Genomic DNA, 57,671 nt, shown 5'->3' on the forward strand with positions numbered 1-57,671 from the left:
AATTCGTTCTTCTTTCTGTTTCCTCACCACTTTCTATAACATAAAAATCAGATATTAGATGAACATCGTAAATCCCTGGGTTAATCTCTAATTCTAAAATATTCCCTTTCCTATCATTATCCTTCTCTAGAATAGATTGGTGATTAATATCAATATTCCCCTTAATGTGTTCGTAAATTACATCTCCCTCATGCTCAACAAGATCAATCCATGCAATACTATCTTTATACGTTACTGTTAATGGACCCTCTCCGTTATAAGTGAGCACAGGAGCCAAGTGAAGTACTCCCTCTATGTATTGAGGAGATAATGAAAGATCTACATCAGGGTGCTGACCTTCTCCACATGAACGAAATGTAATGATAGATAAAAAGATAATTGCGATTGATACTAATTTCAATTCCTCCACCCCCTATAGAAAATTTACGATATGGATACTTTTATAGAACGAATTATCTATATTTTACTTCTTTTCTCCTACGTTGAGTAGCATTTTTCACCATATTATTACAATTTTCTACCCTTAAAATAAATAATTGCTTCAGTGGTGAAGGCGGCGACTCCAGCAACGAGCTGCATCTTCTCGAATTCACTACGAGTTGTCTCGACTAATGAAACAATATATAGAGGTAGAGATAGTAGCTCTCTAGACGACTGCAAAGCTGGAAAAACAGGAAATACGGTAGTCAAGAAGCGTTCTACGAAGTAGTAGCCTCAAGTACTAATACGAACTAAACTCTGCATCTACTTAGATGCAGAGTTTAGTTTAAATAAACTAACATTTTTAGAATAGGTCTAATTCAACTGCTAATGCAATTAACAATTGTAATAGAATTTGAATGTTTGCAGCTATTTGTGTGTCTGTTGTCGATACTTCTACTTTTCTTGAATTTTCAATAATTGTTTTTTGACGAGATACCTGTTTCATTTTAGTTGTTTGTAAAAGCTCTTGAGTAATTTCTTCTGCTTGACTAGAATCTGCAATAGATATGCTGATTAGAATTACTAGTGCACCTTGTAACGCTGCTTGTAAATTAATTGCTGCCTTTGTATCTGTTGAATTAACAACAACATCACATGAATCTTTTATTAAAATATACTCATCATTTAATTGTAATGTTTTATTTTCTTGAGTTGCCTCTTGAGTGTCACCTTCACTATCAAAGCAGAGAGGGTGTTTATGAGTTGGGTCTAATGCACTCCATTTTGATTTAGCCGAATCAGATGAACGATATACCTCTTGATTCATTTTTTAATCCTCCTTTAAGTGTATTCATAACACCCTATGCTTAAAAAGGAGGATTGGATTGGACAAACTAACCAAGATAAATATCCATTTTACTTTCTTTTCTTTCTATTCTTCTTCAAATAAATTTTGGGCTTTGTTGTTGGTTCACTATATTCAACTTTTGTCTGGGATTGATTTGCTTCTGATTGATTTTCAGTTTCTTCTTCGTTCTGTTCTTGGACCATATCATTGTCTTGCCCCATATCTTCTTCTGTTACTTGTTTTACAGTATTATCTAAATAATTTTGTACTTCTGTTTGTATATTCTCAATAATACTCCGCATTCTTTCTTTTTCCGTATCATCTAGTTCCACTTTTTTAGCAGAAACATTGTGCTTTTTTAAAAGACGATTAACGTATAATCTAAATAACTCATCCTGCTGCTCCATTGATAAACCTCCTTACATTTGAACGATACTACAGCATATGCAAGTTATTATAGAATGCATAGGTAGGTTGACTACATCTATTCATTTTTTTAGTACATTTTCAATGGGTTAAACCAATAGAAGGAGGAGAATAGTATTTTTTGTCGAAGGTGATTTAAATAAACATTAATAGATATAGAAAATAGGTGACTAATCTTGAAAGAAGCAAAGCTAATTACTAAAGTTAAATCCATTGTTAACAATCAATATGAAGGGCTTTTATTATTCTTAAAAGAACTCCCTCATTATACTGATCGTAAATTTGAGACAAATATTGCTACATTAGCAGCAGCAAGTGATCAACGGTTATTGCAAAAGTTAGATGAAATTAAAGAGAATGATGACATAGACGACGACTTACATTTTACACTGTTTGTTGTTAAAGCAACTTTTTTTCGCAGGCATAAAGATCATACTATGTTTCTACAATATGTAGATAAGTATAAAGACATCTATTATGACAACCCATTATTTCTCCATATTTTGTCAATGGCTCATAAGACGGTTTCTTGGGATAAAGATACATTACTTGATGCCATTGAATACTCTAGAAAAGCAGTTAACTTTAAAGAAGTTGAAAATCATGTAGGAATTTTACATAACTTTTCAGAAAACGTCGTCATTGCATTAGAAGAAGAATTCCCTTTCGATACAATATTTACAAAAAGTCTTGTAGAGCAAGGATACAAAATAATGAAAAAAATCGTACAACTTGACCCTGATTATCCTAAGTTTCAATGTACAATGGGAAGGTGGATGGCTATATATAAAAAGGAGTATAATCTAGCTAAGCGCTACATTGAATCGGCCATTGATAAGGAATCTTCACAAAGCATCGATTACTCTTTGCGTATTGGAGATTATCAACGTTTTTTATTAAAAACAGAAGTACTACAAAACAAAGATCAATTAAACGAAGAAGTATCTAAAACAAAGAAAGAACTGGAAGCTGCTACAAAAGAATTAAACCGCATGAAAGACGATAATTTAAAAACTTTAGGCTTTTTCACTGCAATTTTAGGAGTGATCATTGGGTCACTACAAATTATTAGTGGACAAGAGTTTTATGATGCAGCTCTCTTAATCGTAATCTTATGTGGTGCTTTGATCCTCTCATTTGCAAGTTTTACTTTTATCATCTTTCAAGACAAAAGAAGGAAGCTTACAATATTACTATTGGTCATAAGTGGGGCAATACTTATTAGTGGATCAGTTCTTACTTACATCTTATTAAATTAAATAAACTAATTTCATCCTATTTTTCTCATTTGGTAGAAGTATTCCTTTTTCATGTCTTACAAATTGGCGAGACATGTAGTAATAAAATTACCAATATGAGCTCAAAACGTTTCTAAGAAAGGACCACTATTTATGATTTATTCTAAAGAAATTTTCTATAAACAAGGTATTGGTCAAACAAATGAAGATAGATATGTCTATAATGATGAATCACTTTTTTTTTCTGTGATCGATGGTGCTACACCATTAGAAAAAGGAAGCATATCAGGTTCTTTTGCAGCTGATATCGTACAGAAAACCTTATCTAACTCAAAGGAACAAAACGTTTTTGAGAGATTAAAGGAAGCAAACTTAGTTCTTGGTAAAAAAATATCCTCTACGTTAAATAAAAATATTGAAACAATTGATAATCTGTCTAAGGAATTACGGAGTAGCTGTGGCTGTATTGCTGTTCAAATAATCGTTGAAAAAGGAAGTATTATACGCTTGGATTATGCTCATGTAGGAGATTGTATGTTATTTGTACAATACGATAATGGGCGTATTCGTCAGCTTACGTTTGACCATATTGAAAAACTGGATCAGGAAAGTATTAATATTGCGACTGAATTCAGAAAAAAATGGATTAAACAAAACAATTTTGAAGAATATATTTCAGCAGAAGACCTTGAAATTTTAAATAGGAAGGTAAAGGAACACATTAAAACTGTACTTATAAAAAATAGACGTAAACTTAATAGTAAAGAAGGATATGGAATTATTGATGGAAGTGAAAAAGCAAATTATTTTATAGAATACGGTTCCATTCCATTTCATAATATAAAAAAACTATTATTGCTTTCTGACGGTTTACAAATACCGTTACCAATAGAAAAAAATGAACAAGCATGGAACATAACAGCGGAATATGCTTTTCAAAACAGCTTATACTCACTAGGGGATTATGTTGAAATGATAGAGGAAAAGGATCCTAACCTAACAAAATATCCTAGGCTTAAGAAAGCTGACGACAAAACAGGTATTTTGATTTCATTTTAAATCATACTCTTTAAGAACAAGTTTCTCTCTATTATTAAATAAACGTTTAATTAAATTTTTATGTTTACGTATTGTCTAATAACTTAATTTTTTTCCATGTAGCCAAGCAGATGCTTGGCTTTTTTGTCTAAAACAGCTCCCTTTAAATGGATCCACTCAAAAGATAAAACCATATTCTTCAATTTATACAACAATCCCAGTTAATTAAAGAATAACAGAGTATTTAAGAGAATACATATGATGATTCACGCTTACATTCCATTTTGCAATTGTTGTTTTTTTTGTTAAAATCCTCTTGTTATTGCCGGACGAGCTTCTTACGGAGAAGCTCAACATACTATAGATTTTTCAAAGAAAGAGGTGCAACCGTGAGTTTTGCAGAAAAAATTAAAAAAGAATGGTTTGGAAATGTAAGAGGTGACGTTTTGGCAGGAATCGTTGTTGCTTTAGCACTAATACCAGAAGCAATTGCCTTTTCAATTATTGCCGGATTAGACCCGATGGTTGGATTATACGCATCCTTTTGTATTGCTATTGTTATTGCTTTTGTAGGTGGAAGGCCAGGAATGATTTCGGCAGCAACAGGGGCAATGGCCTTACTTATGATCACTCTTGTTGCTGAGCATGGTTTAGAATATTTACTTGCTGCAACTATTTTAACTGGGGTACTTCAAATACTATTTGGAGTATTCAAACTTGCTAGTTTTATGAAATTTATTCCCAGGTCTGTAATGATTGGGTTTGTAAATGCATTAGCAATTCTTATTTTCACTTCACAACTTCAACATTTTGTTGATGAAACATGGATCATGTATGCTCTTGTAGCTTTAACTTTAGTCATTATTTATGGGTTACCTAAGTTTACAAAAGCGGTCCCTTCTACATTAGTTGCTATTATTGTTGTAACTGCTATAGCAATAACGATGAATTTTGGAGTTAGAACGGTGGGAGATATGGGGGCATTACCTGCAACACTACCTATTTTTGCACTACCAAATATACCGTTAACTTTTGAAACGTTAATGATTATTTTTCCATATGCATTAGCACTTGCTATCGTTGGTTTACTAGAATCTTTATTAACGGCATCCATAGTAGATGATATGACTGATACAGAAAGTAATAAAAATAAAGAAAGCCGTGGGCAAGGTATTGCCAATGTTGTTAGTGGTTGTTTTGGTGGTATGGCTGGTTGTGCGATGATCGGGCAATCTGTTATTAATGTAAAATCAGGTGGTAGAGGAAGACTATCGTGTTTAGTTGCTGGATTATTTCTCATCATCTTAATTCTAGCCTTAGGAAACGTTGTGGTACAAATTCCAATGGCAGCACTTGCTGGTGTTATGATCATGGTGTCCATTGGTACGTTTGACTGGAACTCATTAATGAATATTCACAAAATACCACGAACAGATGCTATTGTCATGGTAGTGACTGTTGGAACTGTTGTTTATACACACGACCTTGCACAAGGTGTTTTAGCTGGTGTCGTTTTGAGTGCCATTTTCTTCGCATGGAAAATGTCTAAAGTTAAGGTGGAATCTGTATTATCTACTGACAAGACTGAAAAGACATATTATGTTACAGGCCAATTGTTTTTCGCATCTGTCACAGAATTTTTAGAGAAAATTAATTACAATGACAATGTAACTAAGGTTATAATTGATGTATCTCAAGCTCATCTATGGGATGATTCAGCAGTAGGTGCCATAGACAAAATTGAATCCAAATTCGAACAGAGGCATGTGACTGTTGAAATTCGTGGGTTAAATAAGGAAAGCTCTAAGTTACTAGACAAAATCGGTGGATTAAGTAAGGCATCAGGACATTAAATTTATAGTAAAAATAGCTTCTCTAATAGAGTTGGTTAACGCTAACCCTCGAGAAGCTATTTTTTATAAACTGAGGGGGAAATGACATGTTTTCAAATTTATTACTTGCAATTGATGGCTCTGATCACTCTTATCGTGCTGCAAAAAAAGCAATAGAATTAGGTAAATTATCTGGCGAAGCTACTGTTGAAATTTTATATGTTTTAGATGGTAGTAAATCCAAATCCGACGTTCTCCAATACGGTGATTCGGACTCAGCTACAAGAAGAAGAAAAGAAATGCTTCAACCATTCGAACAATTAATTAGGGAAGCCAATCTTACATATAAAACAACAATCATTCTTGCAGGTACTCCTGCAGAATCCATTATTAAGCATGCTAATAACGGTGAGTATGATTGCCTGATTATTGGTAGTAGAGGACTAAGCACGGTACAGACAATGATTTTAGGCAGTGTTAGTCACAAAGTTATGAAGTATGTTAAAGCACCTGTACTAATGGTCAAATAATCAATTTTGTTAAGAAAAACATTATTGTATTAAAAAAGTGATTTTCCAATTAGGAAATCACTTTTTTGCTGCGTAAAAGAATAATATTGTTTTATTAGACATTTGATTTTTGCAGATGGCGCGAGAAACTCCTAGAAAATGCTTTCACACCTATACTACAGAAGTCGTTCTTTGCTTCCTTGAAAGCTGAAGCATTATTGGAGTAAGGACGCCATTACGCTGTTGCCTACAGGACATAGGCTGTACTTAGCTTAATTGGAGTGCCTTGCGATTTTCTTATTTGAAATGAAAGTTGTGGTTTAAACATGCACGTACAAGTAAAACCAACATAAGAATATTAGTGTCTCAAAATAATTCTGCATAGATCGAATATTGGGAGTGAAATTATGCAAGAAGAAAATTACAAAATGGCAATTAGCGGACTCCTACTAATCGGTTCCATTTTCTTTCTAATAGGTACGTTTCTTAATTTTACAAAGGATTTTAACAATGCAAATGGAAACGGTATTGGTTAGCATAAGTTGTTTTTTAATTATTAATAATGATTCATGTTTAGGTAAAATCACCATACTCTCTTTACATGGAACGAAGGTGTCCAAAAGCTTAACTTTTGGTGACACCTTCTTGTTTTTATTACTGGAAGTAATCACAATAGCGCACCTATATTATTAAAAAGCAATTACTAGCTCATCTTCTTATGATGATACAACCTGTTGTTCAGGTGTTTGAATATCTCCATCCTCTGATGTGGACTTTATAAGAAAAAGTTTTCGATCCTTATATAAGAAGATGGCTGAGAGAGCAAATGATAAAACATCTGCTACAGGGAAAGCAATCCATACTCCTGCTACACCAAAGAAATGAGGAAGAATTAGAACTAATGGTATCAAGAAAAGTACCTGTCGTGACATAGATAATATCAAAGCTGGTTTCGCTTTCCCTAATGCTTGATATAATCCTCCACTTAACACTTGTATCCCAATTAAAATAGCAGCTAAAAACATAATGCGCATACCATCTGTCCCAGCTTGAATAACAGCTTCATCAGTAGTAAATAACTTCATAAACATGTCTGGGAAAACCATAATGATCACAAAAATGATGGCTGAATATAGTGTTACTAGCTTTATCCCTAACCAAACAGTGTCTCTCAAACGTTCAAATTGCTTTGCACCATAATTATATCCAATAATCGGCTGCATTCCTTGAAGAATTCCCATCATAGGCATTAACGTAAACATTAGTACACGTTGAACTATTCCAAACACACCTACATAAAATTCTCCACCGTATTGTATAAGCATTGCATTAATGGCAATCATCATCACACTACCTGCTACCTGTCGGAAAAACGCAGGTAATCCTATGACAATTACCTCTTTCATAAGATCAAAACGTAGTTTAAACTTGGAAAAGGAAAACGTGAGTGTGCTTTTTCCAGATAAAAAATACTTAATGATAACAAAAGTAACAGATGCCTGAGAAATAACCGTTGCAATTGCTGCACCTTGTACCCCTAAATTAAATCCATAAATAAAAATAGGACTTAAAATAATATTTAATACAGAAGGTATAATCATTGTCATCATTGCAAAACGAGAATTACCCTCAGAACGAATAATTGCATTGGTCGTAAAGGAAAAAGTGAAAAAGAAAGTCCCTATTAATATTGGGAACAAATAATCACTTGCATAAACAATAATATCCGGAGTAGCACCAAAAAGTCGAAGGAGTTGCTCTATAAAGATAAAAGCACCAATCATCCCTAAAACACTAAAGCCTAAAACCATAAATAATATATTTCCAAATACATTATTGGCATCTTCACTCTTTTGTGCACCTAATCTACGAGAAATGACTGATGATCCACCAATTCCTAACGCTGCAGCAATAGCCATCATGATCATCATGATAGGGAAAGCAATTGTTACACCAGCAACTCCAGAAATTCCTACTGCGTGAGATATAAAAATGGTATCAACTACATTATATAGTGCCATAACAAACATCCCAATTATAGCTGGGATAGATAAGTCTTTTAATAATTTTGGAATTGATTCTGTTCCTAATCTTAAACTTTGCTGTTTTTGTTCCATCGTTGCGCCTTCTTTCTATCTCATAATGCCCTTAATTTCTGTTGTAATTTTCCAAATTTCCTTTTAACCGTTTTAACCACATTATTAATAATTGTTGTTCTTCTATTGAAAACCCTGATAATAACTCTTCATCCATATGCCCTATTTCCTCCATTAATTTCGTTTCCAGATTGTAGCCTTTTTCTGTTAATGAAATTAGTTTTGACCTACGATCTTCTAAACTATTTTTTTTCGTTATAAGTTCTTTTTTTTGCATTGAATCTATGATTCCATTCATTGTGGATGCTTGAATGTATAGTAGTCTTTGTAACTCAGATTGAAGCGAGTCACTACGGTGTTTCAATAAATACAAAACCCGTGCCTGCGAAATAGTAAGGTCTAGCTTTGTAAGTTCCTTGTTATATCTATTTTCGATAAGATGAGCAACAACTGTAATATGATATCCCGCCATTTCATCTAACTGATTCTTCAAAATTACTTAGCCTCCTAAATAAATACTAACTATATATTAACAAAATATATTATATAAGCACAGTATAAAATTATGTAAAACTTAATTTAAATTAGGTCACTAAACTTTCGTATAACTAAATAATAACCTTATAAAAGTGTACAGAGTATTATTGTTGGAAAAAGAAAAGAAGGAGTACTCAAAGCTTCATAGCTTTTGAGTTACCTCCCTCTTTGTTCATTCCATATTAATGACAATATGCTAAACCATATACGTCAAATTGTCCTGTAACATCTAGGATAAATGAAATTTCATCATCTTCATTTAATCGAAGAGCAACTTCATATGTTTTATCTTCCTTCTTATCAATTAGACTCAGAGCAAATCGATCCTCTTCATCCCAATAATCAACAGAGTCTATTGTTAAGTCATCTTTAGAGATGGTATACTCATCTACGATAAAATCTATTCCGTGCTCTGCTGCAGCTTCATATTCTTTAGGCATACTTCCACCAATCCAAACCCAGCTAAAAACTCCTACAATCAGTACAGCTATAAAAGGAAGAGTTAAATACCGTTTCATTACCCATCCCCTCCAATCGTTAATATTCCTTTGTTATCTTCTATTATAATAGGGTTTATTGAAAATGTGTACCATTTCCAACTATTTTTATAGGAAAAAGATACATTAATACTAAATGAATGAATTTACTGACTGATCAATAAGACCTATCCGTTTTATTTTTATGCAAAACACCGTTGATTAGAATTGTTGATTTACGTTATTGTTTTGTTATATTTTCACTCAAAATAAGTAGACACTCATCCGCACGTACTGGTGGGCTAAAGAAATAGCCTTGTATATTAATACTATACTTTGACAAATAATGATATTGCTTTAAATTTTCCACACCTTCTGCTACAACTTCAATATTTAGTTTTTTACATAATTCAATCATTCCTGATAATAAGGCAAGGTCAAAAGAATGATTAGGAATATCTTTAATAAAAATTCTATCAATCTTTAACTGATCAACACATAGCTCCTTTAAATACATTAGTGATGATAGGCCCGTCCCAAAATCATCTAATGATACTTTTACACCTAAGTCATTTAATTTTGAAGTGAACGCTATTAATTTGTCAAAATATGTACTTACATCACTTTCTGTGATCTCCAAATGCAAAAGAGATGGTGGAAAATCATATTTTTGTAGCTGTTCATTAACTTCCATGATAAACTTTTGATTTATTAATTGTGTTTTAGATACATTAATTGAAACAAAAATATTGTGATGCCCAGCATCATGCCATTCTTTAACCTGTTTAAGAGCATCTCTCAATACCCAGTCTCCAATTTTCGGCATTATTCCTAGTTCTTCAGCTAATGAAATAAATTCTGATGGAGGTATGAGGCCTTTTGTTGGATGTTCCCATCTTATTAAAGCTTCAACACCAATAATTTTTTTATTTTCCCCATTAATTATTGGTTGATAAAACAACACTAATTCATTATTACTTATAGCTTGCCTCAGGTCGTTTTCTAGAATAAAATTATTTTTGAAATAAGCTAACTCTGAAATATCTTTATAATAAACATAATGGTTCTTGCCTGCTCGCTTTGCTTCATACATAGCAATATCAGCATTTTGAATTAATTTCTGTGCATTATTTGTGTCATAAGGATATTCACTTATTCCAATGCTTGTTGTTATTTCAAAATCCATTGAAGCAATTTGTATCGGATTTGATATTTTTTCTAATAATTTATGACACTTACCTACAACCTCAATAGTATCATGGTTATTTAAAATTATAACGAACTCGTCTCCTCCCCATCTGGCTAGTATGTTCTCTTTTGATAAACTAGCCTTCATTCTACCTACAATTTCTTTAAGTAACGCATCTCCAATATGATGTCCTAATGTATCATTAATACGTTTAAACAAATCAATATCTAAAAATAAAACAGCTAGTCTTACTTCTTGGTTCTCCTCAATAAGGTTCCTGAGCTTATCCATAAAATATTTTCTATTGGGAATTCCCGTTAAATCATCTGTTAGTGCCATAAGCTTTATTTCATTCTGTGATTCATCTAGCGAATGTAACATTCGATTTATTCCAGTTTCTAATTCAGCGATCTCGTCCTTTCCATTCACCTTTATCCTTTTCTTTAAATCTTTCGTCTCCTGGATATAGCGAAGGTCACGAGAGATATTAGATAACTTAGATAATACTTGCTTATCTAAAAAAAATAATATTGTAGCTATGAATAAAAGAGAAACTAATCCATACGTTGTGTAAAAAAAACGTAGACTTTCTTTTCCCTTGCTGTATATATGACGGTCAATGGTGAAATAAAATTCCCCATGAGAAGATGAATTTATATAAGGTATGTAAATTGATCCTTTCACATAATTTTCCTCTTGGAAAGTTATTTCATTGTTATGCATTGGCTTATCTTCACTATTTGTTAACTCAATAGGTAACTGTACAACATTTTCCATTCTTTGGACAAAGTCATCACTTAATAACAACCCCATTATAAGGGTCCCATTTGATAAGCCTTCTTCTGAGCTAAGATGCGTAGGATAAGTTGCAAGTAAAATTGACTCATTTCCGCCTTTTAAAAACACTGTTTCTCGTCGATTATGAAACCTTTGCAAATCTGCAGGATTTATTATGTTATATAAATTGAAATACTTACCTTCTACGTGGTTAAACCCTTTATCGTAAACTCTATTTCCCTTCTTATCATAATAAATAACAAAATCAATCTTATTCGTAATAAAAGTATCATCTACCCAATTACTAACAATGTACCGTTGATTATTCGTTTGAATAAATTCATACGTATCATCCCATACAGCATAATCTCTTACGATACTTTCTAACCTTTCTTCCTCACTTTGGATAGCATTTTCAACTCTTTGGATGTTCTCTTCCATTAACTCCATTTCAATTTCAACATATTGTTCTATTAACGTAGGATTGATCAATAAAAAGAAAAGAGTAAGTAAAGTAATAATACTAATCAGAACAACAGATATTACTTTTATCTTAAGCTTCATTCTAATACCACCTTAAATAAATAGATTTACTTTTAAACAATTAACATCTGAAATTTACCTGAAATGTAAAATTACTAAATTACCCAATTCTATTTACCTATATCTAAAAGATTAACTATTAACTACCATTTTATAGGGGTTTTTCTATTTTTTTATGGGTCTAACCTATCTGTTTTCTAATTTTCATACGAAAAATTTAATTAACGTTAAGATATTCAAAGCAAAAAAGCTGTTAGGAATAATTCTTCATCCCTAACAGCTTTTTTCATTTCTTCATTTTCTAATGTGCTTTTACTAATGATTTATCTAAATATGCCTGAAGCATCCAACTTTGTTTTTCAAGAGAGCCTTTTAAACCGATAAACAAATCTGCAGTTGGATGATCATTTTCATTCTCTGCCGCTTCAATTACTTCACTTAACTCATTACTTAATTGTTCGAAATCTTTAGCTAATAATTCAACCATATCTACTGCTGTTTCTTCCCCTTTTGCTTCCTCTAAGGTTGTATTATCTAAATATTCCCGTAGAGTTGAAATTGGTTTTCCACCAATCGTTAAAATTCTTTCTGCTAACTCATCAATAGTTCCTGCTACTTCGTTATAAATCTCTTCAAATTTTTCATGAAGAACAAAAAAGTCAGGTCCTTTTACAAACCAGTGATAATGATGGAGCTTTGTATTCAATACATTCCAATTAGCTAATTGTACATTCATTTTGTTGATTAAATTTTGTTTTGTCATTTCTCTTACACTCCCCTTATTTTCTTCGCTTTTATTATAATTATATTTTATATTATATAATAATTATTGTCAATTTATAATTATTATAAATAACGAAATATCTAAGTGTATTATAACCATTTGTTTAATAAGTCTTGCATCGTTCTTTAATATTTATGTAAATGTCGATGGGTCCCACAGCTACTATTCATTATCACTTTTGATCATACGGATCTTGAGAAATAACATTTACAAATATGAGTTCCATTCCAGTTAAAAAAATTATTACTATATTTCCAACAAAAGAGTGTTTTTTTATTAGAAAAGTATATAATTGCTTTTAATCTACAAACTATATTATAGTTCTTTATTTTTAATAATTACAAATAAAAACACATATTTTTTGTAACTTTTTTCTTTTTAAACCCTATGTACACAGTGTTTATATACTTAATTTCCGTTTTTCATTTGTCCCTTCATTATCATTTGTATCTAAAATTATCAATAATACTTTTCACATAAGAAACTTTCTGTTACGAACATTTTCTAGAACATCATTTATAATAGCCAAACAAAAATAACCATAATAAGGAATCTATGGTTATTTTTTAAAAGATAAGAAAGTATAAAATTTCCATTCTACGTAAGTTATCTAGGAGACAGGATGTCGATATTACGCCGTTACATACAGGACGTAGGCTGTACTTAGGCGGAATTGAGTCGCTTTGCGCTTTTCTTATTACGTCACTATTTAACTTAAATTTTATTTGCCAAATTCTAAAATAATTTCTTTATCTCTCCCTAATTCAGCCTCTAATCGTTCACGGACAGTTTGCATGATTTCGTCTGGAGAATGGCCCCACTCTAATGAACTATATAGAACCTCTCGCCATATATTTTGTCCATCTCTATCTAATGGTGTTAACGTAGGCTCCTCTGTTTCTCCCATAATATTCTCTAACATTTCCTGCTTCTTTTGCCCTCCGAGGAATTCATTCCTGTAGTCCATAATATTCTCATTATTTCTAGCCGGAAGATACCCATTCACAACACTTAAATAACCCTCCATCGGATGCTCAAATGATGCAAATTTAATAAACTCCCATGCCTCCTCCTTGTAACTACTAGCAGCAGGTATAGATATGATTGAACTGTTTAACCATCCGTTTACATCAAATGGCAGTCGCGTCATCCTCCAATCTCCTTCTTGCTCAGGAACCCAACTTTTTAATAGCTCTGTACCCCATGATCCTAAATAGAGCATAGCAAATTGATTATTTCGAATGGCTGCTTGTCCTTTTTCTCCCCACATATCTATGGCAGAAAAAAGATCTTCACGGTGTACTGTTTGCGCTAATTCTATACTTTCCAAAAAGGTATCATTATCTCGTAAAAAGTTTAATTCATTATCAAACATTCCTGTTCCAGATTCAAAGATTGTCAATATCTCCATTGGCCATTGTACTAAATACTTATCATCTTCCGCTAATACTCTCGCCATTTCTAACCAGTTATTACTATCTTCCATGAATAAACCTAACTCTTCTGGATCTGATGGAAACCCATACTCCTCCATAATATCTGCTCTATAATATGCTAAAAAAGGAGATGTAACATAAGGTATACCAATTACATTTTGTTGATCAAAGGATAATCCCATATTCCATAATGCTTCTGAAAAACCTTCCTTGTATTGCTCAGCTAAATATGGCTCTTGCAATAAATCTTCAAAGCCATCAATCACTTTAAAATCTCCAATATGTGGACTATCAATAATCACCAAATCTGGGCTATCCCCACTTATAAAAGCATCCATGTATGCAGAAGGATATTCATCATACGGAATAATTTTAAGCTCAACTTCAACTCCGGGATTGTCGTTTTCAAATTGCTCAATGACATTATCCCAACCATCATCATAGTACGACCACATGGTTAACTGAATACTATCTCTTTCCTCGTCCTCTTGTTGTGGCGAAGAAGATGCATCAGAACCAGTTTTATTTATCTCTTCCTCTGTATTACATCCTAACAAAACAAAAGTCAAAAAAATCAGGAACATTGTCATCAACAAATACTTCATCATACTTCACTCCCATTATTATGAATTTATTCCGGACCCTTATTTCCTAAAAAGCTTTACGAACTCGTTTCCGTCCACCGGTTTACTAATTAAGTATCCTTGTATTTCATCACACTTCATTTCCTGTAGTAACTCCAACTCTTCTTCCCGTTCCACTCCTTCGCCTACAACTTTTAGCCCTAACGTATGTGCCAAATCAATAATCACCTTTACCATCGATGCTTTTTTCGGGTTCAAATCTATCTCTTTAATAAACTCCCTATCTAATTTCATTTCATTTATTGGCAAATTTATTAAATGACTTAATGAAGAATAACCACTTCCAAAGTCATCTATAGAAATTTTAACTCCTAAACTTCTAATTTCATTCATCGTTTGTTGAACACTACCTATATTTTTCTTAAAGACACTCTCTGTAATCTCGATTTGCAAATACTGTGGTTCTAGACCAGATTCCAACAGTACCTCCTTAATGACCTCTAAAAGTTGATCTTGATAAAAATGAGCTGCTGACAAGTTCACAGCAATTGGAACTTTTCTATACCCTGCCTCTTGCCACCTTTTATTTTGTTTACATGCTTCTAATAGTCCCCACTTATCAACTTTTAAAATTAATCCAGATTCTTCTGCTATAGAAATAAATGTAGCGGGTGACACACTTCCTAGTTTTGGATGCTTCCAGCGTAACAATGCTTCCATACTAGTAATCTCCATTGACACAGCATCTATTTTAGGTTGAAAAAATAGACTAAATTGGCTATGCTCAAGGGCTTCTCCTAGTCCATTATTTATTTCCATCCGCTGTGTAAAATCTTCTTTCATTGCCTCATTAAAAAACTGAAGTGAATTTCTACCTTTCTCTTTTGCATCGTACATTGCCATATCAGCATACTTCACCAATGTATCTAACTCCACCCCATCATCAGGGTAAACACTTACACCCACACTTGATGTTACGTATAATGACACACCATTTAATTTAATTGTATTAGTAAAAATCGAGAGGATTCGTTCCCCAACCTGCTCAATTTCCTCTTGATTCCTTGCTTTAGATAGCACTACAAATTCATCCCCACCTAACCTAAAAACCTTCGTTCTTTTATCTTCCACGTTACGCAACTTTTCACTAACGATAACTAACAGTTCATCACCCATGGCATGACCTAACGTATCATTGATTTGTTTAAATTGATTTAAATCCAAAAACATAATAGCTATTTTCTCGTTTAAATACTGCTCTTTTGTTAATAAGTTTTGTAGGTCGTTCTGAAAAAATTTACGATTAGGTAATCCTGTTAAGGTATCGTAGTAGGCATATTTATGAAGCTCTTCCTCAGATTTAATTAAATCATCTGTTTGTTTTTTCAGCTTGTCATTAAGCTTCATACTGCTCTGAAAAATTCCATTTAAATTACTCCACATCTGCTGAAAATTATGAATTAACGTATCAATTTCATAAACACTACTCTGTGGCCATTCTACTGGTTCGTTTTTCTGCATTTTCATTGGCAAATCTGTCGTTGTGGTCGTTAATTGTCTCAGTACATTTACTAAGTAACGTTTAATGATAAATGATAAAAGAAACACACTTACAACAAATAATACCAACAGCCTAAACTGCTCCATAAAATAGTGAAAAACCATCTCCTGATAATGACTAATTGGAAATGTTACATAAGTAACAATTGGTAATGGCGATGCATGTTCCATTACAATAAATTGACCTCTATTCCACATAATTACGTCAGAGTAGGTGGAATTCATATTTGGTAGTGTAATATAAAAGTTATTTGATACTTCAATTATGTCATTTGTTCCTTCCCAATCAAAAGGCTCTCTTATACGTAATGAATCATCGCTTGAAGCAAGGATTCTATTATTTTCATCTGTCATAATTACTCCATAGGACTCATCTGTGGAATGTCTATGAATAATATCCTCTAAATGACCTTGCTGAATAGGGTTATACAACAGGAGCCGTTGTATATCACCCTCACTCCAATCCTTTACAGCATTATTTATCGTCTGAATTTGACTTAATCCTATTTGTGAAACATCTTTTTTTGTGGTTTCGTACATATTCCAACTATTAAATGCTAGATTCATCATGAATGGAAAGATAATTACTGCAATTAACGTATGAAAGATGAATTGAGAAAATTTAAATTTGTTTTTCTTCCTCGACTGCTTTTGTAACCAATAGTTAAAGGGTAGATAAGCCAAGAGCATATCCGCTATGACGGCATTAAAGAGTCCATTTGTAATATCCATACTTATTAAAACAGTAAGCTTCAATCTAGATATGTCTTGAACAAAATGTTCGTAAAACAGGAATGATATAGGAGTCCCTATGACAACCCAGAACAAAAGAACCCAAAGGACCAAATTATTTATTCGTCTAATGTAAGCGACTAAACCGATAAAAAGCATCTCAAGTATAGGAACCATATCCCAAACAAATGTATCAAAACCAATAACACATAGTGCATGTATCCCTAAAGCTGTAACAACAGATACCGGAACCCCAAATAAACGAACAAATAAAAGTAGAAAAACACTATAAAAAGATAAATTAATGCCATAAATAAAATCAATGCTATAAAGCTTTGATACTATCGCCAATATTAAAAACGTTAAATACATGACACTATAGTTAATTTTTTTTGAATGAAAAAAATTTTTCATAAGCATAAATTTAACCCCCAATGGAAAAAGGAAAAGGATATTATTATAAAAAGAAAAACTGCCAATAGCAGTTTTTCTAAATGACCCGTAACGATCAAATGGCAACCCGGCTATCATGCTATGCTTTAGACCCGTGGCTTTGCGTCCTATGCTTTCACATAGTTTGCTAAGTATTTATTTCTATCACAAATAAATCAACTTTATTTATAATTTTTTACAAAATTAGTGTTGTTTCTATTATAATTATAATGCTTTTGTCCTATATTATCACTATAATATTCCAAATTAAACTATAATAATAATTTCCAAATAAACATTACCAAATATCACTATTTTAAGCATTCATCTCGATTCAATTATGTAACAACGTAGCACCCCAAATAATATCATATTATTTAGGGTACTAGTTTTGTTGTTTCATCATACTAAATAATGTGGTTAATCATTTTGTAGGATCTAATCGGAAATAGATCCGCAATTCGATTTAGACAGCCTTTTCTTTAATGACCGTTGATTTTTCTATTGATGAAAAATCATTAATCCTCTTCACTATCAGCATCCGGTCTAATATTTGGCATCGTATTGTGCGTGTATTTAGGCGCTGGCTTTAAAGACGGCTTCTCTCCATACGCAGGTGGCCTTGAATAATATTTAAATTGATCTAAGCCGTCCATACTTTTTCCTTTCGCCCATCTCCCTTTACTACTTTGTTCACCTTGAGATAAATTATAAAAATCATATGCCACTTCATTTTTCTCAAGTTGTTTTGGAAACGTACTAGGTACAACAATATTTTCTTGTGCTTCAAGCTCCGCAATTGCAGCCTTCCACATATTCTGATGCATCGTATCTCTTGCTATTAAAAAAGATAACATATCCTTCACTCCAGGGTCATTCGTAGCTTCATACAAACGCACCACTTGGAGTCGTCCTTGCGTTTCTGCATTCAAATTTGCTCGGAAGTCTGCTAGTAAGTTTCCACTAGCTATAATGTAGTCAGCAGTCCAGCTATTACCATTAATATCTTTAGGCTGGGCACCTAATCCAGAAACAATGGCATGTTGAGGATTCATTCCACCCATAATCGCACCTACTACAGGGTTGCTTGCAGCTGTCTCTTGGTCACCTACTGGTGCACCATCTAATAATCTCGCAATCATAGTAGATAGCATTTCCACATGGGCTAATTCTTCTGTCCCTACATCCATAAGTAAATCCCTATACTTCTCTGAACCTCTAGTGTTCCACCCTTGGAACAAATATTGCATTGCAACAGAAATTTCCCCAAATTGACCACCTAACACCTCTTGTAACTGTCTTGCAAAAATAGGGTCTGGGCGCATAGGCTTAGCATCGTATTGAAGCTCTTTAATGTGATAAAACATACTGATGACATCTCCCTCATATCTATATTCATATTTAATTAATTCAAGGAGGGCCGTCAGGGTTCCAATTATTTTCAAAGACAACCAAAAGACAACAACCTGGTTTGTGAACAAAAGTTCAGGGACCAGGTTGTTGTCAATTTCGTGAACACTTTTTTATTTTTGTTGTAGTTTTGTTATTCGATCGATCACTTCCATACAGGCTCGACTATTATGGTATGGTCCTTTCCACGGCTCAACTATGGGCATAGACTTATCTACCTCATTATCTTTAGAAAGCTTCCAATACCACTCTCCGTGAGTTGGATCAATAAAATAGTCTTTAATATAATTCCATGTCTTATGGAAATATGTTAAATAGTCATCATTTTTCGTTAATTGATACGCATTTAAAAAAGCGACGATACTTTCCGCTTGAACCCACCATACTCGATCATAGTCAATGATTCTATCGTTTAAGCCTTCATAGGCTAAACTTCCATCCTCTTGAAGTGCCTCGGAAATACAGACGTTTACCGTTTTTTCCACTATGGAATCGACCTTTTCCTTATATTCCTTTTTATCAAGACCTTCTGCTATCTGAGATAACATCCAGCTCCCTTCCATGTCATGACCGTATGAGATCACTTCCGATTGCGGCTCCCATTGTTCATTAAAAAATAAAATAAAATGACTAGATTTCTCATTAAACATTTTTTCCACTACAACCTGGAATAATCGATCAATCTTTTCTTTTAACTCAGTATCTTCCCAAACTTGGTACAAGTTCCAATATGCTTCAAGAAGATGTAAATGAGTTGTCATCGTTTTAGGAACACTCATATCTTTATTGCTTAGTCGAAGGTCTTCTGCTTTGTTCCACGATTGATCAAATGCTTCAAAATATCCTCCATTAACTTGATCATAACTATGCTTTTCAATAAGTTTTGTAAGTTTCTTGGAGATTTCTAACGCATCTTTATCCTCTGTGGCTTTATAATACTCCGTCATGGCATTTATTCCAAAAGCTTGATTATATATGTGCTTTCTCGTTTCCAGTACCATACCATCTTCATCTAATGACCAAAGCAAACCTCCAAACTCATTATCCCAGAAATAGTTTTTTATATAATTGTAAGCTCGTTTTGCAACAACTAAATCCTCATCAAGTAAGTAACGTGAATAAGCAGCAGAGAAACTCCATAATATTCTCGAATGTAAAATACATGCTTTTTCACTTTCTTTATTTATAGATAAATCATAGAAATAGTAATCGTGAAAACCATCACTATATTCATCAACAGCATGCTTTTTCCAAAAAGGAAGAATATGTTCAGACAATTCAAATTCAACTTCTTCCTTTACTTTATCTAAATCTTTTAATTCCAAAACCAATCCCTCCTACACTTCCTCCTATGTATTAACATAACCAAAATATGAAGTTTTGATGAATCACTTCACTCCATAAAAAATTGCACATAGTAGTAGGGTGGCCAAGAATAAGAAAAATTCACCATCTAGACCAGGTACAAATATATCCGGTTCAACGACAGAGCAACACTATACATAGGTAGATAATAAAGTGTGCACTACAACTGGCAATTCTAAAAAATTCATGATATGTGATAGTGAAGAAGACGGCTGAACGATCGAGATCCTGCGCATTGTTGATTTGCAGGTTCATTGGCGCCTTCTATGTGCCTGCAAACCTGCTTTTTTCCTTTTGCAGGTTCATTGGCCGACTTTCTTTCGTCTACCCTGAAAATAGAAACGGTTCAGCAGTGGAAGGCGGCGACTCCAGCGACAAGATTATGCTTCACGAATCCACTACGAGTTGTCACTACTGGTGAAGCTTTAGAGAAACACTTGCACAGGTAGAGAAAGAAGCTTTTTAGACGACTGGAAAGCATGTAATAAAGAATAAAGAAAACGCGGTAGAATAGGGGGCCGCTATCTTCCCGGTAAACATTGTTTTTACCATTTGCGGTAGAATAGAGAGCTTCTAGATGACTCCAAAGCTACCCTGAAAATACGCAGGTTCAGTAGTGAGGACGACGACTCTAGCGGGAAAAGCAACAGGCGAAGACCCGACCCTTCGCCACGTATGTGGGAAGGGTGGAGGCTGAGGCGTTGCCCGCAGAAAGCGTTCGTCAGTAACGACGGATGAACCTCCAGATGAGTATTTTCATCCTCCATGGTGCAAATTTATACTTGCTTGGGCGGTCTACCGTGAAAATAAACAGACCAAATCAACTTAGGATTTGGCCTGTTCATTATTTTAACAGCAGTCGTCTAGCCCCTTCATCAGTAAGCCACCTTTGCCATTTCTCTCTTCATAATCTATTGTCATCATTTCCGTTTGTGATTTAATAACAGGATCAATTGCGACACGAACCCCATTAACCTCAACAATTGTATCTGCGCTTTCTGGCTCCTCCAGAGCCAATCCCATCCTAGGACTTCCTCAGCCCATTCCAGCGAAATACACACGAAGAGTATTTCTATTTTCTTTTTCCATTATTCCCTGTAAAAAGTCTCTCGCTTTATCACTAACATTCACGAATGATCCACCTCTTTTGTCGCTATATTTTTTAACGCTTCTATACCTACAATATCATCAGTTAACCAAGGAATTAAAGCAACCTGCTTAGCTTCTTTATCAAGTACTTGCTGTATCCAAGGGCCTTCCGAAGAGGAACGACCCTTTAAAACTGGATCCACCGTATCCGTTGCTCCAAAGCTTTGGTTAATCACCCACCAGCTCGGTTTTATTTCAGCACGAATTAAATCAGCTTGTAATCGAGATGCTTCTAAAACAGGGGTCGCTTCAGGAAGCGTCACAACGATCACATCTGTCTCTTCTTTATTTCTTAAACGAGGTAAAAGCTTTTTCACTGACTCAGGAGCATCTCCAGAAGAACGTTCAATTTCCTGAAAATAAGATTGTGATGCATCTAATAAAAGAAGCGTATGACCTGTAGGGGCCGTATCAATAATAACAAACTCCTTATCAGCCCTTTCTACAACGTCTGAAAAGGCACGAAATACAGCAATCTCCTCTGTACAAGGAGAATTTAGATCCTCCTCTAAATAAGCAATGGCCTCATCGTCTAAATGTTTACTCGCTTTTAAAACCTCATTACGATAGTTTTCCACTTCTTGTTCTGGATTAATTCGACTAATTGTTAGAAATTCTGCAACGGTTTCATCCCGAAGGACATGGGTTAAATGGGCTGCAGGATCTGTTGTAGTTAAATGAACTTTTTTCCCCTTTAGTGCTAAACCAACTGCAATAGCGGATGCCACCGTTGTTTTCCCCACGCCTCCTTTTCCCATAGCCATGACTACCCCTTGAGGTTTTTCCGTTAACTGCCCTATTATTCCTTCTAACCCTAATAAGTCGTTATGAGATTTCACTTCTTTATGAGCTTCCAATGGCATTCCTTGAAGTTTTATGAACGCCCTCAATGACTCCGATCCTGTTAGAGGATAAGGGATATACGGTAGTTGGTATATCGGGATGTTTTTCAACTTGTCTGTTAGTGTTAGTAAAGCTTCCTGCTGTTTATTGAATAAAGCATTCGCAACAACATCTGTCTTCGATTCAGGTTGAAAAACGCCATTAATAACTAGCATTTGATTCGTTATGCCCACGTTAAAAAGTTCCTCCGCGGCTCTTTCCCCTTCGGAAATTGCAGATCGATCTGGTCGCGATACGAGGACTAGGGACGTTTTCGTTTCATCAGATAAAGCTTTTACCGTTGCCTCATATAATGTTTTCTTTTCTGCTAAGCCAGAAAGAGGTCCTAAACATGAAGCACCATGTGTACTATCCTCTAAAAATCCTGTCCAAGCAGTTGGAAGCTGGAGTAAACGCAACGTGTGACCGGTAGGGGCTGTATCAAAAATAATGTATTCATAAGCATCGTGAATGGACTCATTCGTTAGCAGATTAGCAAATTCATCAAAAGCAGCAATCTCCACGGTACATGCTCCTGACAATTGCTCCTCCATTTGCGCTACAACTGATGCTGGTAATTTATCTCGAAAAGGACCAACTACTTTATCTCTGTAATTAGCAGCAGCTTCCTCCGGGTTTAAATTTACTGCAGATAAACCTGGAACAGATGGGATCTTTTCTATCTCTGATCCAATTTCTAACATAAACACATCTTGTAAATTGGACGCTGGATCGGTACTTACAATTAAAACAGAATGCCCTTCATCAGCTAACAAAACAGCTGTAGCACATGCCGTTGACGTTTTCCCAACTCCTCCTTTTCCAGTGAAAAACAAGTATGGAGTATCCTTCACAACTTTTGGTGAAAAGGTTGGATACATCTTCATCATCCCTTTTATAATAAATTCAATTTATTTGCTTTTTCATCCTTTTTCATAAATTCCTGTTCTGAAATACCAGTCCAATCAGAGAGCTCCAAATTTGTTGGATATTCTCCTACCTTTTTTACTTCTCCATCAACTAAAATCGCTGGTAATGCATCTGTTCCCTTTTCTTCCAGTAACGATTGAACCAACTTTTCATCCACAAAGGCCTGTGGTTCACTCCCTAAATTAAATCGCTTTATATCAACACCTTTCTTTTCAAGTAAAAATATAGCTGTTGCTATTCTTGTCAATTCTGGGTCTACACTTGGTCCACAAACTCCTGTTGGACAGCATAATGCTGGGTCAAATACTCTAATGTTAACCATTCCACTTCCTCCTTTAAATATGGGAAAAAGCCGAAAAAATTCGGCTCCACCTTCTTTTATTTACCTGTTTCTGCATATGTTTTTATTCTGTCACCGATTTCATCACGAACTCGTTGGAATACAGCCCATTTCTCTTCATCCGTTCCTTCTGCTTTAGCTGGGTCATCAAATCCCCAATGGACTCTTTCTTTATTTGGAGGTGTAGCTGGACATACATCATTAGCATGACCACAAAGGGTAACAACAAGGTCTGCTTTTTCCAATAAATCTTGATCAATTGTATCAGAGGTTTGATCTGAAATATCAATTTGAACTTCATTCATGGCTTTTACAGCCTTAGGATTAACACCATGGGCTTCAATACCAGCGGAGTATACGTCGTATTTATTCCCTAAATATTTTTTACCCCACGCTTCCGCCATTTGGCTTCGGCAAGAGTTACCTGTACATAAAAAATAAATGATTTGTTTAGTCATTAGAAAAAACTCCTTTTGTTTATATTATTTTTAATAAAGGATCTGTTAAATTTTATTGTTGATTAATGCTTCTGGGTTCTAAATAGCTATTTTACTAAGCTACTTTCTGGAAACCAGTGCTTTGTTTTATTCGCAATTTTCACTAAGTAAAGCATTAACGGAACCTCTACAAGTACACCAACCACGGTTACTAGTGCTGCTGCAGAGTCAATACCAAAGATGGCAATTGCTACTGCTACTGCTAATTCAAAGAAATTACTTGTACCAATCATTGCTGCAGGAGCTGCAATACTATGTTTAATCTTCCACCATTTCGCCCATAAATAGGCTACTGCAAAAATAAATAATGTTTGAATAATAAGTGGTATTGATATTAATCCAATATGCAATGGGTTGTTTAAAATAACATCACCTTGGAAAGAGAAAAGAATAATTAATGTAAGTAAAAGTCCAATGATCGTAAAATTACCTGCTTTTTTCAAATAAACATTTTCAAACCAATCTACGCCTTTACGTTTAACAATAAGAACACGTGAAATCCATCCTGCAACAAGAGGGATAACGATAAATAGAAATACCGATAAGAAGACCGTATCTAATGGGACAATTACGTTGTTCACTCGTAGTAAAAGTGCAACAATCGGTCCGTATGCAAAAATAAGAATAATATCGTTAACAGAAACTTGAATTAATGTATAACCAGCATCGCCTCTTGTTAAGTAGCTCCAAACGAATACCATCGCTGTACAAGGGGCTGCTCCTAAAAGTACGGCACCCGCAATATAATCTGTTGCTAAACTTTCTGGTATAAACGGACTAAAGATAAATCGAAAAAATAACCATGCAAAGAAAAACATAGTAAACGGCTTAATTAACCAGTTCACTACTAGTGTAATGACAAGGCCTTTCGGTTTTTTCCCTGCATTCACAATACTTGAAAAATCTATTTTTGCCATCATTGGATAAATCATTAACCAAATAAGGATGGCAACCGGTATAGATATTTCAGCTATTTTAAACGTATCTAACGTATTAGGAACGATAGGTAAAAGTTGGCCTAACGCAATACCAACCACAATACAAATGGCTACCCAAATCGTTAAATACCGTTCAAAAAAATTAAGTCCTTGACCTTTTTGAACTTCATTATTCATTTTAGTCTTTCCTCCAATTTATTCTCTTTAATTATCACAGCAAACTCTCAACCCTTGTTTTTCCAGATTGCGAATAACTTCTTGCTGATCAGGAAAATGATTCACGATGCTTTTAACAAGGGGATAGACAGAGACACTTTCATTAATACGGTAAAAAATCCATTGTCCTTGTCTTCTTTCTTTCACGATTTCAGCTGATTTTAATTTTGCAACATGCTGACTAATGGAAGGCTGACTCATTTGTAAAACTTCAACAAGCTCACAAACGCAACATTCATCATGCATAAGGATGGATACAATATTAAGACGAGTTTTATCACCTAAAAGCTTTAATATTTTCGCTCCTTGCTCTAAGGTCACGTCATTTAATATGGTCATCTAGCTCTACCCCTTTCAATTCATACCCATTATATAAGCATACACTTATATAATCAACCACTTATATATTAATTTATTGTAAATGTTTTGTTACATCAATTGTTAGAATGCACGAAAAAAAGACCTGTATTTTCATACAGATCTTTAAGAGGAACGATATTTAAAAGGATAATGCCCACCAATTTGTCATAAGTAGGAAAGTAGCAGCAAGAACTACAATATACCCAAAACCTATATATGCAAGCTTCTTTAAATATTGACTTTGTATATGTATATCATTTTCCCCTTTGTATTGCTTCAATTTCTTTGACATAATTCCTAGTAATGCACCTAATGCCAAAGTTAAGATGATAGCAACCCACGTTCTTCCCATATCAAAATGGGGATAAATCACGATACCAGTTATTAATGTGACAACAAGGATTAAATTAGCTGCCATTATCACTCCCCGCCAAAAACCTAATCCATTTAATGGGGCTTGGCTTTTACTTTTAGATAAAGCAATAAAAGGCAATGGAATTAAGATTAGAAATAAAAGTGGTATTAATTTGTGCATCCATAAAGCTACAGTCATTTAATTGTCTCCTTTCAGTTATATACTACATTTTTTGATATTTTTCTTCCTTTCTAAATTTTATCTTATTTTCATTTCCAAAACAATTTTATGCATTTCATGAGTATAGAAAAACAAACCACCTACAAAAAGAGGTGGTTTGATAGTTACCATATTTTTTATTTCATTGTTCATTATTAAAGGTCTTCTCTTTCATAGGAAGCATATCCTGAGGCTGCATCATTTTCACCATTTTCATCTAAATATCTTTCATATTTACGATGATCGACGCTAACACCTGAATAATTACCTTCAATATCGGCTGTAACAACTCCCTCAACTTCTTCTACATAACCGACTGGCTCTTCAGATTCAATGAACATACTATTATAATCCTTTTCTGTGTTGGTAAAATCTGAAGGTGTTTCCGATGTACCATATGCACTCACAGCTTGCCAGGAATCCTCCGCATCGAAAAAAGTTTCATTTTGTAAGCTTTCATCGTATTCAAATTGTCCGAATGCTGGAGCTAGTATATCTTCTTCAACAGGTCGATTGTTAGAAACTTTGTTTTCCTCCGTATGGTTAATACAGCGTTTCGTTGTTGGCACTGCTTCTAACCTTTCAAATGGTATATCTTCGCCACAGATTTCACACTTCCCGTATTTCCCTTCTTCCATCGCTTTTAATGCTTGATCTATTTCTTCGATATGGTGCTCAGAATGTTCATTTAAGGCAAGATCTTTTTCCCTTTCAAACAATTCCGTCCCATGATCGGCAGGGTGATTGTCATAGTTGGATAATTCTCCAACGGACTCCTTTACATGTGCAAATTCCAGACCGTAGTGCTGACCTTGCAATCGCGCTACTAACTCCTCTTTCCATGCAATTAATCCTTCTTTCAGTTTATTTAGTTGATCTTGGGTAAGCATTTTAGCACCTCCATACCCATATTTTTGCGTTCGTAATTAGTTTGCCTTAAATATAAATAAATTCACTGCAAACATTTTGGAATTACTTATACAAAAATAGGAATGTATGAAGGTAAGTACATCATTAAAGTGAATTATTTTCGTTTTGTTGACGAATTTCTTCCCTTGCAATGTCACGATTATTTTCCTCTAATTCCTTATGTTGATCTACGGAGTCTCCTGGATAATATTGATTTGTTTTTAAAGGATTAATGAAGCTTGTATTTGTTCGAATTGTATATTCTTCATCTTCAGGAGCATTTGTTAATGTAACATTGTCTGCTGCATAAGTCTCTTTCTTATTTTTCTTACTCATGTTCCCTTCACCTCCAATTTGTTTTAACGCACATACTCCGCATTATAGCTATTTTCCCCAGCATGGACTGTAAGAAGCGTATCGCTATAACCAATTAATCGATTAACGAGTTCATCACATACTTCATAAACTAATGAATGATTTTTAGAATCCCATAATTTTGGATCATCTATAATGATAGTCGTATTAATGAATACGTCACGATTACCTTGAAGATCATAGTGAATAATAACTTTTATTGGAGCCCCCCCTGTTTTTGGTTCTTTGAAATTAGGTAAAAAAACATACCATTCTTCTGCCGTAGCTGACCGAAAATTTTTTGTAAAGGTCATAGCTTGTATTACATCATTTATAACACCCATCATCTTTGAATCAATCGACTTATCAACAACTTTATCCACAGGACTCTCCCTTCCTAAAAAAACATCCACAAAGTTATTAACAAAATACAAAATAATCCTCATTTATCCACAGGTTTATCCACAATCAAATGCGTTTTGATTAGTTTTCCACAACTAATCCACATTTTTTATTCTCATTTATTTTTTACAATCTACAGTTACCCATTCATGCCAAATAATTGCTTTTTTCTAGACACTCCAATAGTTGGTAAAAAATTTCTTGCTTTTGAAAATGGCCACCTCTTAATCAGAGGTGGCTTCATGATCTTATGTTCTATAGTTATTTTAGAGCTTTTCTCGCTAGCTGAATATCGTTGTTTAGAAGCTTTTCTAAATTATATGCAGGATAATTGCTGTTTTTATACATATAGTTAAAAATCTTCCCATGTAAATCAATTGCATTATTTAAATGCTTTTGAAGTACCTTTCTAACCTCAGGTGTTGCTGCTTCTGTAATTGCAATTCCATAATTACGTACAGTCATTTTAGCTAAGGCTAATAAATCCCCTGCGAAAAAGGAATCACTAAATGCTGGCTCCGCACGTTCTGCTTCTTCTCTAGGCATGTCTGGATAAAATACTAAAAGCTCCATTAGATTAGTTGTGATCCCTTCAATTGCATTCTTGTAGATACCTCTTAATTCAGCATCACGAACATTGTCTATTCCTTTTTTTAGTTTGATTAATCCTACTGATTGAAACGCCACCAATTCATGTATCTCAAGTGTTTCATGCCATGCTAAATGTTCTTCCTTCACTATCTTCCATCTCCTTATCGCATTAAGATTTTACAACGATAAGGTATTCACCTCTGTTTGTTCCTGTTACACTTGTTGATACAGAAAAGTAAACATCATATACAATTTATATTATAATGAATACAGGTATTAACCATTTTAATATGGAGAAAAATTAAAGTGAGGGTTTAATTTGAGAAAAAAACTAACTACAATTGCGATTGCTGTGACCGCTATTGTTTTTTCTGTTTACATCGTATACGATCATTTCTTTGCTGAACAAGAAAACACTAATGATCAATTAATGCAACAATTTTTAAGTGGGGATGATAGTGATCGAAGTCCAGAGGAAGATTTCACTTATTCGGAATCTGAAGAAATTGGTGGTTACCCTGGCATGATGGCACCGGCACTTCCATTGGAGGCTTGGGGTGATCGAGAAGATCTTCACATCTCTGATTATAAGGGTGATTTTGTTATTTTAAATGCATGGGCCTCATGGTGTGCACCTTGTCGTGACGAGATCCCTTATTTAATTGATTTTCATGAAAACTATTTAGATGAAAATGTTCAAGTACTAGGTATAAATATGACTAATACCGAGACGAGTGAAACAAGAATAAATACGTTTATTGAAGAGCTTAGTATCCCATATGATTTGGCTATGGATCGTGAGGGATTAGTTGAAGAGCAATTTAGAATTCAATTTTTACCTTCCACTTTTATTATAGACCCAGATGGTAGAATTGCTGTACGAAAAATGGGCTATGCAACATACGACATGATTGTAGATATGTATGAAGAGGCTATAGAAATATTTGAAAGTAACAATAATGAATAATAAGAGGGGATAAACTGACATCCTGAACATAAGGAAGCAGGGGCGGTTCCCATGCTTCCTTATATAGGTCAGATCATAAATTTCCCAATTTCTATATTAGACTAGAAGTTGGGAGGATAATTAGTTTCCCAGTTATTATTCTTTAGAGGATACTTTTTTTGATAGGGACGTGAATTTCCATTGAAAATTTATCAAATTCCCAAGGGTGGCAGCGTTCATCATAAAACTCAAAGTCTAGCTTCGTGTCATCAATTTCATATCCGGAACTAGGAAACCACTCTTCCAAAATATATTTCCAAGTACCTTGTATGGAAGCAACGAAATCGTCGTCTCCAACAGGTGGGGTAATAATTTTTTCATCAATATAGTCTAATGTTTCTTGAATTAGTTGAACATAGTTCATGTAAAGCCCCCGTTCCAGAAAGAGTTACTTAGGATACTCCCATAATAACAATTCCACTAACGATTATCTTTTCCTATATTGCTATTTTTAAAAGAATCGGTAAATACTAATAGAAATGGAGAAAAAGATGACAAAGGATTTCAACTTATCCTAATGCTGCAAATTCTGCTACATAACCAGAAACAACATTTTCCTCCAACTTCATCCCAACAAGTAATGGCTCGGAGAACTTGACTGTTCCCGAGCCATTATACAATCATAGGTAAATTAAAATATTTTGGATATAGGTTAAAATTGAACTTATTGGACTTTACTTTGTTCCTTTCTGTATCCACTCAGCAACTTCTATTGTACGTTTTGCTTGATGTTTTACAGCAGCTTGCACGTCTTCCTGCATATTCCCCTCTTGATCTACAGTAACGCTTGTTCCATAAGGGTTACCCCCTGAACTAAAAATAATAGGGTCAGTATACCCAGGAGCTGCCACAATTGCTCCCCAATGATACATGGTATTATAGAGAGCCAAGATCGTTGCTTCCTGTCCACCGTGGGGATTAGAAGCTGATGACATTGCACTTACTGCTTTATTAGCTAATTTCCCATTAAACCATAAACCACCCGTCGTATCTAAAAACTGCTTCATTTGCCCTGGTATGTTACCAAAACGTGTTGGCGTACTAAAGATAATAGCATCAGCCCACTCTAAATCATCTAAAGTTACTTCTGGTACATCCTTTGTCTCTTCCATATGCTTTTTCCAAGCTGGGTTTTGATCTATCGCTTCCTGTGGTGCAAGCTCTGGAACCTTTAATACTTTTACAGCGGCTCCAAGCTCCTGTGCCCCTTCCTTCGCCCACTGCGCTAATTGATAGTTCGTCCCTGTTGAACTGTAATAAATGACCGCTACATTAATGTTAGACATTGACGTTTCGTCTCCTTTATTCAAAAATAATATGTAATGCTTTGGATATTATTTCTTATTTTGATTCATTTATACATAAAAAAAAAGGGTGAACGATCTTCTTCGTTCACCCTCCCACTTTTATTAAAATCAACATAGCTTTTTAACAGAAAGTACATAATTTAAAACAAGCTTGAAAACCAATCCCTTATAGATTGAAAGATTCGTTGGAAGACATTTTGTTCCTTTTCCTCATCTGATTTTAACAGAGTCGCCCCAGTCTCATCAGATGTTGTTGTAACTTCCTCTACCATTAACAAAGTATCCTCCTGGATAGAATCTGCTGTATCATCCTCGATCATTAATCTTGCTTGATGCCCTTCAATAACGTGTAGCATTTCACTTCCATATCGTTCATATATTAATTGGATATTTTCTTCATTGAATGGAGAAATACCTACCTCCACCTTATTTTCGAATACATTTACTGATGTAAAGTAGATATTCAGCCCTTGATCTGAAAACTCATTTAAGTCTATTTCCATTTGCTTTTCCATTAACTCTTTCTCAGAAAAATCCACAAGGCGAATAGTCAGTTCAGCTGGATCTACTACTAATTCCTTCAACGCTTCCTCATGAGTTGCTTCGATTGGTTCCGTAAAGGATAGAACAATGGTACCTAATTCATTTTCTTCCCGATCGATATGCAGGCTTGAATATATCTCTTTCGGAATGTTTTTAGAAATGTAATTTCTTACATTTTCAATCACCTCTGTATGATTAGGGTCTATACCTTCCTTCTCCCATTCAAGAATTTGTCTAGTAAAGTCATCCATATCATCAGGAGCTTCTTCACCTGTGTCCATCAAAGTTCTTTCTGCCTCTCCTTCACTTGGAGCAACTTCAACAACCTTTACTTTCTCTTGATCAAGCACTTGTCTAGTTGACTGGTCAACCATGTTATCCTTTTCACCATGGACGGTTTGACCTTGTAATCCTCCAACAAAGAATACTCCTACTACTAGAGATGATACTAATAATTTTTTTCCATTCACTTCAATCATCCTTTTCTCATTTTTAGTCATAACTACCGTTTTTTTATTTCTCATGAAAAATATCACCTTATGAGAATTGAAAACAATGTTAATTTCAAAAATGAGACGCCTTCATTTATGAATAAGTTTCAAAAATATATTTTAAATTACACCGTTTTCTGCCAATCAGTAAATTCATCCTTTTTCATTCGTTCCATTAGGACAGGTATAGCACGATGGAGTGTGGATTTCACTTTTCCTTCCGACCAATGGAGCTTATCACATGTTTCCTTAATGGTGCATTCATTTAGTTTTCGTTCCACAATAACATCACGATAAGATGGCTTTAAATTATTAATACATGTATATAACTGACTAGACTCTTCTTTCCGTTCTACAATTTCTTGTGGCAAGAGGTTTTTATCATCTCGTTCATCCTCAACATTATCGTCCATCATTGTTAAAGGCTTCTTCTTTCTTATGTAGTCAACCGTAACATTATGAGCAATTCGAAATAACCACGTTTTTGCATTTGCTGCATTATTATATGAGTCAAAGAAGCGATAGGCTCTAATGAATGTTTCTTGTGTTAGATCCTCTGCTTCATGATAATCACATATCATCCTATTAATATAGTTATTTATAACTAACCCATGCTCCACGTACCAGTCTGATACTTGTGTGCTTTTATCTACATTCATTTAACTAACCACCTATGTTATTTTTAACTCCGTTTTCAATTATTATAGGTAAATACACCTATGTGTACTACACCAATTAATACACATCAATCATATAAAAATAAACAAATATTGTCAATAATGATTTCGTCATTATTTAATAATAAAAAACCAAAGCCACAATGTTATGGCTTCGGTTTATCTTCATCATTATTATGGGTGTTTTTATCTACTCTATTTTTATTCAACAATAAATTCAAAGTTTGCTATAAGCTTCACTTCTTTTCCTACTAATACTCCTCCAGTTTCAAGAGGAGCATTCCATGTTAAACCATAGTCTTCACGATTTATCTTTCCTTCTACATCAAATCCAGTAACTGTACTTCCATCCATTGGGTTTTTCGACATACCATTATACTCTACGGTGAACTTCTCTGTCTTTGTTACGTCTTTAATCGTCACATTTGCAGTTAATTCGTATTCACCTTCTGAAACTTTCTTAATGGACTCACTAACAATTTTGATAGTTTGATAGTTTTCTACGTCAAAAAAATCAGCTGAACGTAAATGCCCATCACGATCTTCATTGTTTGTATCGATAGATGTCGCATCAACAGTTACATCTACTTTTAATCCTTCGAGGTTATTCATATCTCCTACAATTTGAACATCAAAATCTTTAAATTCACCCTTTGCCTTAGCAATCATCATATGTTTCACTTGAAACCCAACACCACTGTGTACTTTGTCTAAATGAAAAGTTGTCATTTATCATTACCTCCACATGTTTATTTCCCTATAAGGGTTTTACTTATAAATTAACCGTTACTTACTTTATGTAATAAACTATATATTAATTATTTATTTAAGTCAATATATTTACTTTATTTTTTATAAACGTTCTTTTTTATACACTTTAAAATATACTTGACAGGTTGGTTTTATCGGAATAATATTAAAAGGTAAATTAACAATGCATTTATTATTATTCTTTCGTTAAACTAGTACATTTTTTATTATTTAATTCCGAGTTAACTTATTTGTTTTATAAACATAAAAAAGGAGAGAGAAAGATGGCATTACAAGAAAAAGAACTTCCACATACAAATGAATTAACGAAATCACCGAAGAAAAAAAGCCTGTTAAATACAGAGGATTGGTGGGCAGTTTGGCTTGGCTTTGGAATAATTGCATTCGTTTTATTATCACTATTCCCTGCTGCAACATTACCAGTGAGATGGGGAACAGAGGGTAGTGAAAGCATCCTTCAATCTATTCCTCCAGACAGAATGCTTGGAATAGTAGTCACTGGAGTAATTGCCATGCTTATTTTCGGAATTGCAACATCTTTTTTAAAAGGTAAAAGTGATAAAAAATTTTTGTTAGCTTTCCCTGCTCTTTTTGGCTTAATGCTTGCTGCTTACGTCCTTGGTCAGTATGGACCTTTACGACACTATGGATTTAATGACGTCATATGGGCATTAGTCATTGGATTAGTAATAAGTAATGTTTTCAAAACACCTGCATTTTTAAAAGGAGCTTTACACACAGAGCTTTACATAAAAACGGGGCTTGTACTATTAGGGGCATCGATTCTATTTGATAGAATGTTAGCATTAGGGATGTTAGGTGTTGGGGTAGCATGGATCGTAACTCCGATTGTCATTATCTTGATGTACTTATTTTCTCAACGTGTGCTGAAGATGCATAATCAACGTGAATTAGCTGTAACGATTTCTTCAGCTACAGCAGTTTGTGGTGTTTCTGCTGCTATTGCTTCAGGTACCGCAGCTAAAGCGAAAAAAGAAGAGATTACTTTAGCTATTTCCATTACACTTATTTTCACCATTCTTATGATGCTTGGTATGCCAGCACTTGTTTCTTTATTTGGAATCGATCCAATTGTTGGGGGAGCTTGGCTTGGGGGCACAATTGATGCAACAGGAGCAGTTGTAGCTGCAGGTTCTTTGTTAGGGGAGAATGCCATGGAGGTTGCCTCTGTCATTAAAATGGTCCAAAACATTCTTATTGGCTTCGTTGCAGTGGGGATTGCTATATTTTTTGTTAGTCGCAGTAATCAATCTTCAACACCTGGAGGAGCTAAGAAAAAAGTAACTGGAAAAGAAATATGGAATCGTATGCCTAAGTTTATATTAGGTTTCATCGGTGCCTCTCTTATCTTTTCATTCTTACTCCCTACAGCAACTGTTGAAGCTACCTTACCTACGATTGATGGGTATAGAAACTTATTCTTCACGCTTGCCTTTGTAAGTATTGGACTAGAATCTAACTTTAAAGAATTAGCTAAAGGCGTTCAAGGTGGAAAACCTATTATTCTCTATATTACTGGGCAGTTACTGAACATTATTTTAACGTTAATAGCAGCATGGATTTTCTTTAGTGGAACATTTTTCACTCTGCCATTTTAAGGAGCTATAAAAATGAAAAAGAAACTTATATTTTTTCTATGTCTAGCTGTGTTCCTTGTTCTCGTAACCTTTCTTCCTAATCAAACAGATTCAAACGGCCCTGGGGCTGGTGACATTTGGTGGATGAACGTCCCCGAAATAACGGAGCATTATCATACTATTACTAATAAAAACTAAATCTACTAAGTTATGTATGTGTATGGTGACTCCAAATCCAGCTTTCGTTGCTGGGAGGGCGGTAGGAAACGGTAGGTGGAATGTCATCGTCCATACTACTAGACACCTGATAAAAAATTTTATGAATTTCCGTAATAGAAGGAATGGCAGTGGAAACCCATTCCTTCTTTATTTGTTTTGATATATTGACGAACTTCAATATGCCTGTAAATCTTCTTTTTCTCTTTCGCAAAAACAATTGGACCAAGCATTTGCTGTTCCTACGGCTTTCTTCAGCTCTGAATTCCTGCTTAAACCTAGCAAATAAAATTCTTTAGCCTTTAAAGGAATATAGAATCTATATTACCGCATACCTACTTTTTCCTTTTGTAGGCTCATGGCGTGACTCCTATACGACTGCAAACCTGCTTTTCCCTTTTGCAGGCTCATGGCGTGACTCCTATATGCCTGCAAACCTACTTTTTCCCTTTTGCAGGCTCATTGCGTGACTCCTATATGCCTGCAAACCTACTTTTTTCCTTTTGCAGGCTCATTGCGTGACTCCTATACGACTGCAAACTTGCTTTTCCCTTTTGCAGGCTCACGGCGTGACTCCTATACGACTGCAAACCTGCTTTTCCCTTTTGCAGGCTCATGGCACGACTCCTATACGACTGCAAACCTACTTTTCCCTTTTGCAGGTTCATTGACGTACCTCTATAAGCCTGCAATTCTGCTCTTTCCCTTTTGCAGGTTCATTGACGTACCTCTATAAGCCTGCAATTCTGCTCTTTCCCTTTTGCAGGAGCATTAGTGCTTCCTGAAATTTATAATTTTTTTCCCTCCCCATCACTTCACAATATTGTCACATCCCGTTCATTAAATGCTCACAATTTCACACAAATATGAGGGATATCACCCATAAACCTTTACCCGATTAATTATTACTATATAAATAGTGTTAAATAATGAGCAAAGTAAGTTAGAAACCCGCTTTCATGGAGCTTGTTTACTAAACTATTAATTTATAGAGACAGGAGTGTACTATTGTATGTTTGAATACGATCCGGTGTTGTATAGTCGTATCTTAACCACTTTAACATTAGCCTTTCATGTTATTTTTGCAACTCTCGGTGTTGGTATTCCACTAATGATAGCCATTGCTGAATGGATGGGTATTAAGCGGAATGATCCACATTATACACTCATGGCAAGACGTTGGGCCAGAGGGTTCATCGTTACTGTTGCCGTTGGTGTTGTAACAGGTACAGCTATCGTATTACAATTAAGCCTTTTATGGCCAAACTTTATGAGAGCCGCCGGTCATACGATAGGTTTACCAATGTTTATGGAAACATTTGCATTTTTCTTTGAAGCTATTTTCTTAGGAATCTACCTTTATACTTGGGATCGTTTTAAAAGTAAAATGAAGCACTTCCTATTAGTAATTCCCATTGTCATTGGAGCAACTGCTAGTGCATTTTTCATTACAACGGTAAATTCTTTTATGAATGCACCACAAGGCTTTGAAATTGTAGACGGTGTACTAACAAATGTTAGTCCTCTTGCAGCCATGTTTAACCCTGCAACACCAACTAAAATTTCACACGTCATAATCACTTGTTACTTAACAGCTGCCTTCATTTTAGGTGCTATAGCTGCATTAAACATTTTAAAAGGAAAAAATCACGTTTATCATAAAAAAGCACTCCATTTAACAATGGTAACAGGGGCTATCTTTGCTATTGGAACTGCTGTAATCGGGGACTTATCAGGAAAGTATTTACATGAGTATCAACCTGAAAAATTAGCTGCTGCTGAATGGCATTTTGAAACAGAAAGTGAAGCTCCATTAATCTTAGGAGGAATTCTAACTGAGGATAATGAAGTGAGGTTTGCTTTAGAAATTCCATATGCACTTAGTATTTTAGCTGGAGGTTCAACAGATACAGTTGTAACAGGACTGAATGATTTTCCAGCAGATGAACTTCCACCATTATGGATACATTACATGTTCGATTTAATGGTATTTATCGGAATGTACCTAGCTTTAGTCTCCATGATTTTTGTTTTCTTCAATTGGAAGAAGAATTGGAATGCTTTTAGTCGACCATTACTTTGGGCTGTCTTTGCTGGTGGACCTCTATCTATGTTAGCGATTCAATCAGGGTGGTTTTTTGCAGAGGTGGGTCGTCAGCCTTGGATTTTAAATGGCATTATGACTGTTTCTGAAGCAGCCACAACGTCGCAGCATGTTGATATTATGTTACTTGTATTTATTATTCTGTACACCGTATTAGGTATAACCTGTGTCGTTGTACTACGAAGAATGTTCAAAAATAATTCTGTAGAGCATGAGTTAGAGGAACGAGGAATTGTTCACCATTCAAAACAGGAAGCCAATTAAGAAGGGAGGAAAAAATAGATGAGTTATGAGGTTGTAGGTATTACCGTCCTTTGGACATTTTTATATGGTTACTTAATTGTAGCGTCCGTAGATTTTGGGGCTGGGTTCTTTAGCTACTATACGAAGCAAAGGAAAAAGAACCATATTATTCACAACATTATTCAACGTTATCTATCCCCTGTTTGGGAAGTAACAAATGTATTTCTCGTTTTTTTCATAATTGGAATCATTGGTTTCTTTCCAGATACAGCTTATTATTATGGAACTGCCCTTCTCGTTCCAGGTAGTGTAGCTATTATTCTACTGGCTATTCGAGGCTCCTACTATGCCTTCGCTACTTATGGTGCAAAGGAAAGCAAATGGTACTCCTTTCTTTATGGGGCTACTGGATTATTAATTCCAGCTTCACTAACGACGGTTTTAACCATATCTGAAGGTGGATATGTCCGAATTGATAATGGGAATGTTCAGCTGTTATATGGAGAATTATTTGGTAGCCTTTACTCGTGGGGAGTTGTAATCCTAGCCGTTGTTAGTGTGTTGTTTATATCAGCAAGCTTTTTAACTTATTATGCATCACGGGCAAAGGATACGAACGCATTAAACTTGCTAAGAAAGTATGCATTAATATGGTCGTTCCCTGCTATTACAATGGGAATTGTTGTATTCTTTCTATTGAATAAACGAAACCCTGAGCACTTTCAAAATATGGTAGAGCTTTGGTGGATGTTTGGGATTTCCTTTCTTTCATTTGCCATTGCAACATATTTCATTTGGAAAAAACGAAACTATGGAACTGCATTTATTTTAGTGATGATTCAGTACTTCACTGCATTTTTTGGATACGGAATCAGTCATTTCCCATATTTACTCTATCCATATTTGACCATATACGATGGATTTACAAATGAAACAATGGCTACAGCTTTAATTATAGCTTTCATTGCAGGATTATTATTATTAATTCCTTCTTTGTACTTACTCATGAAGCTATTTTTATTTGACGCAGATTATGTTGAAGGTAAAAAATCTAAAGTATTATAAGGGGGATGCAAACAGATTATGAGTCTAACTTGGTTTCTTATCATGATTGCACCACCGTTAACGATGGTTGCATGTATTATTATTGTATTTATTTGGGCAACAAAAGGAAAGCCACCTGCTTTTGTAACGGAGGCTGAACAAGAAGAAACGAATGATGTACTAGATCAAGCTGGGAATAACTTAAACTAATTCACAATTTCAGCATGTGTAAAGTATAGAACTGAGTCAAGTAGCTTGCCATGTGTCTTCACACCCAGAAGTGAAGACATATGCGTAGGCCCCCGAATACTTACAACGCCCTTTCCTATTAAATTGATCATCCTTTTCTCATTACTAAAATGTATATAAAAGGTGATAGATATATTTTTTATCACCGATTTTCTGTTCCTAGTAGATAATAGCTGTTCCCTCCCTTTTAAACGTATGATTTCAGATATATAGTTACTCTCACCTTCCTTCATTTTATTTCTTATTAGTAAGCTCCTACCAGTTAGTTTTGGAGCAATGTCCACTGGCTTAAACAAAGGCAGTGTTATCAAATGATTAATGGACGATGATACTATTTTTAACAACAATAGTGAAATTGGCACGATCATGAATGGCTTCAGTATAAAATCAATAGGGTTAAAGGTAATAGACCAAATATGAATATTCATGAAAGTGTAAAAAACGTATGTGATTAATGTCCCTAATAGAAGGAAATAAACTACCGCATGAGCTCTCCACTTCTCAGCCGTAAAATAACTTATCACTTTTATCATATTCCATGCATATGGAGCAAGTTTTGATAATACTGTTATTAATAAGAAGAAGAGAGGAAATAAAATAAATGGTTTAACAAACGCATCAGTAGGATGAAACCCTCCATTTAAAACGTACATATTTAATAGGTTAAACAAAACATATGCCATCACTAGACTAATAATTATATTTTGTACGATGAAGTTTTCTTTCTGTGTATTTCTTCCTTCAATTGCAAACATCAATTACAACATCTCCTTTTATAAATGGTTTGTCCACCTAATTGGCTACATTGTAGCATAAGGGAAATAGCGAAATTTAGAAAACCGTTAATCAAATTCTTTCATATGTAGATACAAATCGGCATAGACTTTATGAAGGCTTGTTCATTTTGTCTAAGTATTATCATTTCAATCGAATCTATTGATAAATAACAATGGAATCTGTCTTTTATCAACAAATCTCATAATAACTTTTTTCAAAAAAAATGAAGAAAACATAAAAAAACTTCGTTAGCTATGTAACTAACGAAGTTTTCTGACATAACGTATTTTATTATCTGTCGAATGATACTCAAACTTGACTTTATTTACAAAAATACGTCCTTCTCAATTTCTTTCATTTTATAGAAATACCCTTTCTTATTCATCAATTCATCGTAAGAACCTGTTTCAATAATTGTACCGTTCTCCATCACAATAATTTGATCCATCTTTTCCAATCCAGTTAACCGATGACTTACAAAAATCATTGTGTCATTTTCTCCTTGTTTCATTAGTTCCTTATAAATATGACTTTCTGTCAGTATGTCCACAGAGGAGGTTGGTTCATCCAACAACCATAAATGGGAACCTTTTAACATCGCCCTCGCAATTGCAAGCCGCTGTTTTTCACCACCAGATAGGTTTTCTCCCTTCTCTAATACAGGGTCAGACAAGGAAAATTGCTGGAGTTTCACTTTATTTAGTACTGCTTTCATTTCATCATCTGATAGTCCATCCTTAGCAATTCGTAAATTATCTCTAATTGTTCCGTAGAAGAAATGATTACTTTGAAGGGCTATGTTTGTCCCGTTCCAAATATCCTCATCCATAAGCTTTCCTATTGATTTGTTCCACAGCTTTACTTCTCCTTCATTCCGAGAAAATACTTTTAATAAAAGCATTAATAGAGTGGATTTTCCTGATCCACTAGGACCAACAATGGCAGTTTTAGAACCACTTTGTAAATGAAGATTAATATCTTTTAGTGCTAGACGATCTTCATAAGGGAAAGAGAAGTTTACATTTTGTAGCTCAATAGTTGGTGGCCTATTTATGTTCACTTCTTCTATTTCCAGTTTTTCTTCCCATGAATTCTCTTCCTCCTTCTCAACGACAGAAAAAAGACGATTCGCCGCACGTCGACTATCATGATAATATCCTGGAAATGCTGCCATAGGTGTTGAATTTTCAAATACTGTTAAAGAAACCATAACAAGCATAGCTAGAAAAACACCATCTAGTTGGCCTTCCGCAACAAAGTATGCTCCCATCCCTAAAACTATCCAAGAAACAATAAGAGAAATCAGTTGATTCACCGACTGGTTATATAATTCATTTCCTGCCACCTTCCTTTGTTCATTAACATAGGTAGCAGATGCATTGACTAAATTGTTCGCTTGTTCATCGAGGCGATAGTATAACTTTAGATCTCTAAATCCATAGAAAAATTCTATCGCTTCAGTTGAAACTGTTCCACGAGATTCTCTTAATTGATTATCAATTTCCTTTCGTTTCAAAGAAAACCATAACGGAACTAAAAAACCTGTGATAATAAGACCTAAAACAAGGGCTATTGCCACTGCGATAGAGAAAAAGGCAGTAAATGCAATGGTAGCTAAGAATACAATAACCATAACAATAGGAGGATAATACACCCTTAGAAAGAAATTTTGTAGACTTTCAACATCTCCAACTATCCTTGATAGTAGGTCCCCGCTTCGATATTTCTGAAATATTTGTGGAGCTAGCGGCTCTAATTTTTCAAAAAAGTACTGTCTCAAATTACTCAGTTTCGTAAAGGTTGCACGGTGAGAGAAATAACGTTCTCCATATCTACTAACAGCTCTCGTTACACTGAACAGCTTTAGTAAAGCGATACTAATCGTGAGTACATACAACGGTGGCATGATAGCAGCCTTTGATATTAAGTAGCCACTATTAGCAAATAAGCTTACTGCTCCAATACCAGCTAGAAATCCAAACAAAATGGAATAAAAAACATCTTTCTTTTCTCTAAACATCAAATTTACTACGATCTTTAAATCCTTCATCCTGTTTCGCCCCCTTGTTGAACAGTAACCATTTGTTCATATTCTCGTACGGAGGCAAGCAGTTCCTTGTGGGTTCCAGCAGCAAGAAGTTTACCATCTTCTAAAAAGAGTATTTTATCGGCATTTTTAATTGTATGAAGACGATGGGCAACTGTAATGATCGTTGCCGATTTGCCCAATTCCTTTATGGACTGCTGTAATATCCTTTCCGTTTGTAAATCTAATCCTACAGTAGGTTCATCAAATAATATAATGGTTGGCTTTTTTAAAAAGGCTCTCGCTAAAGCTACACGCTGCTTCTCTCCACCTGATAAGCCTCGTCCACCTTCCCCCACCATCGTATCAAAGCCTTCTTCAAGACTTTTTATCATCTCATTGATTCCTGCTTTTTTAGCGGCCTGTTGAATTTCCTCTATCGTTGTTATTCCTCTTCCACCAATAGCAATATTTTCTTCTATCGTTCCAGAAAAAAGATAAGGATTTTGAGAGATATAGCTTATATGATCAAACCAGTCCTTTTCTTTATAATCAAATAGAGATTGATTTTGAACTGAAATTCGTCCCTCTGTTGGGGACACTATTCCAGATATAACATTTAAAAGGGTAGATTTCCCTGATCCACTTCGCCCTACAAGAGCAACTTCACTATGAGGAGGGATTTCTAGATTAATATTATTTAATGCAAATTTCCCCTCACTATAACTAAAAGAAACATTTTCTAATTTTATTGTTGGAGGGCTATTAATTTCTAACCTTCTTTCGCCCCATTGTACAGGCTGTTCCGTCATTTCTAATTCTTCTATTACCTTTTTTGCAGCACCCATACTTCCACGACCTGCATGAAAAGCACTTCCTAACTCCTTTAAGGAATTATAAAATTCCGGTGCTAAGATTAAAACGAAGAAAGCTGTAAAAAAAGACAGCTGTTCATATATGACCAAGCGTAACCCAACCTCTAAGGCAATAAGCCCAATACTAAGCATGGAGATAAATTCAAGCATTAAGGAGGACACAAAAGCAATCTTTAAAACAGTCATGGTTGCATCCCTGTAATCTAGACTACTTTGTTTAATAGCATCACGTTGTTCCTTTGCTCTTCCAAATAACTTTAAGGTAGTCAATCCCTGTAATATATCTAAAAACCTACCAGAAAAAGCCGCTAGCTTTTCCAGCTGCTCTTCCGATTTTTTCTGAGTTGATTTACCGATAATGATCATAAAAATAGGGATAAAGGGTGCAGTAATTAACATAATAAGTCCAGAAACCCAGTTTTGAGAAAATACTGCAATTAAGATCAGTATAGGTACTATCGTGGTTTGTATCATTTGCGGATAGTATTTACTAAAATAACTATCAATTTCGTCCACTGCATCCATCATAATACTTACTTTTTCCCCTGACTGGCCTTTTAAAGAAGCCTGTACAGGATTTCTCTTATATTTACTAAGAAGCTTTTTCCGAAAATCCCCTTTCACTTTCGCAGCCATTTTTACACCTGTTCGACCATTCACATAAGTAACCAGCGATCTTGCAGCTAATACTAGTAACAGCCCTCCTAGATACGGAATGACAGCGGAAAATGAAGTGTCCTGTAAAAAAACTCTATCTACTATTTCTACGATAAAATACGCTTGCGCTACTATGACAATACCAAGCATGAAGGACATAAGTACAAGGGAATACATGTTGTTTTTTTGTGCACGATTGATTTCCTTCAGTTGCTTCATAAGCTTTTCACCGTCTCCTAACTTAAGAATCAATAGTGATTAATATAGTTTAACTTCCAAAGGGCTTTTGAGGAAAACACTGTATAGGTAGTGTTTATGCTATTTATATTTTACTTCATAAAAATGCTTTTTGTATGGTAGCTTCGTGAAGATTTAATGACATATATTTTTCTTAAATGGCTCCAAGTCGTTTTCCCCATTCATACCATTCACTATTTTTTTGAATATCGAGCTTTTTACGTATGTTCCGTCGATGGTTTTCAACAGTCTTAGGAGATATTTTCAAAAGCTCTGCAGTGTCCTTCACAGTGTACCCACGAATCTTCATATAAAATACTTCTTCTTCTCGTTTTGATAGGTGTTCCTTTAAATATTGATTTGAGAAGTGAAAATGTTCTGTTTTGTGAGGCTTACTATACACTCTTTCTCCATTTAATATATTTTGAAAAAATATCATCAGTTCGTCTAACGTCATTCGTTCGTGAAAGATTCCTTCAACTTTTTTATTGGTAAATTGTTCTTCTAATTCTGGAACTGGTTCATTAAACATAAATACTCGTTTAGGAGGATACGGTAATATTTCTTGTACTGAGAATATATTTTTTAAGCCTCCAGCACCTGGTAAGTCCGTATCAACAACAGCTAATTCAAAGCGATACTTACGAAGTGCTTGGATATATTCCTCTGTTGTTGAAGCTAAAACCATATACTCAATTGGCTGTATATCTTTTAATAGTTGAATCAATCCATTCCTTAACAATTCATGATCTACTCCAATGAGAACCTTCACTTTACTATCTCCCTACTTTTACATGGAATGATGATCTTTACACTTCTATATCGTTGTCAAAATGTTGTAAAGAAAACCGGAAATGAGGGCTACTCATTGCCCTAGTCAATTCCGGTTTACAATAGGAAATATTATTTTAACCCATCTTCCTCTGGGGAATTATTTGTAACAAAAGTGGAAGAAATTTTGTCATGTATGGAACGCTTGTCATCTCTTTTTAGGACCATATAGCCGCTTACAAGGGTTAAAATACCAGCAGTTCCTATATATATGATGCCTCCAATCACTTGACGAAGGAACAATTCTTTTATTGTTAATTCTCTGCCATCTAAATGAGCTACTCTAATACCAGCAACTCGCTTCCCTACCGTGTAGCCATCCCATGCTAATGGTAAAACTATAAAATACATACAAGATAGGGTGAAAAATAAAATAATCGCTAACGGAGTTGGTAAAATTGGACTAAAAATAAAAAGTAGTACAAAAAATATTCCATAGTCAATCGTAATAGCCGCTAACCGCGTCATAAAATGGGCAGGGCTATCTTTAAATATATCCATTCATAATCCTCCTTCAAAATAAAACCACATATAAACATCTATTTATACTACAATCATTTTACCATTTGTTATTATAAACAAAAAATGTTTTATTAGAAAACTTTCATAGAGGCAGTTCACGTGAACCGTCCAATTATTTCATGAACCGAAATATCTATGTTAGAATACGTTATACTATTTTTAAAGGGAGAGAAAAACATGGCTGAATATCTTATCGTGTTAAATAAGGACGAAGATACCATATCTATTGTTAATCTAGAAACGAATAAAGTTGAAAAAACTATAGAAACAGATCATAACCCCCATGAGGTTGTTGTCACTCCTGACGGAAAAAAAACATACGTTGCCTGCTCCTTAGGGAATAAGGTGGATATCATTGACAATGATACGTTTGAAATTGTAAAAAGGTTAGAGCACCCAGACTTCAGTTTTCCACATGGTGTTGGAATTACAAAGGACGGAGAAAAGCTATATTTAGCCTCTACATATAGTGAGAAAGTGTTTATTATAAACACAGAGACAGATGAAATTGAAAAAGTAATTCCAACAAACCAAAAATATTCTCACATGATTTCCTTTTCCCCAGATGGGAAGACAGTATACATTCCTAATATCGGAAGTAACAATATTACAGTTATGGATGTAGGAAAAGAGGAAATCGTTACTCATTTCCCAGTTGGACCTGGTCCAGAAGGGGTTGCTGTTCATCCAAACGGTGCACATCTTTATGTAGCAAATCAGGAGGATGATACCCTTTTTGTTATTGATAGAGAAACATACGAAGTACTTCATAAGCGTCGAGTTGGTGGTGTCCCTGTTCGTCTTGTCTTTTCTCCAGATGGAAAATACGCATTAATTGCTAACCGTGAATCTGGTGACGTGTCTATTATCGAAACGGAGCAAAAAATAAATGGACAAGTACGTCCTTGGGAAATTAAACGACTTCCTGTTGGTGTATGGGCAGGTGGAATTGTCTTTAATGTCTCTGGCTCTTTCGCCTACGTAGCAAACAACAAAACGAACGATATTTCTATAATTAATATGACTACATTGAAAGAGGACAGTCGGATTGACGTAGGTATTCATCCTGATGGAATTGCCTATTTAATTCGGTAATAAAGCTAAGAACGCCTAAAGTTGAATCTAATGCTTTAGGCGTTTCATCTTAAAAACGGGAATGGAGTAAATATACCATTTATGCTATGATGAAAACTTAAGTTTTTATGAAAGCGTGGTTTCAAAGATATGACGAATAAACGATTACTTGTTTTAATGTTCATTTGTTTATTGATTTTCTTTTCCATTACCTTTTTATCCCTCTTTAACGATGGATTTACACTAGATGATCTTGTTATGACATGGGTTAGTGCAAGCATTTCTCCCCTATTAATAGAATTCATGAGTTGGATTACGAAAATTGGATCAGGAGAAACAATTGTCTTGTTAACCATTGCCATGACTGGCTTTTTAATCATCAAAAAGGATTGGTTCCATAGTATCTATTTAATCGTCCTTATTGTTGGTGGGATCGTATTTAACCTATTATTAAAAATAGGTTTTCAGCGGGAACGTCCTGGTGAAATGAGTAACATTGAAGTGTTTGGCTATTCCTTTGAATTAGCCTCCTATAGCTTTCCAAGTGGGCATACGATGCGTACAGTCTTACTGTTTTCCTTTTTTATTTACCTTACATACCTTTATGTGAAAAAACCAGGATGGAAAATACTATTCTATTTTATTTGTATCTTCATTATTATAGGCGTTTCAGCTAGTAGGGTCATTCTAGGAGAGCACTTCCCTTCTGATATACTAGCAGCAGTAAGTATTTCATTCGTTTGGTTCATACTTTGTCATTTTGGAATGATTAAACTGAATCTTTCGTTTCGTTAAACGAAAGATTCACAAGAACCGTCCCTAAAGATTTCTAAATTGCGATTTTTCATTAAAGAATGCCTTATAACCTAGCTGTACAAACATAATTACGGTTATTGAAACACAGCCCACAATCCCTAACATTATTGCAATTTGGTATTGAATTGCCGTAACAGGAGACAATCCAGCTAATATTTGCCCCGTCATCATACCTGGTAAAAATACAATACCCATTCCTACCATGGAATTTATCGTTGGCAAAATTGCTGCATCAAAAGCTTGATTAACTATTTTTTTGGATGCCACTTTTGGCGTTGCTCCAAGCATGAGTGCTCCTTCAATATGATTTCTTTGGTCATGCATACCCTCTACTAGTCGTTGAACTCCTAATGCGACGCCAGTCATGGAGTTGCCTATCATCATACCCGCGATGGGAATAAAGTATCTTGCTTCATACCATGGTGTCACTTGAACAACGACGATAATAAAATAAAATATACTGGCTAACGTCCCTGCTATCATCGATAGAATAATAATTTGTTTTAACTTTCTTCCTAAAGGGTGCTTCACTCTTTTAAAGATATTCTGTATAGCAAATAATTGCATCACCACTATGATTAACAGTATCCATAACACGTGATTATTTTCAAAAAGGTACGCTAATAAATACCCTACGAACACGAGCTGCAACGTCATGCGTAGTGTTGAAATTAATAATTCCTTTTCCCTTTCAATTCCTCTTAACTTTAAAATAATATATAAAACAACAATGAATAAATACGCAGCAACCATCTGCCAGAGTCCAAGCTCCATTATCTCATCCATGATTGCTTATCTCCTTCGTTTCAACAATTTGTCCATTCTTTATTTCAACGATAAGGTCTCCGTATGTTTGTGCAACCTTTTTGGAATGAGTAATTATGATCGCCGTTTTCTGATTTCCTTTTATTTCTTTTATGATATTCCCCATTACCCGATCCTCTGTTGCTTCATCTAATGCAGATGTGGGTTCATCAAAAATATACACTTCTGGTTCCATAATTAATACTCGTCCAAGAGACAGGCGCTGTTTTTCTCCTCCTGATAATTGATCTGCAGACTCTTCTAAGCTTTTCTTTAAATGTACCGTTTCAAGGACAGCATGTAGCTTTTCATCCTCTACAAACGGCTTTTCCGAAAATTGCAACCCAATAAGGAGGTTCTCCTTCACTGTACCATCAAAAATAATTGGGGTTTGAGGCACCATTACGACCTCACGTCTCAAGTCAATTGTATCGAACGTATGTATAGGTTTATTTTTATATTCGATACTACCAGCATCACTTGAAATAAGATTATTTAGGAGTTTCACAGCAGTGCTTTTCCCACTCCCACTTTCCCCAACGATACACGTTATTTTTTCACCAGGAATATGTAGTTCTTTAATATGTAATATTTCGTTGTACGTTACTTCTTTTAATGTAAACATCGTTTACTCTCCTTTTTATCACGACACGACACTCACTTGTATAGCCTAATGTTCCCTATCCCTATTGAAAATAACACTTTTGCTTATAAAACTAAACCCTAGCTCTTTCACCAATTATAAATGTCAATATTTTGTAACAATACTTAGAATGATTTGACATTTATTATGCTAAAATTTCCAGTAGATAGTAGTGATAATCATTATCATTCTCAATAAGGAGAGAGGAAGAAATCTATGAGCTTATATAAATATAAAGGAAAAAATCGTTTCATTATTAAAGAAGTCCCAAATAATCAATTATTAACATCTTTAGGTGTAACCGTTGGGTTAGTAACAACAATCGTATCTAAGATGCCACTTGGTGGTCCTATCCTTATCCATGTAGGGAAACGACAAGTTGCCTTAGGTAAAGAGATTGCCGATCATATTATCGTTGATGAGGTGAAGGAAATTGGATTGCCATCATGAAGAAATAAAGCCCTCATTCCAAGATGGCCAACAGAAATTTTTATTAATGGGGAATCCCAATGTTGGGAAAAGTGTTATTTTTTCAAGATTAACTGGAAAACAAGTACTTACCGCTAATTACGCGGGAACAACGGTATCCTTTGCAAGTGGAGAAATGATTGGATCAAAAGGAAAGGGAATGTTAATCGATGTTCCTGGTACCTATTCTCTTCAAGCATCTTCTCAAGCTGAAGAAGTAGCTATTACACTGTTAAAGGAAGATGTAGATGCTATTATCTGTGTCCTTGATGCTACAAACCTAGAACGGAACCTCCTCCTAGCACTGGACTTAGTAAAGTTAAAAACCCCCGTTGTTTTCGCCTTAAATCTCATTGATATCGCTGAACGAAAAGGGATTACTATTGATATACATAAACTTGAGGCGTTGTTAGAGGCTCCTGTCATTCCCACCATTGCCATTCGTAATGTGGGCTTAAATAAGCTAGTGTCCACTTGCAATAAAATAGCAAGGATGACCTCAGAGAAAAAAACACTAGAAGAAGAGAGTATAGACCATGTAAAAAAAGCTCGTGACATTGTGACGGCTGTGGAAACGGTGGAAGATCGATCGCCAACTTTTTTTGATAAATTGGGAGATTGGGCAATGGTTCCCTTTCCAGGTATACCAATTGCATTAGTTATGCTCATCCTTTCACTTGCTGTCGTTGTGGGAGGGGGAAAAGGATTACGTGCAATCATCTTTCTCCCATTTTTGAACGATGTTTATACTCCTTTTATGACGTGGGTAGTTAGTCATTTTGTTACAGAAGGAGTGATATATGGACTCCTAGTAGGAGAATTCGGTGTGCTTATTAAAGCGTTTGAATGGCCAATTGCGTTGATTCTCCCTTACGTCTTTTTGTTTTATATCGTTTTATCTATTTTAGAGGACAGCGGTTACTTACCTAGATTAGGAGTATTGATGGATGGGTTATTAAGGAAAATTGGTGTGCAAGGGAACACCATTATTCCATTTATTATGGGCTACGGATGTGCGGTCCCTGCCATTATTGGAACGAGAGCTGCTACAACAAAGAAAGAACGGTTAGTTGTTGCCACCCTTGTCACCTTAGCTATTCCATGTACTGCACAAACAGGGGCTTTTATTGCGTTATTAGGGGATCATTCTATGATTCTATTAATCCTTGTATTCCTCGTATCCTTTGTCGTTATTTTTATTGGTGGGCTAATCTTAAATAAAATCATTAAAGGGAAAGTAGATCCTATTTTAATTGAAGTACCAAATTTACTAGTACCTAATGGTAGAACATTACTAAAAAAATTCGGCTATCGAACAAAGCATTTTATGATCGAAGCTGAAATTCCCATGATCATAGGTATCCTTATTGCAGCAGTAGCAATTGAAACAGGCTTATTAAGTTCTACAGGAGAATATGTAAAACCAATTGTAGTAGACTGGCTCGGGTTACCAGAAGAAGCCAGCATCGCCTTAGTGTTAGGGATTATTCGACGGGAGTTAGGAGTACTTCCATTACTCCAGCTCGATCTATCCTTACTGCAAATGTTTGTTGGTTCTGTTGTTGCGCTCCTTTATTTGCCTTGTATGTCTGTATTCGCTGTTTTAATGAAGGAGTTTCGACTGAAAGTTGCCCTACTTATTACATTATCAACGATTGTTTTTGCTTTTCTCATTGGAGGAATCATTAACCAAACCGTTACATTCTTATTAAACTTATAATGTTGGAGTGTGTTATTTATTGTGAAAGTAATGCCAGCTTGTACAACTTTTTTTGAAAAAAATTTATGTCATCTCTTCCCTCTTTCGTTACTTTTGAAAAAATATTATGCACCAATTGTAAAAAGAGAGGTGTTACTAGGGAAAATTAATGAAGAGGATCAGGTTCTTTGTATTGGGGGCGGTGCCCTTCCTTGGACAGCCGTAGAAATAGCTACTCAAACAGGTGCTACTGTCCACGTCATCGATTCCGACCCCTATGCTGTAAAGCTAGCAAGTAAATTTATTAGACTCCTAAAGCTAGAAGGAAAAGTAAACGTTCGCTTCGGGGATGGACAATATGTTGACGCTAGTGGCTTTACTGTTGCTCACATTGCCTTACAAGCATACCCACAGGAAAAAATACTTTGTCACTTATTACAAAGTATCTCTAGAAATGGTAGAGTATTAGTCCGCTGTCCCAAGAAACGGATGGCTTGCTTGTATGGAGATTGTATAGCTCCATCATGTTTGAATGGTAAATCAACAAAGCAATCATGCTCAACGATGAAGGAAACACTATTATTTACTAAATATACATAAGGAGAAAAAAATGAAAAGAACAATCCTTTTTCTCATCGGAATAACATTACTCTCCCTCTTACTTTGGAAAGGAGATTTCACACTCCTCCTCTCTAGTTTGGTGGAATTGAAATGGACAACCTTATTCTTTCTCTGCTTCTTGCAAGTCGTAACGATAGGTTTACTGAATTACCAGTGGCTCTCCATTGCAAAACCTTTCTTCCCTTCAGTAACGTATCATTCCATGCTGAAGATACAAATGATTGGAACATTGGTGGAGAGTGTGACACCTGCTGCTAAGACAGGTGGTGAAGCAGTGAAAGCCATGTTATTTAAGAAAACATTCCAATCCACATACGGTAATGCTGTTTCCTTGATTTCGATTCAAAAGCTTTGTAGTATGACTACTTTTATTCCTATGGCATGCTTTTCCATTATTTATATGTTCCTTCACTTTAATAACCTTCCTATCTCTATCATTGTAGGAAGCTTTTTATTTGTATTTTCATCTATAACTTTGCTATTAGCCATTACTTTAAAGGTTAGTACATTTAAAAAGGTTCTGCTGAAAAAAACTCCTACAAGGAAATGGGGAACATCTCTATTAAGCTTTATTAATAGCTTTGAAGAAGGGGTTGAACGTTTAGGAAAAAATAAGGGCATAGTAGGTTTACAACTAATCCTATCTTTTTTAATTTGGACCTTATTTCCAGTTAAAGCTTATCTTATTAGCTCCAGCCTCCAATTAGACGTTCCCTTTTTGACCATTTTTTCCATCACCCTTTTAGCATATATGATTGCCATGCTACCGTTGACCCCAGGAGGCTTAGGAACGTTTGAGGGGAGCACCATTTTTTTATTAGGATTGGCAGAGATTGGATTGACTGAAGCATTGTTATTTGCTATTTTATTACGCTTTGTTACTTTTTGGTTTGTATTTATTGTGAGCTCCTTGTATTGTGGAATAGCACTATTTCCTAAAGACAAACGGAAGCATGTTCTCGTGCCTTCAAAGGAAACTGTATAATTGCTTATCAATTAACTTATAAGTTCGCCGATATAAATAGTATAAGAAAACCTATACCACTACTTATTACACCCACCCGTATCAAAACATCATTTCGATTCTTCCTCCACCTATTTCCCCCTTATTTTTTCTCACTGTCACTTCACTTTACTATAATGAAAAAGTGTAAATTTTAGTGAAACTTTTTACCCCTTCGCCCGTCTTTAGGGAAAGCAATTTTAAATAATTTTATTAAATAATACTATTTTGAAAAGAGGTGAAGCCATGTCTGAGGAGCTTCCGAAACAGAAGGTTCAAGAGTGGTATGAAAAACATAGTGATGAAATTTATCGATTCATTTTGCTCATGATCGGTGACCATGATCAGGCAAAAGATTTAACCCATGACACATTTCTAAAGGCATACCTGTACTTTGACCAGTTTCAAGGAATTACATCAGATAAAAATTGGCTATATAAGATTGCTAGGAATGTAACGGTAGATTACATCCGAAAAAAGAAACCAATACGGTTCATGCTAGAGTCCGTTGCTGCTATACCTTCCAACGAACATTGTCCTGAAAAAGTCACTGAGCTAGGGGAAAGCGAAGAACAACTATACCGTTCACTCAGGAAACTGAAACGTTCCTATCAAGAAGTGATTATTTTACGAAAAATTAAAGAGCTATCCATTCAAGAAACCGCAGAAGTACTCGATTGGAAGGAAAGCAAAGTAAAAACAACGTTGTTTCGTGGCTTAGCCGCCTTAAAGAAGCAAATGGTCAAGGAGGGATATACGCATGAAACCATATAATGACCATAATGAATTCGACGAAACATTTAAAAGCTTTCAATCGATTGATTTTAATCAGTCCGAAAAACAGGAGGTATTTTCAAATCTCATGATGAGTATGAACAAACCTAACAAAAAGCATTCCTTTTCTCGTTTCTTTAACCCTGTATTCTCAACGGTTATAACTGCACTTCTTCTTATATTTGGAGGGTACTTTTTAGTAACTGGCGTTATCTTAGATGATGATAGAGGTGGAGGAGATTCTTCTATCCCTGAAAACATGGAAATAATAAAAAGTGAAAATGAAATGTTTCAAACTGTTGCTCCAAAAAATTGGGAAATTGACACGGATGCAACGAGCATTTATATCTATACTTTTGACACACCTTTGGACGAAGAAGATCGTAGTGGTGTTTCTATCCAAATTGCCGCCGTTCCAAACCATGAACATTATGAGGAAGGAATAAGCTATGAGCAATGGATGGAAAGAATATTAGAAAACTTCGGGGAAATGGATGGATCCACAAGAGAATATGAAGTGATTGAAGACATAAATGATAATCAAATGATTCTTGAACCGATGGGGTCAGATGCAATCATGGTAAGGGCTTTTAAACTTTCAAATGATATACCGATAGTCATAGGTTTTCAAGCATTCGGTAAGTATTCTGATATGGACCTCATGGAACAAGATGGTTATTTAGATGTTTTTTATCAGATTCTCGAACATACAGAAGGAATCCAATAGTTGAATCAAATGAAACTCCCTTTGCTATTCAACTGAGCTTATATATCAACTGGAAGATATTCATTTTGATTCATGAATGAGCAGTTCTACAACTATTTTCTTATATTCGTAAGACTCACGCAGCCTGTGAAGCTTCAGACGGTTCAATTATGCCTAAGACCGCACACGTCCTGTAAAAAGGCGTAATTGAACCATCCTGCCTCTTGCCGGCACGGATTCAAATGATTTTTTACTTTATGACATTTATTCTTCTTTTTTAATTCTAATTATAAAAATACTTATAATTTCTTAACACCTTCTTTTTAAGCTGTGTATTCCTTTAATGTTAACACCCCCATAATTTTATACCACTTTTTGGACACCTTAATAATGACTTTTTTATTAAGGAGTTTTTCTATGTCCATCGATGCATTTATTATGGGTATTGCTTTTATTTTCATTCATTTATTTGCTAATTCACTTATTCCATCAGGACGTATTCAACGGCTAAAATGGTTTTCCTTCTCTGGTGGGTTGGCAGTGTCCTATGTTTTTGTGTACGTCCTACCATCCTTACATAAAGAACAACTATTAGTGAAAAAATACGGTGATTTTTTTACGATGGAGTCAGAACTGTACTTCGTTGGGTTATTAGGAGTATTGCTGTTTTACGGAATACAAAAGGTAGTAAGAAAAGCGCAGTTAAATCATAAAAATAGAAAGGCAAGAATGCTTTTTTGGCTACAAATATTATTCTTCGGAATGTATAACATGTTAATTGCTTATACAGTTATTTCTCACAACGTTTTAGGTATACAGGCAGTTTTTTACGGTCTTGCTGTTGGTCTTCATTTCGTAGCAGTTGCCCACGACCTATGGCGAGAATATGCAGATATTTATAATCAAATTGGACGCTATGTTCTCGCCCTTGGAATCATTGTTGGCTGGATCATGGGCATGCTGGTAGATCTCTCTCCATTAACGGAATCATTCATTTTCGCTTTTATCTCCGGGGCCATGATCCTGAACGTATTAAAGTATGAATTACCACCTGATGATGAAGCGCATTTCCCTACCTTCTCTATCGGTGTCATTTCCTACACTGCCGTGACCATGTCCTTGAAGTTTTTCTTTCAATGGTAAAAAAAGGAGACATAACGATTACATAATTATGTCCCCTTTCTCTATTGTCTTTAAATTCTTACAGCTATTCGTTTTGTCATTACGCGAATAACATAAAAAATTATTATAATTAATACTAATTCTCCTAGTAGAGAGCCTACTAATGGTAAAGATAATGAATCAATAGGAATCCAATTTAAAATTCCTACTCCCACATCCTTTGCCCACAATATGTTTGCAATTAACTGGAAAAGTAATGCTACAGCAATAATACCAAAACCTTTAATCCAGCCATATCGATAGTATCCTGAACCAATAAACCATCCGATTAAATAAAAGGTTAGTATATTGGTTGTAAATATAATGACAGAATATAACCAGTTGCTACTCACATCATGAAAAGTACCGTCTAACATATAAGAAACATTGATTACATCCCATAAACCGTAATCCATAATATTAACGATCCCACTAATGACAGCGATGACTAAAGATAGAAAAATAGTAGCCATAGCCGAACCAATGAAAAAGTTTTTCCTTGTTACGCCATTTTTTACATAGTAAGGGAGTATAGAATACCCTAAAATAATTCCTAATATTAGCATGTAAATGTGAGATGCTCCGTGAGACAGGATAAAAAAGTCCATCCACTCCGTATCATTTCTTGTCGATATGATGACTAAAATTACATGTACAATATAGACAATAGGTAAATACCAACTTGTAATTTTCAATTGCCAAAAAAACATATCAGTAGCAACCTTTAAATGATCAGATTGTTGTTTCATGTTATTCTTCCTCCCCAGTTAAATGGATGAATAAATCTTGAAGGGAAACGGGGCCAATTTCTAACCCTTTTTGCATGGCATCATTCATTTCTCTTTCATCCAATTGTTCATAGACCATTACCGCTTTCGTATTACCCAGCTTTTGTTCATTTAATTTCGTCATACCTGCAGTAAATGCATCTACTAACTCAGCATCTCCAGTAACAGAAGCCCCTTTCGTAACAAGGCTTTCATAGTCTTCATGAACAACAAGCTCACCTTTATTAATGATCATTACCTCTTGAAATAAATAATCCATTTCTGATACAAGATGTGTAGATAATATAATCGTCCTCGGATTCTCTTCTTGATCTTCCATTAATTCTTTATAAAAAATTTCTCTAGTTGGGGCATCCATTCCAAGGTATGTCTCATCAAAGATTGTCACTGGTGTACGACTAGCCAAACCAATGGTGACACTAAGTGCAGATTTCATTCCACGAGACAATTCATTTACTTCTTTATCTAAAGGCAGCTTAAACCGATTCACAAGATGGAGGGCATACTCCATATCAAAATGAGGACGGTACCTTTCTGCCATCTCTAATATTGGTTTTACTTTCTCTGTCTCATCCTCATAATCGGAATCTGTTAGTAAAGCAACACTTTTCATTAATCTTTCATTCTCAAAAGGATCTTCTCCGTCTATTCTAATGGACCCTTCCGACACTTCACGGAAAGCTGCCATCAAAGACAACAAAGTAGTTTTCCCTGCACCGTTTCTCCCAAGAAGCCCGTAAATTTTACCTCCATCTAAAGATAGAGATATATTCTTTAATGCTTCAAATTCTTTATACTTTAGTGAAACATTATTAAATTCCACTTTATAGGGCATCATCATGATCACTTCCTTTCACCTTTTTAATTATTTCCATAATCTCTTGCTCAGAGATTCCTAGCTTTTCCGCTTCCCTTACCATTCCAACAATATATTCATCCTCAAAGGCATTTTTTCTTTTTTGAATGAGCTTATTTTTCGCCCCCCCTGCTACAAACATCCCTACACCCCTCTTTTTAAAAAGAATTTCCTCTTCAACAAGCTGATTTATTCCTTTTGTTACCGTTGCATGATTGATTTTAAAGTAATTAACAAGCTGATTCGTGGATGGTGCTTGGTCTCCTTCCTTCAACTGGTCGTTTACAATTTGATCTTCAATCCGTTCTCGAACCTGTTGAAAGATAGGCTTATTACTATCAAATGTTTGTTTCAACTTCCTTCACCACCTTTTATTTAAGTTCATGTTAGTTATATCGTTTTATGGTTATATAGTTGAGTATATAACCATAATAGCATAACGCATGTAATTGTCAAGAAAATAAACAATACAAAAAAGCAAGCTACGAAAAAGTATTTCTTCCTCATAGCTTGCTTCTATTCGTTTTAAAGTTAGGTTTTTTTAAAGGTTAATCTCTATAATTAATTCTGGTAATGTATCAAAATAATAATTGACATATCTTTCATAAACAAGTTCTGAAAGGAGATCATTTCTTACCTCTTCAAAAGGGATGACTTGGATATCCTCTACTTTAATAATATGGTACCCATACTCTGTTTTTACTGGTTCGCCAATTTCGTCTATTTCTTGTTGTAAAATGGCTTCTTTAAATTCTTGAACGAGTTGAATAATAAAGGTGTCTTCATACCTTCCTTCACTTTCGACACTAGCTTGGTCATCGGAATACTCCACTGCTAATTCGTTTATATCAGCACCAGCTTCAATCTGTTCATAAAGAGCCCTTGCTTCTTCCAATGCCTCTTCTTCCGTACGAGTTTCCACCATTTCCCCAGCCTCATTCATTTCTTCTGTAGAAATTAAAATATGGGAAAATGTTGCTGTCGTTAATTCCTCTGTTACTTCATCATAAAAATCAGTTAACTCCTCTTCCTCTATTTGATCACGGAAGTAGGATTCTATTTTGAACATTGCAGTTAACGTTTCGCGAATTTCCTCTTCTGACAAATCCAACGTATTATACGCATCCTCAATCACTTCTTCTCCATAATATACTTCAAATTGATCCCACAATAAGTCCATTTGTTCGTGAATCCAATCGTCTTCTTCTACTAATTCACTTATTATTTTCTCCATAATGAACTCTTGAATTATATCTACACGATAGCCTTCTTCATTTATTGGAACTTCAGGATTAAGAAAGGCTTGTACAGATAAAAATGTTGCAAATTCTTCCCCTGTAATAACTCCACCATCATATTCTGCAACGATATTTTCTCCAAGGTTAGAACGATCTAGCTCTGGAAAGCCAAAGCTCGTCTCATCAACACTATTATTATTACTACAAGCGCTAACTAGCATTAATACTAGAAGACCTAAAACAAATGTATTTCTTACGTTCTTTAAGGTTAATTTCACTCTCGTTACACCTCATTCAAATTATTAAAATTCTATTAAACTTATTTTAACATTAATCTAGGTTAAAAAACTTAACAACCTTCTAAAAATAAAAGTTTGGCTAAAAACTCCTACTTTACTTGTCGAATCAAAACCATTCATTTAAGAAAAGTGCATAGAGCTAGACATCTTTCAAAGTGAAAATTTTATCTT

At 34.8% G+C, this 57,671-nt stretch carries 60 protein-coding genes and 1 riboswitch (1 of these 61 running past the window's edge); of the genes, 20 read left to right on the forward strand and 40 right to left on the reverse strand.

Annotated features, from left to right (window positions below):
- From QA612_RS10860 to QA612_RS10870, 3 genes are all read right to left on the reverse strand, one after another.
- Positions 1-400 carry the 5' portion of a hypothetical protein gene (locus QA612_RS10860; RefSeq protein WP_278283836.1) on the reverse strand. Its footprint begins 38 nt before the window's first position, so the window shows 400 of its 438 coding nt (coding positions 1-400); its start codon is at positions 398-400; its stop codon lies beyond the left edge, outside the window.
- A 384-nt stretch (positions 401-784) separates the two neighbouring features.
- Positions 785-1,249, reverse strand: a complete 465-nt coding sequence (locus tag QA612_RS10865) for a spore coat protein (RefSeq protein WP_278283837.1) — start codon at positions 1,247-1,249, stop codon at positions 785-787.
- An 89-nt stretch (positions 1,250-1,338) separates the two neighbouring features.
- Complete coding sequence (locus QA612_RS10870) at positions 1,339-1,677, reverse strand: hypothetical protein (RefSeq protein ID WP_278283838.1); 339 nt, start codon at positions 1,675-1,677, stop codon at positions 1,339-1,341.
- A gap of 195 nt (positions 1,678-1,872) precedes the next feature.
- Here QA612_RS10870 and QA612_RS10875 point away from each other — a divergent pair, with 195 nt between their 5' ends.
- From QA612_RS10875 to QA612_RS10895, 5 genes are all read left to right on the forward strand, one after another.
- Complete coding sequence (locus QA612_RS10875; protein ID WP_278283839.1) at positions 1,873-2,955, forward strand: hypothetical protein; 1,083 nt, start codon at positions 1,873-1,875, stop codon at positions 2,953-2,955.
- A 132-nt stretch (positions 2,956-3,087) separates the two neighbouring features.
- Positions 3,088-3,993 carry a protein phosphatase 2C domain-containing protein gene (locus tag QA612_RS10880; RefSeq protein WP_278283840.1) on the forward strand — a complete coding sequence of 302 codons (906 nt, stop codon included), beginning with the start codon at positions 3,088-3,090 and terminating at the stop codon, positions 3,991-3,993.
- Positions 3,994-4,361: 368 nt separating this feature from the next.
- A complete protein-coding gene (locus tag QA612_RS10885; protein WP_278283841.1) occupies positions 4,362-5,825 on the forward strand; it encodes a SulP family inorganic anion transporter in 1,464 nt (487 codons plus the stop codon).
- Positions 5,826-5,911: 86 nt separating this feature from the next.
- The gene (locus tag QA612_RS10890) at positions 5,912-6,334 is read left to right on the forward strand and encodes a universal stress protein (RefSeq protein ID WP_278283842.1); all 423 of its coding nucleotides are present in this window, start codon (positions 5,912-5,914) and stop codon (positions 6,332-6,334) included.
- Between the two features lie 386 nt (positions 6,335-6,720).
- Positions 6,721-6,849: a hypothetical protein gene (locus QA612_RS10895; protein WP_278283843.1), complete on the forward strand. Its 129-nt coding sequence runs from the start codon at positions 6,721-6,723 to the stop codon at positions 6,847-6,849.
- A 180-nt stretch (positions 6,850-7,029) separates the two neighbouring features.
- Here the strand turns inward: QA612_RS10895 and QA612_RS10900 are convergent, their stop codons facing one another.
- The 20 genes from QA612_RS10900 to QA612_RS10995 all read right to left on the reverse strand — a co-directional run bounded on the left by QA612_RS10900 (position 7,030) and on the right by QA612_RS10995 (position 28,526).
- Positions 7,030-8,430, reverse strand: a complete 1,401-nt coding sequence (locus QA612_RS10900; protein ID WP_278283844.1) for an MATE family efflux transporter — start codon at positions 8,428-8,430, stop codon at positions 7,030-7,032.
- 31 nt (positions 8,431-8,461) lie between these two features.
- Entirely contained in the window at positions 8,462-8,902 is a 441-nt protein-coding gene (locus tag QA612_RS10905; RefSeq protein ID WP_278283845.1) for a MarR family winged helix-turn-helix transcriptional regulator, read from the reverse strand.
- Between the two features lie 226 nt (positions 8,903-9,128).
- Positions 9,129-9,464, reverse strand: a complete 336-nt coding sequence (locus QA612_RS10910) for a hypothetical protein (protein ID WP_278283846.1) — start codon at positions 9,462-9,464, stop codon at positions 9,129-9,131.
- A 199-nt stretch (positions 9,465-9,663) separates the two neighbouring features.
- Positions 9,664-11,952 carry an EAL domain-containing protein gene (locus tag QA612_RS10915; RefSeq protein ID WP_278283847.1) on the reverse strand — a complete coding sequence of 763 codons (2,289 nt, stop codon included), beginning with the start codon at positions 11,950-11,952 and terminating at the stop codon, positions 9,664-9,666.
- A gap of 280 nt (positions 11,953-12,232) precedes the next feature.
- Positions 12,233-12,694, reverse strand: coding sequence for a Dps family protein (locus tag QA612_RS10920; protein WP_278283848.1), 462 nt, complete (start codon positions 12,692-12,694; stop codon positions 12,233-12,235).
- 742 nt (positions 12,695-13,436) lie between these two features.
- Positions 13,437-14,756, reverse strand: coding sequence for an ABC transporter substrate-binding protein (locus QA612_RS10925; RefSeq protein WP_278283849.1), 1,320 nt, complete (start codon positions 14,754-14,756; stop codon positions 13,437-13,439).
- A 39-nt stretch (positions 14,757-14,795) separates the two neighbouring features.
- Positions 14,796-17,447 carry a putative bifunctional diguanylate cyclase/phosphodiesterase gene (locus tag QA612_RS10930; protein WP_278283850.1) on the reverse strand — a complete coding sequence of 884 codons (2,652 nt, stop codon included), beginning with the start codon at positions 17,445-17,447 and terminating at the stop codon, positions 14,796-14,798.
- 91 nt (positions 17,448-17,538) lie between these two features.
- A riboswitch (cyclic di-GMP riboswitch) is annotated at positions 17,539-17,619 on the reverse strand.
- A 358-nt stretch (positions 17,620-17,977) separates the two neighbouring features.
- The gene (locus QA612_RS10935) at positions 17,978-18,826 is read right to left on the reverse strand and encodes a manganese catalase (protein WP_278283851.1); all 849 of its coding nucleotides are present in this window, start codon (positions 18,824-18,826) and stop codon (positions 17,978-17,980) included.
- A 156-nt stretch (positions 18,827-18,982) separates the two neighbouring features.
- Complete coding sequence (locus tag QA612_RS10940; protein ID WP_278283852.1) at positions 18,983-20,194, reverse strand: AGE family epimerase/isomerase; 1,212 nt, start codon at positions 20,192-20,194, stop codon at positions 18,983-18,985.
- Positions 20,195-21,083: 889 nt separating this feature from the next.
- Positions 21,084-21,257 carry an iron-sulfur cluster assembly accessory protein gene (locus tag QA612_RS10945; RefSeq protein ID WP_278283853.1) on the reverse strand — a complete coding sequence of 58 codons (174 nt, stop codon included), beginning with the start codon at positions 21,255-21,257 and terminating at the stop codon, positions 21,084-21,086.
- Positions 21,258-21,361: 104 nt separating this feature from the next.
- Positions 21,362-23,146 carry an arsenical pump-driving ATPase gene (arsA, locus tag QA612_RS10950; RefSeq protein WP_278283854.1) on the reverse strand — a complete coding sequence of 595 codons (1,785 nt, stop codon included), beginning with the start codon at positions 23,144-23,146 and terminating at the stop codon, positions 21,362-21,364.
- Positions 23,147-23,160: 14 nt separating this feature from the next.
- Positions 23,161-23,517, reverse strand: coding sequence for an arsenite efflux transporter metallochaperone ArsD (gene arsD / locus QA612_RS10955; protein ID WP_278283855.1), 357 nt, complete (start codon positions 23,515-23,517; stop codon positions 23,161-23,163).
- Positions 23,518-23,573: 56 nt separating this feature from the next.
- Positions 23,574-23,993, reverse strand: a complete 420-nt coding sequence (arsC, locus tag QA612_RS10960; RefSeq protein ID WP_278283856.1) for an arsenate reductase (thioredoxin) — start codon at positions 23,991-23,993, stop codon at positions 23,574-23,576.
- An 86-nt stretch (positions 23,994-24,079) separates the two neighbouring features.
- Positions 24,080-25,147 carry an ACR3 family arsenite efflux transporter gene (gene arsB, locus QA612_RS10965; RefSeq protein WP_278283857.1) on the reverse strand — a complete coding sequence of 356 codons (1,068 nt, stop codon included), beginning with the start codon at positions 25,145-25,147 and terminating at the stop codon, positions 24,080-24,082.
- Between the two features lie 27 nt (positions 25,148-25,174).
- Entirely contained in the window at positions 25,175-25,525 is a 351-nt protein-coding gene (locus QA612_RS10970; protein WP_278283858.1) for an ArsR/SmtB family transcription factor, read from the reverse strand.
- A 160-nt stretch (positions 25,526-25,685) separates the two neighbouring features.
- The gene (locus QA612_RS10975) at positions 25,686-26,099 is read right to left on the reverse strand and encodes a hypothetical protein (RefSeq protein WP_278283859.1); all 414 of its coding nucleotides are present in this window, start codon (positions 26,097-26,099) and stop codon (positions 25,686-25,688) included.
- Between the two features lie 176 nt (positions 26,100-26,275).
- The gene (locus QA612_RS10980; protein WP_278283860.1) at positions 26,276-27,010 is read right to left on the reverse strand and encodes a TraR/DksA C4-type zinc finger protein; all 735 of its coding nucleotides are present in this window, start codon (positions 27,008-27,010) and stop codon (positions 26,276-26,278) included.
- A 124-nt stretch (positions 27,011-27,134) separates the two neighbouring features.
- On the reverse strand, positions 27,135-27,365 hold the full coding sequence (locus tag QA612_RS10985) for a hypothetical protein (protein WP_278283861.1): 231 nt from the start codon (positions 27,363-27,365) through the stop codon (positions 27,135-27,137).
- Positions 27,366-27,388: 23 nt separating this feature from the next.
- Positions 27,389-27,730: a hypothetical protein gene (locus QA612_RS10990; RefSeq protein ID WP_278283993.1), complete on the reverse strand. Its 342-nt coding sequence runs from the start codon at positions 27,728-27,730 to the stop codon at positions 27,389-27,391.
- Between the two features lie 316 nt (positions 27,731-28,046).
- Entirely contained in the window at positions 28,047-28,526 is a 480-nt protein-coding gene (locus tag QA612_RS10995) for a spore coat protein (RefSeq protein ID WP_481804435.1), read from the reverse strand.
- A gap of 169 nt (positions 28,527-28,695) precedes the next feature.
- On the opposite strand from QA612_RS10995, the gene QA612_RS11000 reads away from it, so the two are divergent.
- On the forward strand, positions 28,696-29,343 hold the full coding sequence (locus QA612_RS11000; protein ID WP_278283863.1) for a TlpA family protein disulfide reductase: 648 nt from the start codon (positions 28,696-28,698) through the stop codon (positions 29,341-29,343).
- Positions 29,344-29,485: 142 nt separating this feature from the next.
- Here QA612_RS11000 and QA612_RS11005 read toward each other — a convergent pair whose 3' ends face one another.
- The 5 genes from QA612_RS11005 to QA612_RS11025 form a co-directional block, all read right to left on the reverse strand.
- Positions 29,486-29,746, reverse strand: coding sequence for a GyrI-like domain-containing protein (locus QA612_RS11005; protein WP_278283864.1), 261 nt, complete (start codon positions 29,744-29,746; stop codon positions 29,486-29,488).
- A gap of 310 nt (positions 29,747-30,056) precedes the next feature.
- On the reverse strand, positions 30,057-30,668 hold the full coding sequence (gene wrbA, locus QA612_RS11010) for an NAD(P)H:quinone oxidoreductase (RefSeq protein ID WP_278283865.1): 612 nt from the start codon (positions 30,666-30,668) through the stop codon (positions 30,057-30,059).
- Positions 30,669-30,829: 161 nt separating this feature from the next.
- Complete coding sequence (locus QA612_RS11015) at positions 30,830-31,756, reverse strand: hypothetical protein (protein ID WP_278283866.1); 927 nt, start codon at positions 31,754-31,756, stop codon at positions 30,830-30,832.
- 92 nt (positions 31,757-31,848) lie between these two features.
- Positions 31,849-32,382 carry an RNA polymerase sigma factor gene (locus QA612_RS11020; protein WP_278283867.1) on the reverse strand — a complete coding sequence of 178 codons (534 nt, stop codon included), beginning with the start codon at positions 32,380-32,382 and terminating at the stop codon, positions 31,849-31,851.
- A gap of 219 nt (positions 32,383-32,601) precedes the next feature.
- A complete protein-coding gene (locus QA612_RS11025; protein ID WP_278283868.1) occupies positions 32,602-33,129 on the reverse strand; it encodes a YceI family protein in 528 nt (175 codons plus the stop codon).
- A gap of 305 nt (positions 33,130-33,434) precedes the next feature.
- On the opposite strand from QA612_RS11025, the gene QA612_RS11030 reads away from it, so the two are divergent.
- Both QA612_RS11030 and QA612_RS11035 read left to right on the forward strand, forming a co-directional pair.
- Positions 33,435-34,790: a YeiH family protein gene (locus QA612_RS11030; protein ID WP_278283869.1), complete on the forward strand. Its 1,356-nt coding sequence runs from the start codon at positions 33,435-33,437 to the stop codon at positions 34,788-34,790.
- Between the two features lie 12 nt (positions 34,791-34,802).
- The gene (locus tag QA612_RS11035; RefSeq protein WP_278283870.1) at positions 34,803-34,967 is read left to right on the forward strand and encodes a hypothetical protein; all 165 of its coding nucleotides are present in this window, start codon (positions 34,803-34,805) and stop codon (positions 34,965-34,967) included.
- Between the two features lie 491 nt (positions 34,968-35,458).
- On the opposite strand, the gene QA612_RS11040 is transcribed toward QA612_RS11035, so the two are convergent.
- The gene (locus tag QA612_RS11040) at positions 35,459-35,653 is read right to left on the reverse strand and encodes a hypothetical protein (protein WP_278283871.1); all 195 of its coding nucleotides are present in this window, start codon (positions 35,651-35,653) and stop codon (positions 35,459-35,461) included.
- 344 nt (positions 35,654-35,997) lie between these two features.
- Here QA612_RS11040 and QA612_RS11045 point away from each other — a divergent pair, with 344 nt between their 5' ends.
- The 3 genes from QA612_RS11045 to cydS are packed head-to-tail and all read left to right on the forward strand — an operon-like array spanning position 35,998 to position 38,586.
- The gene (locus QA612_RS11045) at positions 35,998-37,353 is read left to right on the forward strand and encodes a cytochrome ubiquinol oxidase subunit I (RefSeq protein WP_278283872.1); all 1,356 of its coding nucleotides are present in this window, start codon (positions 35,998-36,000) and stop codon (positions 37,351-37,353) included.
- 18 nt (positions 37,354-37,371) lie between these two features.
- Entirely contained in the window at positions 37,372-38,397 is a 1,026-nt protein-coding gene (locus QA612_RS11050) for a cytochrome d ubiquinol oxidase subunit II (protein WP_278283873.1), read from the forward strand.
- An 18-nt stretch (positions 38,398-38,415) separates the two neighbouring features.
- Positions 38,416-38,586, forward strand: coding sequence for a cytochrome bd oxidase small subunit CydS family protein (gene cydS, locus QA612_RS11055; RefSeq protein WP_278283874.1), 171 nt, complete (start codon positions 38,416-38,418; stop codon positions 38,584-38,586).
- Here the strand turns inward: cydS and QA612_RS11060 are convergent.
- The 5 genes from QA612_RS11060 to QA612_RS11080 all read right to left on the reverse strand — a co-directional run bounded on the left by QA612_RS11060 (position 38,583) and on the right by QA612_RS11080 (position 44,529).
- Positions 38,583-39,383 (reverse strand): hypothetical protein, encoded by an 801-nt coding sequence (locus tag QA612_RS11060; RefSeq protein WP_278283875.1) that lies wholly within the window; start codon positions 39,381-39,383, stop codon positions 38,583-38,585. The genes cydS and QA612_RS11060 overlap by 4 nt on opposite strands.
- 344 nt (positions 39,384-39,727) lie before the next feature.
- Positions 39,728-41,452: a thiol reductant ABC exporter subunit CydC gene (gene cydC, locus QA612_RS11065; protein WP_278283876.1), complete on the reverse strand. Its 1,725-nt coding sequence runs from the start codon at positions 41,450-41,452 to the stop codon at positions 39,728-39,730.
- Entirely contained in the window at positions 41,449-43,179 is a 1,731-nt protein-coding gene (gene cydD, locus QA612_RS11070) for a thiol reductant ABC exporter subunit CydD (protein WP_278283877.1), read from the reverse strand. Before cydD ends, cydC begins: the two co-directional genes overlap by 4 nt.
- Positions 43,180-43,351: 172 nt before the next feature.
- Complete coding sequence (locus QA612_RS11075) at positions 43,352-43,969, reverse strand: response regulator transcription factor (RefSeq protein ID WP_278283878.1); 618 nt, start codon at positions 43,967-43,969, stop codon at positions 43,352-43,354.
- Positions 43,970-44,100: 131 nt separating this feature from the next.
- Entirely contained in the window at positions 44,101-44,529 is a 429-nt protein-coding gene (locus tag QA612_RS11080) for an RDD family protein (protein WP_278283879.1), read from the reverse strand.
- Positions 44,530-44,727: 198 nt separating this feature from the next.
- Here QA612_RS11080 and QA612_RS11085 point away from each other — a divergent pair, with 198 nt between their 5' ends.
- Both QA612_RS11085 and QA612_RS11090 read left to right on the forward strand, forming a co-directional pair.
- A complete protein-coding gene (locus tag QA612_RS11085) occupies positions 44,728-45,645 on the forward strand; it encodes a YncE family protein (protein WP_278283880.1) in 918 nt (305 codons plus the stop codon).
- 129 nt (positions 45,646-45,774) lie between these two features.
- Complete coding sequence (locus tag QA612_RS11090; RefSeq protein ID WP_278283881.1) at positions 45,775-46,419, forward strand: phosphatase PAP2 family protein; 645 nt, start codon at positions 45,775-45,777, stop codon at positions 46,417-46,419.
- Positions 46,420-46,443: 24 nt separating this feature from the next.
- Here QA612_RS11090 and QA612_RS11095 read toward each other — a convergent pair whose 3' ends face one another.
- Both QA612_RS11095 and QA612_RS11100 read right to left on the reverse strand, forming a co-directional pair.
- Complete coding sequence (locus QA612_RS11095; protein ID WP_278283882.1) at positions 46,444-47,226, reverse strand: ABC transporter permease; 783 nt, start codon at positions 47,224-47,226, stop codon at positions 46,444-46,446.
- Positions 47,219-47,869: an ABC transporter ATP-binding protein gene (locus QA612_RS11100; protein ID WP_278283883.1), complete on the reverse strand. Its 651-nt coding sequence runs from the start codon at positions 47,867-47,869 to the stop codon at positions 47,219-47,221. The genes QA612_RS11095 and QA612_RS11100 overlap by 8 nt, the downstream gene beginning before the upstream one ends.
- Positions 47,870-48,103: 234 nt before the next feature.
- On the opposite strand from QA612_RS11100, the gene QA612_RS11105 reads away from it, so the two are divergent.
- The 7 genes from QA612_RS11105 (at position 48,104) to QA612_RS11135 (ending at position 54,301) form a co-directional block, all read left to right on the forward strand.
- Complete coding sequence (locus QA612_RS11105; RefSeq protein ID WP_278283884.1) at positions 48,104-48,337, forward strand: FeoA family protein; 234 nt, start codon at positions 48,104-48,106, stop codon at positions 48,335-48,337.
- Positions 48,321-50,075: a ferrous iron transporter B gene (locus QA612_RS11110; RefSeq protein ID WP_278283885.1), complete on the forward strand. Its 1,755-nt coding sequence runs from the start codon at positions 48,321-48,323 to the stop codon at positions 50,073-50,075. Before QA612_RS11105 ends, QA612_RS11110 begins: the two co-directional genes overlap by 17 nt.
- Positions 50,076-50,105: 30 nt before the next feature.
- Positions 50,106-50,654 carry an MDR/zinc-dependent alcohol dehydrogenase-like family protein gene (locus QA612_RS11115; RefSeq protein WP_347568872.1) on the forward strand — a complete coding sequence of 183 codons (549 nt, stop codon included), beginning with the start codon at positions 50,106-50,108 and terminating at the stop codon, positions 50,652-50,654.
- A gap of 10 nt (positions 50,655-50,664) precedes the next feature.
- Positions 50,665-51,660 carry a lysylphosphatidylglycerol synthase transmembrane domain-containing protein gene (locus QA612_RS11120; protein WP_278283887.1) on the forward strand — a complete coding sequence of 332 codons (996 nt, stop codon included), beginning with the start codon at positions 50,665-50,667 and terminating at the stop codon, positions 51,658-51,660.
- 264 nt (positions 51,661-51,924) lie between these two features.
- Positions 51,925-52,452 carry an RNA polymerase sigma factor gene (locus QA612_RS11125; protein ID WP_278283888.1) on the forward strand — a complete coding sequence of 176 codons (528 nt, stop codon included), beginning with the start codon at positions 51,925-51,927 and terminating at the stop codon, positions 52,450-52,452.
- On the forward strand, positions 52,439-53,179 hold the full coding sequence (locus QA612_RS11130; RefSeq protein WP_278283889.1) for a hypothetical protein: 741 nt from the start codon (positions 52,439-52,441) through the stop codon (positions 53,177-53,179). The genes QA612_RS11125 and QA612_RS11130 overlap by 14 nt, the downstream gene beginning before the upstream one ends.
- Positions 53,180-53,575: 396 nt before the next feature.
- Positions 53,576-54,301: a hypothetical protein gene (locus tag QA612_RS11135; protein WP_278283890.1), complete on the forward strand. Its 726-nt coding sequence runs from the start codon at positions 53,576-53,578 to the stop codon at positions 54,299-54,301.
- Positions 54,302-54,351: 50 nt separating this feature from the next.
- On the opposite strand, the gene QA612_RS11140 is transcribed toward QA612_RS11135, so the two are convergent.
- The 4 genes from QA612_RS11140 to QA612_RS11155 form a co-directional block, all read right to left on the reverse strand.
- Positions 54,352-55,068, reverse strand: coding sequence for a hypothetical protein (locus QA612_RS11140; protein WP_278283891.1), 717 nt, complete (start codon positions 55,066-55,068; stop codon positions 54,352-54,354).
- A 1-nt stretch (position 55,069) separates the two neighbouring features.
- The gene (locus tag QA612_RS11145; RefSeq protein WP_278283994.1) at positions 55,070-55,942 is read right to left on the reverse strand and encodes an ATP-binding cassette domain-containing protein; all 873 of its coding nucleotides are present in this window, start codon (positions 55,940-55,942) and stop codon (positions 55,070-55,072) included.
- Positions 55,932-56,318 carry a GntR family transcriptional regulator gene (locus tag QA612_RS11150; RefSeq protein ID WP_278283892.1) on the reverse strand — a complete coding sequence of 129 codons (387 nt, stop codon included), beginning with the start codon at positions 56,316-56,318 and terminating at the stop codon, positions 55,932-55,934. The genes QA612_RS11145 and QA612_RS11150 overlap by 11 nt, the downstream gene beginning before the upstream one ends.
- Before the next feature lie 186 nt (positions 56,319-56,504).
- The gene (locus QA612_RS11155) at positions 56,505-57,479 is read right to left on the reverse strand and encodes a peptidylprolyl isomerase (protein WP_278283893.1); all 975 of its coding nucleotides are present in this window, start codon (positions 57,477-57,479) and stop codon (positions 56,505-56,507) included.
- Positions 57,480-57,671 lie beyond the last annotated feature (192 nt).

The organism is Evansella sp. AB-P1 (genome assembly GCF_029688925.1).
Lineage (GTDB): Bacteria > Bacillota > Bacilli > Bacillales > Salisediminibacteriaceae > Evansella.

Coding starts and splice junctions, on each gene's coding strand:
- QA612_RS10865 (WP_278283837.1), bottom strand. CDS start 1,249: ATGAATCAAGAGGTATATCGTTCATCTGATTCGGCTAAATCAAAATGG.
- QA612_RS10870 (WP_278283838.1), bottom strand. CDS start 1,677: ATGGAGCAGCAGGATGAGTTATTTAGATTATACGTTAATCGTCTTTTA.
- QA612_RS10880 (WP_278283840.1), top strand. CDS start 3,088: ATGATTTATTCTAAAGAAATTTTCTATAAACAAGGTATTGGTCAAACA.
- QA612_RS10890 (WP_278283842.1), top strand. CDS start 5,912: ATGTTTTCAAATTTATTACTTGCAATTGATGGCTCTGATCACTCTTAT.
- QA612_RS10895 (WP_278283843.1), top strand. CDS start 6,721: ATGCAAGAAGAAAATTACAAAATGGCAATTAGCGGACTCCTACTAATC.
- QA612_RS10900 (WP_278283844.1), bottom strand. CDS start 8,430: ATGGAACAAAAACAGCAAAGTTTAAGATTAGGAACAGAATCAATTCCA.
- QA612_RS10910 (WP_278283846.1), bottom strand. CDS start 9,464: ATGAAACGGTATTTAACTCTTCCTTTTATAGCTGTACTGATTGTAGGA.
- QA612_RS10915 (WP_278283847.1), bottom strand. CDS start 11,952: ATGAAGCTTAAGATAAAAGTAATATCTGTTGTTCTGATTAGTATTATT.
- QA612_RS10920 (WP_278283848.1), bottom strand. CDS start 12,694: ATGACAAAACAAAATTTAATCAACAAAATGAATGTACAATTAGCTAAT.
- QA612_RS10925 (WP_278283849.1), bottom strand. CDS start 14,756: ATGAAGTATTTGTTGATGACAATGTTCCTGATTTTTTTGACTTTTGTT.
- QA612_RS10930 (WP_278283850.1), bottom strand. CDS start 17,447: ATGCTTATGAAAAATTTTTTTCATTCAAAAAAAATTAACTATAGTGTC.
- QA612_RS10935 (WP_278283851.1), bottom strand. CDS start 18,826: ATGTTTTATCACATTAAAGAGCTTCAATACGATGCTAAGCCTATGCGC.
- QA612_RS10945 (WP_278283853.1), bottom strand. CDS start 21,257: ATGGGATTGGCTCTGGAGGAGCCAGAAAGCGCAGATACAATTGTTGAG.
- arsA (WP_278283854.1), bottom strand. CDS start 23,146: ATGTATCCAACCTTTTCACCAAAAGTTGTGAAGGATACTCCATACTTG.
- arsD (WP_278283855.1), bottom strand. CDS start 23,517: ATGGTTAACATTAGAGTATTTGACCCAGCATTATGCTGTCCAACAGGA.
- arsC (WP_278283856.1), bottom strand. CDS start 23,993: ATGACTAAACAAATCATTTATTTTTTATGTACAGGTAACTCTTGCCGA.
- arsB (WP_278283857.1), bottom strand. CDS start 25,147: ATGAATAATGAAGTTCAAAAAGGTCAAGGACTTAATTTTTTTGAACGG.
- QA612_RS10970 (WP_278283858.1), bottom strand. CDS start 25,525: ATGACCATATTAAATGACGTGACCTTAGAGCAAGGAGCGAAAATATTA.
- QA612_RS10975 (WP_278283859.1), bottom strand. CDS start 26,099: ATGACTGTAGCTTTATGGATGCACAAATTAATACCACTTTTATTTCTA.
- QA612_RS10980 (WP_278283860.1), bottom strand. CDS start 27,010: ATGCTTACCCAAGATCAACTAAATAAACTGAAAGAAGGATTAATTGCA.
- QA612_RS10985 (WP_278283861.1), bottom strand. CDS start 27,365: ATGAGTAAGAAAAATAAGAAAGAGACTTATGCAGCAGACAATGTTACA.
- QA612_RS10990 (WP_278283993.1), bottom strand. CDS start 27,730: ATGATGGGTGTTATAAATGATGTAATACAAGCTATGACCTTTACAAAA.
- QA612_RS11005 (WP_278283864.1), bottom strand. CDS start 29,746: ATGAACTATGTTCAACTAATTCAAGAAACATTAGACTATATTGATGAA.
- wrbA (WP_278283865.1), bottom strand. CDS start 30,668: ATGTCTAACATTAATGTAGCGGTCATTTATTACAGTTCAACAGGGACG.
- QA612_RS11015 (WP_278283866.1), bottom strand. CDS start 31,756: ATGAGAAATAAAAAAACGGTAGTTATGACTAAAAATGAGAAAAGGATG.
- QA612_RS11020 (WP_278283867.1), bottom strand. CDS start 32,382: ATGAATGTAGATAAAAGCACACAAGTATCAGACTGGTACGTGGAGCAT.
- QA612_RS11025 (WP_278283868.1), bottom strand. CDS start 33,129: ATGACAACTTTTCATTTAGACAAAGTACACAGTGGTGTTGGGTTTCAA.
- QA612_RS11030 (WP_278283869.1), top strand. CDS start 33,435: ATGGCATTACAAGAAAAAGAACTTCCACATACAAATGAATTAACGAAA.
- QA612_RS11035 (WP_278283870.1), top strand. CDS start 34,803: ATGAAAAAGAAACTTATATTTTTTCTATGTCTAGCTGTGTTCCTTGTT.
- QA612_RS11040 (WP_278283871.1), bottom strand. CDS start 35,653: ATGAACCTGCAAAAGGGAAAAGTAGGTTTGCAGTCGTATAGGAGTCGT.
- QA612_RS11045 (WP_278283872.1), top strand. CDS start 35,998: ATGTTTGAATACGATCCGGTGTTGTATAGTCGTATCTTAACCACTTTA.
- QA612_RS11050 (WP_278283873.1), top strand. CDS start 37,372: ATGAGTTATGAGGTTGTAGGTATTACCGTCCTTTGGACATTTTTATAT.
- cydS (WP_278283874.1), top strand. CDS start 38,416: ATGAGTCTAACTTGGTTTCTTATCATGATTGCACCACCGTTAACGATG.
- cydC (WP_278283876.1), bottom strand. CDS start 41,452: ATGAAGGATTTAAAGATCGTAGTAAATTTGATGTTTAGAGAAAAGAAA.
- cydD (WP_278283877.1), bottom strand. CDS start 43,179: ATGAAGCAACTGAAGGAAATCAATCGTGCACAAAAAAACAACATGTAT.
- QA612_RS11080 (WP_278283879.1), bottom strand. CDS start 44,529: ATGGATATATTTAAAGATAGCCCTGCCCATTTTATGACGCGGTTAGCG.
- QA612_RS11085 (WP_278283880.1), top strand. CDS start 44,728: ATGGCTGAATATCTTATCGTGTTAAATAAGGACGAAGATACCATATCT.
- QA612_RS11090 (WP_278283881.1), top strand. CDS start 45,775: ATGACGAATAAACGATTACTTGTTTTAATGTTCATTTGTTTATTGATT.
- QA612_RS11095 (WP_278283882.1), bottom strand. CDS start 47,226: ATGGATGAGATAATGGAGCTTGGACTCTGGCAGATGGTTGCTGCGTAT.
- QA612_RS11100 (WP_278283883.1), bottom strand. CDS start 47,869: ATGTTTACATTAAAAGAAGTAACGTACAACGAAATATTACATATTAAA.
- QA612_RS11105 (WP_278283884.1), top strand. CDS start 48,104: ATGAGCTTATATAAATATAAAGGAAAAAATCGTTTCATTATTAAAGAA.
- QA612_RS11115 (WP_347568872.1), top strand. CDS start 50,106: ATGCCAGCTTGTACAACTTTTTTTGAAAAAAATTTATGTCATCTCTTC.
- QA612_RS11120 (WP_278283887.1), top strand. CDS start 50,665: ATGAAAAGAACAATCCTTTTTCTCATCGGAATAACATTACTCTCCCTC.
- QA612_RS11125 (WP_278283888.1), top strand. CDS start 51,925: ATGTCTGAGGAGCTTCCGAAACAGAAGGTTCAAGAGTGGTATGAAAAA.
- QA612_RS11130 (WP_278283889.1), top strand. CDS start 52,439: ATGAAACCATATAATGACCATAATGAATTCGACGAAACATTTAAAAGC.
- QA612_RS11135 (WP_278283890.1), top strand. CDS start 53,576: ATGTCCATCGATGCATTTATTATGGGTATTGCTTTTATTTTCATTCAT.
- QA612_RS11140 (WP_278283891.1), bottom strand. CDS start 55,068: ATGAAACAACAATCTGATCATTTAAAGGTTGCTACTGATATGTTTTTT.
- QA612_RS11145 (WP_278283994.1), bottom strand. CDS start 55,942: ATGCCCTATAAAGTGGAATTTAATAATGTTTCACTAAAGTATAAAGAA.